Source organism: Pseudomonas sp. 10(2024) (genome assembly GCF_045164175.1).
Lineage (GTDB): Bacteria > Pseudomonadota > Gammaproteobacteria > Pseudomonadales > Pseudomonadaceae > Aquipseudomonas > Aquipseudomonas alloputida.
Map to the genome: position 1 here is coordinate 4,943,640 of NZ_CP174006.1, position 57,671 is coordinate 5,001,310.

Sequence of the window (57,671 nt, forward strand, 5' to 3'; positions counted from 1 at the left end):
TGGCCTGCAAAACTGCTGGACCTTTCACTCAAAGGCTTGCTGATCGAACGCCCGGCAGACTGGGATGCCGACCTGACTCAGGACTTCGACGCCATCATCGACCTGGACAACGAGGTCCGTGTGCAGATGCAAGTCGAACTGCGCCACGAAGAGCCGGACCGCCTGGGCTTCATCTGCCTGTACATCGACGTCGATTCGATGACCCATTTGCACCGTCTTGTGGAATTGAACGTGGCTGACAGCACCGAAATGATGCGTGAGCTGCGCGAACTCATCGAATAATGAAATCTCTTAGCTAGCTAATAGCCCTCCCACCTGGTGTTTCTTGTCTACCCAGACAGCTTTAAGCCTGGGTAGCGATGCTTTGTACACACCCTTCTAATACAGCTTCTGCCAAGTTGGTACGCCTTCTGCATTGGGTTTTAGCACACCCTGCAGCCAGACCTGTTCGCGCTCCGATCAAAATATTGTATACAATTCTTGTGGCAATCATTTGTAGGAAGTGTCTACAGTAGCGGCACAACAATAAACAGAGAGCCTGCTCCATGACTACGTCCCCTAGCACGTCTCCCGCCAAGCGACCCGAGGATGAAAACCTCGGCCTTGGTGCCAACCTGGCCTATGGTCTGCAGCATGTGCTGACCATGTATGGTGGGATCGTCGCAGTACCCCTGATCCTGGGGCAGGCCGCGGGCCTGAATGGTGCCGAAATCGGCATGCTGATCGCCGCCTCGCTGTTCGCCGGTGGCCTTGCTACCCTGCTGCAGACCCTTGGCCTGCCGTTCTTCGGTTGCCAGTTGCCACTGGTGCAAGGCGTGTCGTTCGCCGGTGTGGCGACCATGGGTGCGATCCTGAGCAGCGAGGGGGGCGGTGGCCTGCCTGGGGTGCTCGGCGCGGTCATGGCTGCGTCGCTGATCGGCTTTCTGATCACACCGGTGTTCTCGCGCATCACCAAGTTCTTCCCGCCGCTGGTGACCGGCATCGTCATCACCACCATCGGTCTGACCCTGATGCCGGTTGCCGCACGCTGGGTAATGGGTGGCAACAGCGCCTCGCCGGAGTTCGGCAGCATGGCCAACATCGGCCTGGCCGGGCTGACCTTCGCCATCGTGCTGCTGCTGAGCAAGCTTGGCAGCGCCACCATCTCACGCCTGTCGATCCTGCTGGCCATGGTGGTCGGCACGCTGATCGCCTGGGCATTGGGCATGACCGATTTCAGCAAGGTCAGCGAAGGCCCGATGTTCGCCTTCCCCACGCCTTTCCACTTTGGCATGCCGGAGTTTCACATCGCCGCGATCCTGTCGATGTGTATCGTGATCATGGTCACCCTGGTGGAAACGTCGGCCGATATCCTCGCCGTGGGTGAGATCATCGACACCAAGGTGGACTCCAAGCGCCTGGGCAATGGCCTGCGCGCCGACATGGCATCGAGCATCCTGGCGCCGATTTTCGGTTCGTTCACCCAAAGCGCGTTCGCCCAGAACGTCGGCCTGGTGGCCGTGACCGGGGTCAAGAGCCGCTACGTGGTGGCTACCGGCGGCGTGATTCTGGTGGTACTCGGCCTGCTGCCGGTCATGGGCCGGGTGATTGCCGCCGTGCCTACCCCGGTACTGGGCGGCGCCGGTATCGTGCTGTTCGGCACCGTGGCGGCCAGCGGTATCCGCACCCTGTCCAAGGTCAGCTACAAGAACAACGTCAACCTGATCATCGTCGCGGCCTCGCTGGGCTTCGGCATGATCCCGATTGCCGCGCCGACCTTCTACCACCACTTCCCGAACTGGTTCGAGACCATCTTCCACTCCGGCATCAGCTCGGCGGCGATCATGGCCATCCTGCTGAACCTGATCTTCAACCATTTCACCACCGGCAACTCGGAAAACCAGTCAGTGTTCGCTGCTGCCTACGAGCGCACCATCCAGTATTCGGACATTTCCGCGCTGCGTGATGGGGACTACTTCAAGGATGGCAAGCTGTTCGATGCCGAGGGTAACGAAGTGCCGATGCTGGAACTGGACGAGCACGGCAATGAAACGGTCAGGCGCACGGCCGTTGCCGAGCACTGACGGGTTGCAGGAGCGAGCTTGCTCGCTCCTGCACGCTATTCGAACAATGCATCCAGCGCCTGTTCCAGCCGTGTAACGGCAATCACCTGCAACCCCGCAGGCGCTTCTTTCGGTGCATTGCCCTTGGGTACGATGGCACGCTTGAAGCCGTGCTTGGCCGCTTCCTTCAGGCGCTCCTGGCCACTGGGCACCGGCCGTACCTCGCCCGACAAGCCGATCTCGCCAAACACCAGCAAACCATGGGCCAGTGGCCGGTTACGCAAGCTGGACATCACCGCCGCCAGCAGCGCCAGGTCCGAAGCCGTTTCCAGCACCTTCACCCCGCCGACCACGTTGAGAAACACATCCTGGTCATGGGTCGGGATACCGCCATGGCGGTGGAGTACCGCCAACAACATGGCCAGACGGTTCTGGTCCAGGCCCAAGGTTACCCGCCGCGGGTTGGCCAGATGGCTATCGTCGACCAGCGCCTGCACCTCGACCAGCATTGGCCGGGTCCCCTCCCAGGTTGCCATAACCACGCTACCCGGCACCTCTTCCTGAGTACGGTTGAGGAAGATCGCCGACGGGTTGGATACCTCCTTGAGGCCACGATCGGTCATGCCGAACACGCCCAGCTCGTTGACCGCGCCAAAACGGTTCTTGACCGCCCGCAGCAAGCGCAGGCGGCCATCGGACTCACCTTCGAAATACAGCACCGTGTCGACCATGTGCTCCAGCACCCTTGGGCCAGCCAGCGAGCCTTCCTTGGTCACGTGGCCGACCAGGAAGATTGCCGTACCGCTTTGCTTGGCATAACGCACCAGCAACGCTGTGCTTTCGCGCACCTGGGCCACGCCGCCCGGGGCCGATTGCAACTGCTCGGTGAAAATGGTCTGGATCGAGTCGATCACCATTACCCGCGGCTTCTCGACCCGCGCCGTGGCAATGATCGTCTCGATGCAGGTTTCGGTCATCACCTTGAGCTGGTCCTGGGGTAGGCCCAGCCGCCGCGAGCGCATGGCCACCTGCTGCTGCGACTCCTCCCCCGTGACATACAGGGCCGGCATGCCCACGGCAATGTTGCACAAGGTCTGTAGCAAAATGGTCGACTTGCCGATGCCGGGGTCACCGCCAATCAGCACCACCGAGCCATCCACCAGACCGCCACCCAGCACGCGGTCCAGTTCGGTGCTGCTGGTCGTGAAACGCGGGATTTCCTCGACACTGACTTCGGCCAGGGTCTTGATCTGCGCTTGCTGCCCTGTCCAGCCAGCGCGGCCGCTACTGGGTGCAGCAGCGCCGCCGCTTTCGATCATGGTTTCGACCAGGGTGTTCCAGGCCCCGCATTCGCCGCACTGGCCGGCCCATTTGGGGAAGGTCGCGCCGCATTCGGTGCAGCCATACAAGCGCTTGGCCTTGGCCATGGGTGAGGTCTCCTGGAAAAATTCGCCATGATAGCTGAGCAGGACGTGTCTCGAACGCCTCGGGATGCGACAAAACTATTCGTTCTAACTGCAGTCAGTAGCCCTGAACACAACGCATGAAGCGTTTAAGTGGCTTACACTGCCTTAACCTTACCTTTTGTTACAAGGAACCAAACATGGGCATGCTCAACGAGTTCAAGGCTTTCGCAGTCAAAGGCAATGTCGTCGACATGGCGGTCGGTATCATCATCGGCGCGGCCTTCGGCAAGATCGTCTCGTCCTTCGTCGGCGACGTGATCATGCCGCCACTGGGCCTGCTGATCGGTGGCGTGGACTTCAGCGACCTGGCCATTACCCTGAAGGCTGCCGAAGGTGACGTGCCAGCGGTGATGCTGGCGTATGGCAAGTTCATCCAGACCGTGATCGACTTCCTGATCGTGGCCTTTGCCATCTTCATGGGCGTGAAGGCGATCAACAAGCTCAAGCGTGAAGAAGCCGTGGCACCGACTACACCGCCTGTGCCTTCGGCTGAAGAGACGCTGCTGACCGAGATTCGCGATTTGCTCAAGACGCAGAACCAGAACCGCTTGCCTTGAAATTGCCGGGGGCGCTGTAGGGGCGGGCCTGCTGGCGAAGAGTCCAGTGCGGTGGATGGCACCGGCTTCGCCGGTGTTCGCGGGTGAACCCGCTCCTACACGGCGGCCTGTGTCCAACCACCGATGTGTGTCCACCACCGATCTGTGTAGGAGCGGGTTTACCCGCGAATACGGTGGCGGCGTCAACAGTGAACGGCGGGTGGAGATTGGCCAGCAGGCCCGGCCCTTTCGCGGGTAAACCCGCGCCTACAGGCCCGCAACGGCCGCAATGGTCTTACCAGTAGTTCTCGACAGCCACCTGCCCGGGCCGCTTGCTCAGGCTCAGTTGCAGGTCTCGCGCCTTGAGGACCTTGCGGGTTTCGTCGATCATTTCCGGGTTACCGCACAGCATCACCCGCGAATGCTCCGGCGACAGCTCAAGCCCCGCCGCCTTCTCCAGCTCGCCATTCTCGATCAACGTGGTAATGCGCTGATTCAACGCCCCTGGGTGCTGTTCACGGGTCACCACGGGAATGAACTGCAACTTGCCCGCGTACTCAGCAAGATAATCGCGCTGTTCCAGCCCGGCAATTTCATCCACATAAGCCAGCTCCTTCGCTTCGCGCACTGAATACACCAGCTTGATGCTGTCGAAGCGCTCCCAGGCCTCGAAGTCCTGCAGGATCGACATAAAGGGCGCAATGCCGGTACCGGTAGCCAGCAGCCACAGGTCACGACCACCGACGAAGCGGTCGAGGGTGAGAAAACCGAACGCCTGGCGGTCGATCAGCAACGTATCGCCTGCACCCAAACGGCTCAGCTCACTGGTGAACTCACCACCTGGCACCACGATGGAAAAGAAATCCAGGTGCTCGTCATGGGGGGCGCTGACCATGGAATAGGCGCGCCACACCACACTACCATCGGCCTTGGTCACACCTAGCCGGGCAAATTGGCCGGAACGGAAGCGGAACCCCGCGTCGCGCGTAACCCGCAGGCTGAAGAGGTTCGGCGTCAGTGGCTGAACATCAAGCAGTGTCTGGCGAGTGAACTTTTCGGCGCTAGCGGTCATATCGGGCTCCAGGGTTGGCGTGTGCACAGTGTCGCCTAAAGTGGCCAGGATAAAAACCACCGCTTTGTAGGGCCTCATCCAGGGTGAACGTGCCGAACTCGCAGAAAATCCTGTTCGCTATAACAAAAAAATCCCAACAGGATGGTAGGTCTTTTCCTACAATCATCCGGGTACTCAAACGGATTGGAACCTGCGCGCCCCTAGGAGTGTTTCAAATGCTTCACTGGAAACCCGAGTATCTTCATGCGTTCGTCAGCGAACGCAGCCCGCAGAAGCTATTCGACATCGCAGTCCATCTGGCTCAGGACCTGGACATGGATTACCTTGGGCTGAACATCCGCATTCAGATCGCTACACAAACGCCAAGGCTGTACCTCTACAGCAACTACCCAAGTGAGTGGATCGAGCGCTACCAGCGCGACGACTTCTACAAGCAGGACCCGGCGGCGAACCTGAGCCACAGCTCAACGATGCCGGTGCTGTGGACCGATGAACTCTACAAGGAAGCCCCGCAATTTCGCGAAATGGCCTGCCTGCACGGCTTGCGCCACGGCTGGACACAGTCGCTTCACGATCAGCAGCACAACGAAAGCCAGATCAGTGTCGCTCGGCCAAACGGCCCCATCGATGAGGTCGAACTGTACGACAAAGCCGGGAGCGTGCAGTGGCTGTGCCACGCCCTCCACGCGGTACTGGGCGAGCACCATCTGAACGCGCTATGCCCACCCCAGCCGAAAATGAGCGAGCGCGAACTGGAAGTGCTGAAATGGTCTGCCGCCGGCAAGACCGCTGCCGATGTTGCCTCCATCCTCTCGCTGTCGCAAAGCACGGTCAATTTCCATATCCGCAGCGTGATCACCAAGACCAACGCTGCCAACAAGGCCGGAGCCATCGCCATTGCCGCCTTGCGTGGCTGGATCTGACCTTCAAACCTGCGACCTTGGGCAAAGCCCTGTAGAATCGCCCGGCAAAGCCCGGCGCGAACCGCAACGGGCAGTTTCGTACCCGAGCCAGACGCCATGCCCCTGTTGACCACCCCCTACGCCGAACTCGACCTGATCCGCCAGCCGGAGCAGGCCAACGACCCGTTGCAGGCCTTCGATGCCGCCGACGAGTACCTGCTTGCGCAGCTACACGATCAGGCACCCGACGCCAATTGCCGGGTACTGGTGCTCAATGACAGCTTCGGTGCCCTGGCCGCAAGCCTTGCAGGCCAGCTGCAGGTGGTCAGCAGCGGTGACTCGCACCTGGGGCACCTGGCCCTGGAAAAGAACCTGGCGCGCAATGGCCTGCCGTTCGACAGCGTGCCGTTCGTACCGGCCAGCGAACACTGGCAAGGCCCGTTCGACCGGGTGCTGGTGCGTGTGCCCAAGACCCTGGCCCTGCTGGAAGAACAACTGATCCGCCTGCAAGGCCAGCTGGCACCCGGTGCGCAGGTGATTGCTGGGGCAATGATCAAGCACCTGCCACGGGCGGCCGGCGACCTGATGGAGAAGTACATCGGCCCCGTACAGGCTTCGCTGGCACTGAAAAAGGCCCGTTTGCTGACAGCAACGGTTGCCGAGCGGCCGCTCGCCAAGTCCCCCTACCCCAGCTGCTACCGCCTCGACGCGCCGGCTCTTGACTTGGTCAACCACGCCAACGTGTTCTGCCGTGAAGGCCTGGATATCGGGACGCGGGCGTTCCTCCCGCATCTGCCACGCGGCCTCGGCCGTGCACGGGTGGCAGACCTGGGCTGCGGCAACGGCGTGCTCGCGATCGCCAGCGCCCTGGCCAACCCGGAGGCCGAGTACACCCTGGTCGACGAGTCGTACATGGCAGTGCAATCGGCGCGGGAGAACTGGCTGGCAGCGTTGGGCGAGCGCCCGGCGACCTTCTTCGCGGCCGATGGCCTGGCCGGGCTGGAGAAACAGTCGCTGGACGTGGTGCTGTGCAACCCGCCGTTCCACCAACAGCAGGTAGTAGGTGACTTCCTCGCCTGGCGCATGTTCCAGCAGGCGCGTGAAGCGCTGGTGGTAGGTGGGGCGCTGTACATCGTAGGTAACCGGCACCTGGGCTATCACAGCAAGCTGGCGCGGTTGTTCCGGGGGGTGGAGCAGGTGGCGGCAACGCCCAAGTTCGTCATTCTGAAAGCCCGCAAGTAGGCGCGCCACCGCCCCCGTAGGAGCGAGCTTGCCCGCGAACACCGGCAACGCCGGTGCCATCTAGCGCGTTGCCTGCTTCGCGGGCAAGCCCGCTGCCGCTCTTTATCAATGTGTGGTCAATCCCGCCGCCCCCATGAACAGCCGCATCACCCAGGCCGCCACACCCAGCGCTGCGACGCTCATCGCCCAGATCAGCAACAGCCAACCCAGTCGCTGCCACAGCGGTTTCTTGTCTTCCAAACCATGCTTGCCAGCCATCATGCGGCCCTCCTAGTGATAGCCGTCTTCGTGGGTCACCTTGCCGCGGAACACGTAGTAGCTCCAGAAGGTATACATGAGGATAAACGGCAGGATGAACAGGGTACCCACCAGCATGAAGCCCTGGCTTTGCGGTGGCGCTGCGGCATCCCAGATCGAAATCGACGGCGGGATGATGTTAGGCCACAGGCTGATTCCCAAGCCGCTGTAGCCAAGGAAGATCAGTACCAGCGTGAGCAGGAACGGCGTGTAGTGCGCGTTGCGTGCCACCGCTTTGAGCAACCCGTAGAAGGTCACCAGCACCAGCAGCGGCACCGGCATGAACCAGATCAGGTTGGGCATGCTGAACCAGCGGTCGGCAATCTGCGGGTAGGCGATGGGCGTCCACAGGCTGACGATACCGATCACCACCAGCAGCACCAGCGCCAGCGGCCGGGCCATATCGTGCATCTTCTGCTGCAGCGGCCCTTCGGTCTTCATGATCAGCCAGGTGCAACCCAGCAGGGTGTAGGCCACGATCAACCCCAGCCCGCAGAACAGGCTGAATGGGGTCAGCCAGTCCAGGGTGCCACCGGCAAAATGCCGGTCGACCACCTTGAACCCCTCCAGGAACGCGCCCAGCGCCACGCCCTGAAAGAAGGTGGCGATCAGCGAACCCCAGATGAAAGCCTTGTCCCAGATATGCCGCTTGTCAGCCTTGGCCTTGAAGCGGAACTCGAAGGCCACGCCTCGGAAAATCAGGCCGATCAGCATCAGGATCAGGGGCAGGTACAGGGCCTCGAGAACCACGGCATACGCCATCGGGAAGGCCCCGAACAGTCCGGCACCGCCCAGGACCAACCAGGTTTCGTTGCCGTCCCATACCGGCGCGACAGTGTTCATCATGACATCACGGTCCTGCTCGCCCTTGACGAAGGGGAAGAGCATGCCGATCCCCAGGTCGAATCCGTCCATCACCACGTACATCATGACGCCGAAGATGATGATCACGGCCCAGATCAGTGGAAGGTCGATACCCATGGTTCAGTTCCCCTTGTTCAGGCTGGCAGAGGTGGCCTCGCGGCCATCATCGGCAGCGGACAAAGGCCGTGCCGGCGTGCGTTTCTGGCCTGGGCCTCCCGGTGTGTGCTCGTCACCCTCGCCGGTCTGCGGCCCTTTGCGCACCAGGCGCATCATGTAGCCAAGGCCGGTGCCAAACAGGGCGAAGTACACCACCACGAACGCCACAAGGGTGAAGCCAAGCTGGGCGTAGCTGTGGTTGGAAACACCGTCCGCCGTGCGCATCAGGCCGTACACCACCCAGGGCTGGCGGCCAATTTCGGTAGTGAACCAGCCCGCCAGCACCGCGATCAGCCCGGATGGCCCCATCCACAGGGCCACATGCAGGAACGGGCGTGAACTGTACAGCGTGCCGCGTTTGCGCAACCACAGGCTCCACAGGCCAACGAAGATCATCAGGAAACCAAGCCCGACCATGATCCGGAACGACCAGAACACAATGGTCGAATTAGGCCGGTCCTCGGGCGGAAACTCCTTCATCGCCGGCACCTGCTTGTCCAGGCTGTGAGTCAGGATCAGGCTGCCGAGCGCCGGGATCTCGATCTTGAACCGGGTAGTCTCGGCCTCCATGTCGGGAATGCCGAACAGGATCAGCGGAGTCGGCTCACCGGGCACGTTCTCCCAGTGGCCTTCGATCGCAGCAATTTTCACCGGCTGGTGCTTGAGAGTATTGAGGCCGTGGAAATCGCCGATCACTGCCTGAATCGGGGCGACGATCAGTGCCATCCACATGGCCATCGACAGCATCTTGCGTACAGCCGGGTTGTCACGCCCGCGCAGCAGGTGCCAGGCCGCCGAGGCACCGACGAAGAACGCGGTGGACACGAACGCGGCAGTGGCCATGTGCATCAGGCGGTAGGGGAAGGAGGGGTTGAACACCACCGCAAACCAGTCCACCGGCACCACCCGACCATCGATGATCTCGTGACCTTGCGGGGTTTGCATCCAGCTGTTGGAGGCGAGAATCCAGAAGGTCGAGACCAGCGTACCGAGCGCTACCATCACCGTGGAGAAGAAGTGCAGACCACGGCCGACGCGGTTCCAGCCAAACAGCATGACGCCCAGGAAACCGGCCTCGAGGAAGAACGCAGTCAGTACTTCGTAGGTGAGCAGCGGGCCGGTGACGGCGCCGGCAAAGTCGGAGAAGCGGCTCCAGTTGGTGCCGAACTGGTAGGCCATGACCAGGCCGGAGACGACGCCCATGCCGAAGTTGACGGCGAAGATCTTCGACCAGAAGTGATAGAGGTCACGGTAGACCTGGTTGTGGGTCCGCAGCCATAGGCCTTCGAGGACTGCCAGGTAGCTGGCCAGGCCAATGGTGATGGCCGGGAACAGGATGTGGAACGACACGGTAAAGGCAAACTGCATTCGGGCGAGCTCTAAGGCCTCTATTCCGAACATGGTGCTTCCTCTTCAGATAATCCGGCGTCCGGGCTTGTGGCCCCAGTCGCCCACTGCCCCCACTGGGTCGAGTACGGCGTGTTGGAATTGTTCTGTTCGATCGCAGGGATTCCGGCCAGACGGCCAATTCATTGATCTGGAACGATTGACCCAGATCAATGAATGCTAGGAAGCATAGTCCCGAATGGCCCGGTGGGCCGTGTGGTGGATTGCCGCGTGACCTGTTGCCTCACCCTCTTTGATTAGCAGTGGAAAAGTGCCGACCTGAGCAAACAGTAACCGTTTGTTACAAACAGATGATACGCTGCGCCCCCCTCTACTGCGCCGAGGCCCCTGGTTTCCGATGTCCGATTCCGCACCGCAGTTGTTGCGTCACCATCGTCCTTTTCTGGCCTTCTGGCTGGCCCGCGTGTTCACCGCCAGCGGCTTCCAGATGCTCACCGTGGCCATCGGCTGGCACCTCTACCAATTGACCGGCAACGTCCTGGACCTGGGCCTGGTCGGCCTGGTCGAGTTCGCCCCACGGGTGCTGTTCATGCTGCACACCGGCCATGTCGCCGACCGCTATGACAGGCGCAAGGTCGCCGCCCTGTGCCAGTGCCTTCAGGGGCTGATTGCCCTGGCGCTGGCGGTGGGCAGTGCCACCGACAATGTCACCCGCGAACTGATCTTTGCCCTGGCCTTCCTGCTCGGCGCCAGCCGCTCATTCGAAATGCCGGCAACCCAGGCGCTGTTGCCCAATGTGGTACCGGCCGGGCTGTTCCCGCGGGCAGTGGCGGCGTCGGCCTCAGCCACCCAGGCTGCGACCATCGTGGCGCCGGCGGTGGGCGGTTTCCTGTATGCCTTTGGCAGCATGTGGGTGTACGGCCCGACGGTGGCCTTGTACGCCATTGCCTGCGTGCTGACCCTGAGCCTGCAGGCGCGCGGCCAGGTCGCACAGCGCGGGCGCGCCAGCATCGAATCGCTGCTGGCTGGCATCCGCTTCCTTCGCAGCCGGCCCGACATCCTCGGCGCCATCTCGCTGGACCTGTTCGCCGTATTGTTGGGCGGAGCCACCGCGTTGCTGCCGGTATTTGCCAAGGACATCCTGCTGACCGGGCCGATGGGCCTTGGCCTGTTGCGCTCGGCGCCAGCGGTGGGAGCATTGCTGATGTCGCTCTGGTTGGCGCGCTTCCCGTTCCAGCGCAACGTCGGGCGGACGATGTTCACTGCGGTCGGCGTGTTCGGCGTGGCGACCATCGCCTTCGGCCTGTCGACCTCGTTCTGGTTCTCGCTGGCGGTACTGGTGGTACTGGGGGCGGCAGACATGATCAGCATGGTCATTCGCAGTTCGTTCGTGCAGCTGGAGACACCGGATGAAATGCGTGGGCGGGTGAGCGCAGTGAACGGCTTGTTCATCGGTGCCTCGAACCAGCTCGGTGAGTTCGAATCGGGGGTGACCGCGCACTGGTTTGGTACAGTGCCGGCGGTGGTGCTGGGCGGGGTGGGCACTTTGGTGGTGACCGGGGTGTGGATAAAACTGTTCCCTACCCTGGCCAAGCGGGATCGGTTGCATAACGGGTGATGGGTCACCTGTGCCCGCCGCTTCGCGGGCAAGCCCGCGCCTACGGGGGAACCTCCCCGCACAGGGCCAGAAAAACCCATTCCCCAACGGCCATAGGCCCCCGCCATGCATGCTGGTATGATGCGCGGCTTTTTTCCTCCCCACACAAAACCACGGCATCCGGTACGGTCTGTGCTTTGCTGTTGGGGTCGATACATTCATGGCGCCGGGGGCGCCTTGGGGAGCGGGCATGCTGGAAAGGCTGTTTCAACTAAGAGCACACAACACCAACGTGCGCACCGAGATTCTCGCGGGCGTCACCACCTTCCTGGCCATGGCCTACATTCTGTTCGTCAACCCGAGCATCCTCGGCGAGACCGGCATGGACAAGGGCGCGATCTTCGTCGCCACCTGCCTGGCAGCGGCCATCGGCTCCGCCACCATGGGCCTGATTGCCAACTACCCGATCGCCCTGGCACCGGGCATGGGCCTGAACGCGTTCTTCACCTACACCGTGGTGCTGCACATGGGCCACACCTGGCAGGTGGCACTGGGTGCCGTGTTCCTGTCGGCGGTGATGTTCTTCCTGCTGTCGATCTTCCGCATCCGCGAGTGGATCGTGAACAGCATCCCGCTGCCGCTGCGTTCGGCGATTGCCGCCGGCATCGGCCTGTTCCTGGCATTGATCGCCCTGCATAACGCCGGCATCGTCGTCGATAACCCAGCCACCTTGGTGGGCATGGGCGACCTCAAGCAGCCTTCGGTGATTCTCGCCACACTGGGCTTCTTCCTGATCGTCGGCCTTGAGTCGCTGAAAGTTCGCGGCGCGGTGCTGATCGGCATCCTGGCCGTCACCGTCGCGTCGATCGCCATGGGCGTCACGCCGTTCGGCGGGATCGTGTCGATGCCACCTTCGCTGGCACCCACCTTCCTGCAACTGGACATCGCCGGTGCCCTCGATGTGGGCCTGATCAGCGTGATCTTCGCGTTCCTGTTCGTCGACCTGTTCGACAACTCCGGCACACTGATCGCCGTGGCCAAGCGCGCCGGCCTGATGGGCAAGGACGGCCACATGCCGAAGATGGGCCGCGCCCTGATCGCCGACAGCACCGCCGCCATGGCCGGCTCCCTGCTGGGCACCTCGACCACCACCAGCTATATCGAGTCCGCTGCGGGCGTGAGCGCCGGTGGCCGCACCGGCCTGACGGCCATCGTGGTTGCCGTGCTGTTCCTGCTGGCGCTGTTCTTTGCCCCACTGGCCGGTAGCGTGCCCGCCTTCGCCACCGCTCCGGCGCTGCTGTTCGTCGCGGTACTGATGGCCTCGGGCCTGGCGGAAATAAACTGGGACGACGTCACCGAAGCCGCACCGGTGGTGGTAACTGCCTTGGCCATGCCGTTGACGTACTCGATCGCCAATGGTATCGCCTTCGGCTTCATCGCCTGGACCGCCGTCAAGCTGATCTCGGGCCGCCACCGCGAACTGAACTCGGCGCTGGTGATCCTTTCCATCCTGTTCGTCATCAAGCTAGGCTGGTTCAACGCATGAGTGCTGCTTTCGACCCCTCCTCCTACGCCACCCAGCTGGATGCCAAAGTGGCCCGGCTGCGCGAGCTGCTGGCACCGTTCGGTGCGCCGGAACCGGCTGTTTTCGACTCACCGCGCGAGCATTACCGCCTGCGCGCCGAGTTCCGCCTGTGGCGCGAGGATGGCCAGCGCCACTACGCCATGTTCGCCCCGGGCGAGAAGCACAAGGCAATCCTGATTGACGATTTCCCCATTGCCAGCGAACGCATCAACGCGTTGATGCCACGCCTGAAGGCAGCCTGGCAGGCCAGCGAAGAACTGGGCAACCGCCTGTTCCAGGTGGAGTTCCTCACCACGCTGGCTGGCGATGCGATGATCACGATGTGCTATCACCGCCCGCTGGACGACGCCTGGGAAGTGGAAGCACGGCAACTGGCTGAAGCGCTGGGGGTGAGCGTCATCGGCCGTTCCAAGGGCAAGCGCCTGGTTATCGGCCGCGACTACGCAGTGGAAAAACTCGATGTGGCTGGCCGCTTGTTCAGTTACCGCCAGCCAGAGGGTGCGTTCACCCAGCCCAACGGCGCAGTGAACCAGAAGATGCTCAGCTGGGCCTTCGAGGCCATTGGCGAGCGTGAGGATGACCTGCTGGAGCTGTATTGCGGCAACGGCAACTTCACCCTGCCGCTGGCCACGCGTGTACGCCAGGTGCTGGCCACCGAAATCAGCAAGACATCGGTCAATGCCGCACTGAGCAACCTCGACGAGAACGCTGTGGATAACGTGCGGCTGGTACGTTTGTCGGCAGAGGAGCTGACCCAGGCACTGAATGAGGTGCGGCCGTTCCGTCGCCTGGAAGGCATCGACCTGAAGAGTTATCAGTTCGGTACAGTGTTCGTCGACCCACCGCGTGCGGGGATGGACCCGGATACCTGCGAGCTGACCCGTCGTTTCGAACGCATCCTGTACATCTCGTGCAACCCGGAAACACTGGCAGCGAACATTGCCCAGTTGCAGGACACCCACCGTATCGAGCGCTGTGCATTGTTTGACCAGTTCCCGTATACCCACCATATGGAGAGTGGGGTTCTGCTGGTTCGGCGCTGATCGTTGTATCGCCGGGGCTGCTTTGCAGCCCATTCGCGGGCAAGCCCGCTCCCACATTGATCGGCGTCGGTGTACGCAGATCGTTGTAGGAGCGGGCTTGCCCGCGAATGGGCCGCAGAGCGGCCCCAAGCTTCACCTCAGAAGTCGAAGAAGACGGTCTCCCCTTCCCCCTGAATGCGGATATCAAAGCGGTACGCCGTCTTGCCATCCACTTCGCAACGCTTGGCAATCAAGGTTTCACGCCGCTGCGGCTGCTCGATCAGGTTGAGCACCGGGCACTTGGCATTGGCCTGGGCCTCATCATCGAAATACAGGCGCGTGTGCAGGTGGATGTTGATGCCACGGGCAAACAGGCTGATGTTGATGTGCGGCGCCATCGGCACGCCAGCAGCGTTGTTCACCACACCCGGCTTGACCGTTTGCAGCGTCCACTCACCGGCATCGAAGGTGGTAGCCGTGCGGCCAAAGCTGTTGAAGGCGTTTTCCAGGTTGTAGGCATCCTGGTACTCACCGTTGGCGTCGGCCTGCCACACTTCCAGGAACGAGTCGCGCACCAGGTGGCCGTTTCCGTCATATACGTGGCCGATCAGCAGAATGTGCTCGCCCGGGGCGTCTGGCTTGGCCAGGCAGTTCCAGATTTCCTGGTCGCGGGTCGGGTTGCCGGCGGCTTCCAGGGCCAGGCCGATGTGCACGTAGGGGCCGGCAGTCTGCGAAGGGGTTTCCGGCAGCAGTTCGATTGGCATGGCGGGGTCCTCAGCAGTTTTCGAAGTGGGTCTTGCGCTGGCCGCGCAGCACGATGTCGAAGCGGTAGGCCAGGCAGTCCATCGGGTTGGCGTTGCTCATGTCGAGCTTGGCGATCAACTGCTGCACGGCTTGCGGGTTGGCGATCGACTTGACGATAGGGCACATCGGGATCAGCGGGTCACCTTCGAAGTACAACTGGGTGATCAGCTTGGTGGCGATCGATGGACCGCTGATGGCGAAGTGGATATGCGCCGGGCGCCAGTCGTTCGGGCCGTTGCGCCATGGGTACGGGCCCGGCTTGATGGTGCGGAAGCTGTAATAGCCGTCACGGTCGGTCAGGCACCGGCCAACACCACCGAAGTTCGGGTCCAGCGGCGCCAGGTAGCGGTCGTTCTTGTGGCGATAGCGGCCGCCGGCGTTGGCTTGCCACATCTCCACCAGAGTGTTCGGCACAGGCTTGCCGTACTGGTCGACGACACGGCCGGCGACGATGATGCGCTCGCCAATGGGCAGGCCACCGTTATTGAAGTTCAGCAGCAGGTCATGGTCGTGGGCGCCGAAGCCCAGATGGGAAAAGTCCGGACCAGTGGTTTCGCTGATCGACTGCGGAATGCTGACCAGTGCCTGGCGCGGCGAGCGGGCAACGGAGGTCTTGTAGTCAGGCGTAAGGGCTTTAGGGTGCCAGTTGCGATCACGGATCACGAAGCGGCTGTTGTCCTGGGCGGGCATGCCGGTTTCCTCTCTTGGAATTGTGAGAACGCCTGGGCGTGGCAGGCGGACTTGCAGTTTCCGGCAGGTCGCGCGCGATGAATATTGAAATCGACCACCTCATACATAACCAAATGGTTATGGATTAACACCTTTGCCTGACACCTGCCGCTTTCCTGAACTAATCTTTGACTTCTTGTTTCACGCTCGGGAGAGCATTCATGGAATGGCGAAAAGGCCGACGCAGCGACAACGTGGTCGATGCCCGGGGCGAAGGTGGCGGTGGCGGCATGCGCTTCGGCGGCGGCAAGGGGCTGGGGCTCGGGGCGATTCTGCTGATCGTCGGCATCGGCTGGCTCACCGGGCAGGACCCGCTGCAGATTCTTGGCCAGCTTGCCGGGCAGATGGAGCAGCAACAACAGCAGACGGCGCCCAGTGGTGCGGGCGGCAAGGCGCCACCGGCCAACGACCAGCAAGCTGAGTTCGTCGCCTCGGTTCTGGGTGACACCGAAGACACTTGGAAAGCCCTGTTCGCCGAGGCCGGCAAACAATACCGTGACCCCAAACTGGTCCTGTTCAGCGGCCAGGTCAATTCGGCCTGCGGTTTTGCCTCGGCAGCGGTTGGGCCGTTCTATTGCCCGGCGGACCAGCGGGTATACCTGGACATGTCGTTCTTCCGTGAAATGGAAACCCGCTTCGCTGCAGCTGGCGACTTCGCCCAGGCCTACGTGATCGCCCACGAAATCGGTCACCATGTGCAGACACTGCTGGGCGTCTCGGCCAAGGTCGACGCCGCACGACGCGCTGGCCAGCGCATGGAGGGCGACAACGGCCTGTTGGTGCGCCAGGAGTTGCAGGCCGACTGTCTGGCCGGGGTATGGGCCTACCAGGCGCAGAAACGCCTGAACTGGCTGGAGCCAGGCGATGTCGAGGAAGCGCTGAATGCGGCCAATGCAATCGGCGACGACCGCCTGCAGCAGCAAAGCCGCGGGCGCGTAGTGCCAGACTCGTTCACCCACGGTACCTCGGCGCAGCGGGTGCGCTGGTTCAAGGCCGGGTTTGCCGAAGGTGAAGTGAATCGCTGCGACACCTTCAGTGCACGCACTCTCTGATGCCCGGTGCAACAGGGACCGAGTGAGACCGCTTGCTGACATTTTGCTGAAAAAGCGTTTCAGCTTCCCCAATCATGGCCGATAACCCCTGCACGAATCAGCGGGCATCCAGAACAACAACGCCTGGCGATCGAAGATCAAGAGAGCGAAATCAACTTCTGGAGAGCGTGCATGAACAGCTGGTTCGCCAACATCAGCGTCAACCTTAAACTCGGCCTGGGCTTCGGCCTGGTGCTGGTCCTCACTGGCCTGCTGGCCCTCACCGGCTGGACCAGCCTGGGCAGCCTGATCGACCGTAGCAACTGGATGGGCGATATTGGCCAGTTGAACAAGGACCTCACCGATCTGCGCATTGCGCGCCTGCAGTACATGATCGCCAACGGCGACGATACCGCCGCCGCCAACACCCTGGCCAAGCTGGACGCATTCAGCAAGCAGCAGGCCTACCTGGCCACCACCTTCAAAAGCCCGGAGAACGTCAAGCTGCTGGGTGAACTGGGCGATACCATCAGTGCCTACAAGCTGTCGCTGAACAAGATGCGCCAGGGCTACGACGCCACCCGCGCAGCGCGCGTTTCCATGGACAGCTCGGCCATCCGCGCCGACCAGGCCATGGATGCGCTCAGCCAGGAGGTGATGGCTCGCCCCGAGGCTGACAGCGTGCGCCTGGCCCAGTACCAGCTGATCAGCAAGGCCCGCCAGCAACTGCTGCAGGTACGCATCGATGTGCGTGGCTACATCGCCGACAACAGCAGCGCCAACGAGCAGGCCGCCTTGCGCCAGCTGGATGCAGCACTGGCCGATACCGACAACCTCAAGCGCCAGCTGCCCAGCGAAGATGCGCGCCTGCAACAGTTCGAAAACGCAGTACTGGCCTATCGTGACGCCGTACGCCAGTTCCGCGACGCGGTTGCCAACATCACCACCGCGCGTGCCGAAATGACCGTGCAGGGTGCCGACATCGTCAAGCGCAGCGACGCGTTGTACCAGATCCAGCTGGAGCGCCGTGACATCGAGAGCACCCAGGCCCGCAGCCTGCAGGCCATCGCCACACTGCTGGCGCTGCTGGTCGGCGTGCTGGCGGCGGTGCTGATCACCCGCCAGATCACGCGCCCGTTGCAAGACACCCTGGTGGCCGTGGAAAAAATCGCCAGTGGCGACCTTACCCAGCACATGCGCGTCACCCGCCGTGACGAACTGGGCGTGCTGCAGCAAGGCATCGCGCGCATGGGCACCACCCTGCGCGAGCTGATCAGCGGCATCCGCGATGGCGTCACCCAGATCGCCAGCGCCGCCGAAGAGCTGTCGGCAGTCACCGAACAGACCAGCGCGGGCGCCAACAGCCAGAAAGTCGAGACCGACCAGGTGGCCACCGCCATGCACGAAATGGCCGCTACCGTTCAGGAAGTGGCGCGCAATGCCGAGCAGGCCTCACATGCAGCCACCGGAGCCGATGACGAAGCCCGTGCCGGCGACCGCGTAGTGGGCGAAGCGATTGGCCAGATCGAACGCCTGGCCGAAGACATGCACCGCTCCACCGAGGCCATGAACCTGCTGCAGCAGGAAAGCCAGAAAATTGGCAGCGTGATGGACGTGATCAAGTCGGTGGCCGAACAGACCAACCTGCTGGCGCTCAACGCAGCGATCGAGGCGGCGCGTGCCGGCGAGGCAGGCCGTGGCTTTGCCGTGGTTGCCGACGAAGTGCGCGGCCTGGCCCAACGCACGCAGAAGTCTACCGAAGAGATCGAAGAGCTGATTGCCAGCCTGCAGCACGGTACCCAGCAAGTGGCGAATGCCATGCAGGGCAGCCGTGCCCTGACCGACAGCAGCGTCGAACTGGCGCGAAAGGCCGGGTCATCGCTGGAGAGCATTACCAGTACGGTATCGAGCATCCAGTCGATGAACCAGCAGATTGCTGCGGCGGCAGAGCAGCAGAGTGCGGTGGCTGAAGAGATCAGCCGAAGCATCCTGAATGTGCGTGATGTGTCAGAGCAAACCGCAGCAGCCAGTGACGAGACGGCAGCGTCGAGTGTGGAGCTGGCGCGGCTGGGTGGGCAGTTGCAGACACTGGTCAGCCAGTTCCGCGTCTGACCGTTGGCACCTGGGGCCGCTTTGCGGCCCTTTCGCGACTCAAGGCCGCCACATTGATCGACGTACGCAGGTCACCATGGGGGCGGCCTTGTGTCGCGATAGGAGGGCAAAGCCCTCCCGGCGTGCTCACAGGTACTACTTGACGATCATCCCCACCCCACGCCCACGTGGGTCGGAAGCGGTCTCAAGCTTCGCCCCATCGACGCGGATCGCCTGGATGTCGCCCATCTCCCAGCCCTGGTCCTCCAGCACATAGCCCATCTTCTTCAGCTCATCAGCTACCGGCCCGGTCAATGGCGCATAGCTGTCGAAGTAGATGGTGTCCTTGGGCAGCAACTGATGGTGCACGCGCTGCGCCGCCACCGCCTTGTCCAGCGGCATGCCGTAGTCGTACAGGTTGTTCATCACCTGGAAGATCGAGGTAAAGATCCGTGAACCACCCGGGGTACCGATAACCAGCTCGACCTTGCCATCGCGGGTCATCAGGCTGGGGCTCATCGACGACAGCATGCGCTTGCCCGGTTCGATCGCGTTGGCATCACCGCCGACCACGCCAAAGGCGTTCGCCGCACCCGGCTTGGCGCTGAAATCATCCATCTCGTCGTTGAGCAGGAAACCGGCGCCCTTCACCACCACACCACTGCCGTAGTCGAGGTTGAGGGTGTAGGTATTGCTGACCGCGTTGCCCTGCTTGTCGACGATCGAGAAATGCGTGGTCTGATGCGGTTCAAGGCCCGGCTTGACCTTGTCGGTGTCGGAAATGGCCTTCGGGTTGACCTGAGCTGCGCGCTTGGCCAGGTAATCCTTGGCCACCAGCTGGTCCACCGGCACCTTGGTGAAGGCCGGGTCGCCCAGGTAATCGGCGCGGTCGGCGAACACCCGCTTCTCGATCTCGGCCAACAGGTGGATGTACTGCGCCGAGTTATGCGCCACCCCTTTGAAGTCGGCCGCGCGGTCTTCCTTGATGCCCAGCAACTGGGCCAGCGCCACACCGCCCGAGCTCGGCGGTGGCGCGGTATACACCACATTGCCACGCCAGCTCACGGCCATCGGTTCACGCCATACCGCCTTGTAATCTTTCAGGTCTTCTTTGGTAATCAGGCCTTTGTCAGCCTGCATCTGCGCCACCAGCAAATCGGCGGTCTTGCCTTGATAGAACTCGCTCACGCCCTTGGCGGCTATGCGCTCCAGGGTCTGGGCCATTTCCGGCTGCTTGAACAGCTCGCCGACCTTCATGTTGCCGAAGTAATCGTTGAAGTTGGTCGCCGTCTTGAACATGCCTTGGGCATCGTTGCGGTACTGGTACTGCTTTTCCGCCACCTTGAAGCCGTTTTTCGCATAGCCGATGGCCGGGGTCAGCAACTCGCTCCAGGGCAGCTTGCCGAACTTCTGGTGCGCCTCCCACAGGCCCATTACCGTACCGGGTACGCCTGCGGCGCGTGCCCCGACCAGGCTGAGGTTCTCGATGACCTCGCCCTTGTCGTCCAGGTACATGTTGCGCGTGGCGGCCTTGGGCGCGACTTCGCGGTAGTCGAGGAAGTAAGGCTTGCCATCGACGAACAGGGTCATGAAGCCGCCACCGCCGATATTACCGGCCTCCGGGTAAGTCACCGCCAGGGTGAAGGCGGTCGCCACTGCCGCGTCCACCGCGTTGCCGCCCTTTTTCAGAATATCGGCGGCCACCTGTGCGCCATATTGATCGGGGGCGGCCACCGCGCCGCCCTCCAGGGTGGCGGCGTAAACCGAGGAACAGCTCAGGATCGCGGCTGCGAGAGCCAGGTACTGGAACGGGACAATACGCATGACACTTCCTTGGTGTTGTTTTTGTTGAGCAGTCAGTAAGGCCGAAGCGCTTCGACTGTGCAATCAACCGGCGGAAGTTTCGCCGCCTGTGGACAGGATTTGTCGCGATCAGGCAACTCATCAGGCGTACATCGCCAGCTTGCGCTGGATGAAATCCAGGAAGCACTGGATGCGCAGCGCCAACTGGGTGTTGCGGTAATACACCGCGTGGATCGGCTGACGGTAGCCATTGTTGGCCTCGCTCAGCAGCACCTGCAGGCGCCCTGTGCGGATATCTTCGTGGGTCATGAAGTGCGACAGGCTGACGATGCCCTCCCCGGCCAACGCCAGCTGGCGCAGGGTTTCGCCGCTGGAAGCGACCAGCGTCGGGCGGATGCTCCAGCGATCGCCCTGAGCGTGGCGTAGCGGCCAGTGATTGAGCGACTCAGGTTGGCTGAAGCCGAGCAGACAGTGGTTGGCCAGGTCCTCGACCTGCCGTGGCGTGCCGTGCTGCTCCAGGTAGGCCGGACTGGCCAGCACCTGCACCGGACTGCAACCCAGGCTGCGCGCGTGCAGGCTGGAGTCGGCCAGCTCGCCGATGCGGATCGCCACATCAGTGCTCTGCTCCAGCAGGTCGATGATCAGGTCGTCGGTGTTGAGCTCCAGTTCGATGCCCGGGTACTGGCGGCGGAACTCGCCGATCCAGGGCAGGATGGCATGCAGCATGAACGGCGCAGCGGCATTGATGCGCAATCGCCCGGTCGGGGTCTGGCGGTTCATCGACAGACGCTCTTCCATCTCGTCCATCTGCTGCAGGATCAGCCGCGCGCGCTCAAGAAAGTAGCGCCCCTCTTCGGTAAGGTCCATGCGCCGGGTGGTGCGGTTGACCAGCGTGGTGCCCAGCTTGCCCTCCAGACGCGACAAGGTGCGGCTGACGGCAGACGGGGTCTGGCCCATCTGCTCGGCAGCAGCGGAAATCGAGCCGCAGTCGATGACGGCGACGAATACCTGGAGTTCTTCGGATCGGGTTTTCACATCAGGGCCTGTGGTTGGTCTGTGCAAGGATTAGATAACCGCTTGTCGAGGCCAAGTCCAGCAGCGCCTGTACGGGCCTATTCGCGGGCTTGCCCGCTCCCCCAAGTACTGCAAAGTCCTTGAAACCTGCGTAATACCTGTGGGAGCGGGCAAGCCCGCGAAGAGGCCGGTACAGACATAAAATTACTGTGCCTTGCCAAACACCTTGTCCAGATGGGCCTCATAAGCTGCCAACGCCGCCGGCACATCCGGGCGCTTCATCACATCCACAGCCAGGAAGGTCGGCAGGCCGGTCATGCCCAGGAACTGGTTGGCCTTGTGGAACGGGAAGTAGACGGCATCCACCCCTTTGCCTTCAAAGAAATCGCTCGGGTCATCGAACGCCTGCTGCGGCGCGTTCCAGGTCAGCGACAACATGTATTGCTTGCCGTGCACCAGACCACCGCTGCCGTATTTCTGCGAGTGGTCCGAACGGGTACGACCGTCATTGGCGTACAGGCTGCCGTGGCCGGCAGTGAACACCTCGTCGATGTACTTCTTCACGGTCCACGGCGCGCCCATCCACCAGCCGGGCATTTGATAGATCACCACATCGGCCCAGAGGAATTTCTCCACCTCTTCCTGGGCATCGTAGCCGCCGTCGATGAACGTCTGGCGCACATCGAAACCGGCGCGGTCCAGGTGAGCGATGGCCGCTTCGTGCAAGGTCGCGTTGAGGCGGCCTTCGGAGTGAGCGAACTGTTTACCACCATTGAGCAGAAGGATCTTTTTCATGCTGGCCTCCACGGCCGAATCAAAAATTGATGCCGGCAGGTTAGAGGCTCGCGGGGGCGGGATACAGCGGTGACGGGGCAAAATACAATTGACCAGAAGTCACGAATGAGCAATGAATTATTGCCGTAGAATCGACTCACCACCCATCACCGAGTAGCGCCCCATGAGTGAGCCGTTCGCCTTTATCCTCAAAGCCAAGACCCGCCCGGAAATGGCTGATGCGTTCGAAAACCTGTTGCGTCCCTACGTCGAGCCAAGCCGCCAGGAACCCGGCTGCATCGAGTACCACATGCTGCGCGACCAGCAGGACCCAAGCCTGTTTGTGTTCTTCGAAGTGTGGGCCGACAAGGCCGCGCTGGACGTGCACTCGGCCCTCCCGCACATGGCCGCCTTCTTCGAAAGCCGCATGGATTACCTGGAGCGCGATTTCGATATCCAGAGGGTCGACATGCTCAGCGCTTCGTCCGCTAGCCGTTGATCAGCAGGTGGCCGCCGAGGGCGGCCAGGCCGATGAAAAAGCAACGCTTGAACAGCAGCGCGCTGATCCGCTGACGCAGCCACTGGCCCGCCAGCATGCCGACCAAGGCCGGCGCCAGCATCAGCAGCGACGCCCCCAGCGCCTGGCCACCCAAGGCATCCTGCCCGGCCAGGCCTAGGGCCAAGGCCAGGGTCGACACCGTGAACGACAGGCCCAGGGCCTGGATCATCTGCTCGCGGCTCAAGCCCAGGCTCTGCAGGTAAGGCACTGCTGGCATCACGAACACCCCGGTCGACGCCGTAACCACACCCGTGACCAGCCCGCAAAGCGGTCCCAGCCAGCGCTCGTGTCCCGGGGCTACCTGCAAGCCCGGGCCGACCAACCCATACAACGCATAGACCAGCAAGGCGCCCCCCAGCGCGTGCGCAGCCCAGGGGCCACTGTTGATTCCCAGCCAGGCGCTGCCCAGCAAGGTGCCGACAAAGATCAATGCCAGCATCGGCCCCAGGCGGACCAACAACCCTCGCAGATGCCCGCCGCTGGCCAGCTGCCACAGGTTGGTGAGTGTCGAGGGCACGATCAACAACGCGGCAGCCTGCGCCGGTGGCATAGCCAGGCCCAACAGGCCCATGGCAATGGTCGGCAGGCCCAGGCCGATGACCCCCTTCACTGCGCCGGCCAGCAGAAAGGTCAGTACAACCAGCAACGAGAGTGCCGGGCCAATGTTCTGGTAGAAAGCAAGCAAGGTCGTCATGGGCCGATGATGCCGTGCACCGGGTGACGTGAAAATCTGCCATATACTCAGCCAGCCTCTTGCCAGGACAGAGCCACATGCATTTCGACCTGATCGACCTCAAGCTGTTCCAGCACACCCTGGAGTGCGGCAACATCACCGCTGGCGCCGGCCGCAGCCATCTGTCGCTGCCGGCAGCCAGTGCGCGCATTCGCGCCATGGAAGCATCGCTGGGCATTCCCTTGCTGGAACGTAACCGCCGTGGCGTACAACCAACGCCGGCTGGCCAGGCACTCTTGCAGCATGCACGGCTGATAACGCAGCAGGTCGAACGCCTGCAGTTCGACCTGGGCCAATACGCGCAAGGGCAGCAAGGCCAGGTGCGTCTGCTGTGCAACACCGCAGCGCTGACCGAATACCTGCCCGAACTGCTGGCCAGCTACCTGGCTGAAAACCCGGGCGTCAGCGTGGATGTGCAAGAGCTGCCGAGTTTGCGCATCGTGCAGGCAATTACCCAAGGCATGGCCGACCTGGGCATCGTGTCCACAGCCGCCCCCAGCGAGCACCTGCAGACCCGGCCGTTTCGAGACGACCCGCTGGTGCTGGTGACACCACAGGGCCACCCCTTGGCCAGTGCGCTGGCGCCAAGTTTCGTCGACAGCCTGGCCCATGGCTATGTAGGCCTGGGGGCCGGCAGTGCATTGGGGTTGTACCTGGAAGAGCAAGCGCTGCACGAGGGGCAGCGCATGCAGGTCCGGGTGCGTGCGGAGGGGTTTGATGGGGTGATCCGCATGGTCGCGGGCGGGGCCGGAATCGGGGTGGTGCCGCTGGCAGCAGTACAGCGCTGGCAAGGCATGCTGCCGTTGCACTGGGTGGCGCTGCAGGAGCCATGGGCCAACCGCCGGTTGCTGGTGTGCGCACGGGATTTTGCGGCATTGCCGGGTTATGCCGCAGAACTGGTAGCCACCTTTACCGGCTGACGCGCAAGGGCGCACACCACTGTCGAGGCAAACCGCCTGCCATAGCGCGGGCAGACACCTGGACGTCGAGCCCAGGCAACTGCGGCTCGGCCGTTGGGCCTATGGTGACCCGTCATTCAGCCAGTCACCAGGAGTTGTGCCATGTCCGATTTCATCACCGTCCTGCGCGAAACCTGCCCGACGCCGGTCGTGGACGCCACCAAGTGGAAGCGCATCGGCGGCGATCCGCACACCGTCAACCTCAATGCCTACCTGTCGGCCGACGGCAGCAAAATCATGGGCACCTGGATCTGCACCCCGGGCAAGTTCGAGGTCAACTACGATAAATGGGAGTTCTGCCACTTCCTCGATGGCTACTGCATCATCACCCCGGAAGGCGAAGAGCCCAAGCACCTGAAAGCGGGTGATGTGTTCGTGATCGAGCCAGGCATGAAAGGTACCTGGGAAGTGGTCGAGACTGTACGTAAGTATTTCGTCTTCGCCTGACTTGCAGGCGCGGGTTTACCTGCTAATGCGGCGGTGAGGCTTCTGCAGCATTCGCGGGTGAACCCGCTCCTACCACGGCCGCGCACTACCTGTAAGTGTGGACAAAAAAAATCGCGGAGCAGACGCCCTTCCCTCTGGTGCGCAGTTACAGAGGGAAGGCCGCCTGGCCCGCGATGAAATCCACCTCTTGCATCAATCCTTCTTGCGATAACCCTCGACGATGGCCGAGAAGTCCTTGCCACCCTCACCTCGCAAACTCATGGCCTGATACAACTGTTGGGCCACGGCACCGAGAATCACCGGTTGGTGTGCCTGGCGTGCCGCTTCGGTGGCCAGCCCCAGGTCCTTGAGCATGAGTTCGGCGCCAAAGCCACCGGTGTAGCCACGCGATGCCGGAGCGGTTTCGATGATGCCCGGCCACGGGTTGTAGGTGTCCGAGCTCCAGCAACGCCCGGTCGAACTGTTGATGATGCCGGCCAGCACCTTGGTATCGATACCCAACGCGTTACCCAGGGCCATGGCCTCGGACACGCCGATCATCGAAATGCCTAACAGCAGGTTGTTGCAGATCTTGGCGATCTGGCCGGTACCGACTTCCCCGCAGTGCACAATGTTGCGGCCCATCTGCTCCAGTACCGGCTTGAGGCTGGCGAACAACTCGGTACTGGCGCCAACCATGAACGTCAGGGTGCCGGCCGCGGCGCCGCCAGTACCACCGGAAACCGGCGCATCCCCCATGTCCACGCCCTTTGCCGCTGCGGCCTTGGACACGTCACGTGCGGTCTGCGGGTCGATGGTGCTGCAGTCAACGGTCGGCGTGCCAGGGCGAATGCCGGCCAGTACGCCGTCCTCGTTCAAATACACGCTACGCACATGGGCTGCGGCAGGCAGCATGGTGATCACCAGCTCGCTGTTGGCCGCCGCGTCCTTGGGCGAGGGGCTGATCTGCCCGCCCAGTTCTGCCAGCTCGGCCAGCACGGCCTTGTTCAGGTCGAACAGGTTCAGCTGATGCCCGGCCTTGATCAGGTTGCGGGCCATGGGCGCGCCCATGTTGCCCAGGCCGATGAATGCGATACGCATGACGTACTCCTTAGCGCAGGCTAATGGTGGTGTTCACACCGTCGTTGACGCTGTCGTCATCGAACCAGCGAGCAGTGACGGTCTTGGTCTGAGTGTAGAACTGCACCACTTGCTTGCCGTACGGCCCCAGGTCACCGAGTTTGGAGCCACGCGAGCCGGTGAAGCTGAAGAACGGTACGGGTACCGGGATCGGGATGTTGATGCCGACCTGGCCAATATCGATTTCGCTCTGGAACTTGCGGGCCGCAGCGCCGCTCTGGGTGAACAGGCCGGTGCCGTTGCCGAACGGGTTTGCATTGACCAGGGCGATAGCCTCGTCGAGCGTATCGACTTCCAGGGTCACCAGCACCGGGCCGAAGATTTCCTGGGTATACACCTGCATGTCGGTCTTCACGCCCGAGAACAGGGTCGGGCCGACGAAGTTGCCTTGCTCGTAGCCCGGCACCTTGACGTCACGGCCGTCGAGTTCGAGCTTGGCGCCTTCCTTGATACCGCTTTCGATCAGGCCCAGCACACGCTCCTTGGCACGCTTGGAAACCACCGGGCCAACGTCGGTGCCCGGCTCACAGCCAGCATTGACCTTGAGCTTGCTGGCAGCCTCCTTGATATCCGGCAACCATTCGCGGGCCTTGCCCACCAACACGGCCACCGAGGTCGCCATGCAGCGCTGGCCCGCCGCGCCAAAGGCAGCACCCACCAGCGCATTGATGGTTTGCGTGCGGTTGGCATCAGGCAACACCACCGCGTGGTTCTTGGCCCCCATCATTGACTGCACACGCTTGCCATGCTGGCTGCCAAGGTTGTAAACGTGCGTGCCGACTTCAGTAGAGCCCACGAAGGAAATCGCCTTGATGTCCTGGTGGGTGCAAATGGCATCCACCACCTGCTTGCCGCCGTGCACCACGTTCAGCACGCCGGCCGGTACGCCGGCTTCCAGCGCCAGCTCGACCAGAAGCATGGTCGACAGCGGGTCCTGCTCGGACGGTTTGAGCACGAAGGTGTTGCCGCAGACGATGGCCATGGGGAACATCCACAGCGGGATCATTGCCGGGAAGTTGAACGGGGTGATGCCAGCGCATACGCCGATCGGCTGGCGCAGGGTGTAGGTATCGACACCGCCGGCGACGTTCTCGGCGAATTCGCCCATCTGCAGGGTACCAATGGACGCAGCGTGCTCGACCACTTCCAGGCCGCGGAAGATATCGCCTTCAGCGTCGGCCAGGGTCTTGCCCTGCTCGGCGCTGAGCACCTGGGCAATGCGTTTGGTGTGTTCGCGGATCAGCGCCTGCAGCTTGAGCATGATGCGCATGCGCGCGCCGATCGGGGTGTTACGCCACGTCTGGAAAGCGCGGTGAGCAGCGGCCACGGCTGCATCGACTTCCTCGACGGTGGCGAACGGTACGCGCGCCAGCACCTCTTGGGTGGCCGGGTTGACGATGTCACGCCATTCGGTGGTTTTGGACTCGACCCACTGGCCGTCGATCAGCAGCTTGACCTGCTCGACCTTGGTGCTGTTTGGGGATTGCGGTGCGTTCATCTGCGTTCTCCTTGGAATTGTTGTCGGGACGAGATCGCCAGCGCCGGGCAAACGCGGGGTGGCGTCCTGAGGCTTGTTTCGAGTATAGATGTGCAAACATCCAACAAGAACGCACAAAAAAACCGGATCATCATGCAAAAAGACCTCACATCCCTGAGCGCGCTCAACTGGGACGATTTGAAGTTCTTCCTCGAAGTGGCTCGCACCCGCAAGGCCAGCAGTGCAGCCAAAAGGCTGAGCGTGGACTACACCACCGTGTCGCGACGCATCAGCTCGCTGGAGGGCGCGCTGGGCACCTTGCTGTTCGAAAAATCGCGGACCAACGGCTTTGTGCTGACCGCCGAGGGCCAGCGCCTACTGGGCTATGCCGAATCGATCGAGAGCACGCTGCACATGGCTTGCGAGCAGGTGTCCGGGTCGGGGGTGGCGTTGTCGGGCCATGTGCGCATGGGCTGCACGGAGGGCTTTGGCAGCTTTTTCATCACGCCGCAGCTAAGCCACTTCGTCGACGCCTACCCGGCTATTTCGGTGGACATCCTGCCGCTGCCGCACTTCATCAGCCTGTCCAAGCGCGAGGCGGACATCGTCATTGCGCTGGAGCGGCCCGAGCATGGGCCTTATGTGTGCTGCAAGCTGTGCGATTACCGCCTGCGGCTGTATGCCACCCAGGGCTACCTGGACAGCCACGCGCCGATCCACCAGGTGACGGACCTGGCCAAACACCCCTTCATCAGTTACGTGGATGACCTGGCGTTCAGCTCCGAGCTGCTGTACCTGGCCAACCTGATCCCCAACGCCAGCGCACATTTGCGCAGTACCAGCGTGATCGCGCAGTACACGGCAGCGTTGCAGGGGCGTGGGCTGGCGATATTGCCGTGCTTCCTCGCCGCGCAGGACCCGCGATTGGTCACGGTGTTGCCGGAGGAGATCGAGGTGACGAGGCAGTTCTGGATGTATTGCCGGGAGGATTTGCGCAAGTTGAAGCGCATTACCCTGCTGTGGGATTACATCCGCGGGGTGACCGAGGCGAATGCGCCGTTGTTGATGGGGCAAACCCGCGAGATGCGCTTTGCCCAGGACTGATGGGCCTGCGCATTTCCAAGGGCAACACAGTCCCTGTAGGAGCGGGCTTGCCCGCGAACACCGGCGAAGCCGTGCCAAGCACCGCGTCGCCTGCTTCGCGGGCACGCCCGCTCCCACAGGGGATATGTGACCGATGGGCCTGCGCATTTCCAAGGACAAGCACAGATCCTGGACTGCCCCCAAGGGTTGGATTGGTGTCCAACTTTTGGGGGGCAGTCCATTTCCAAGGACAAGCACAGATCCTGTGGGAGCGGGCTTGCCCGCGAACACCGGCGAAGCCGGTGCCAGGCACCGCGTTGCCCGCGCCTACAGGGGCTATGTGACTGCCCGAGCGGCGACGATCAGTAGGACGCTACCACGATGGACACCCGACGGTTCTCGGTACGCCCGGCGCTGGTGCGGTTGTCCGCCACCGGCTGGCTGCTGCCCAGGCCACGGCTCTGAATGTTCTGCGCCTGCATGCCAATCCCCACCAGCGCCTTGGTCACGCTTTGCGCGCGGCGCTCGGACAGCTGCTGGTTATACGCCGCCTTGCCCGACGAGTCGGCATGCCCGTCCACCCGCACGCCTTGGATACCAACGCCGAGCAGCGCCTTGCCGATGCGCTCGACAATCGCCTGGCTCTGGCCGTTGAGGCTGTCCAGATCGCTGCCGAACAGCACTTTGCCAGACAGGTCGTAGGCCCAACCTTCATCGGTCGGGGTGAAACCTTCGCGCTTGAGCACAGCAATCTGTTCTGGGGTAAGGCCCTTGGGGGGGGCGCTCTGACAACCGGTCAGCGCCAGCAGGGCGAGCAACAAGGCCCAAAGCGGGAATCGTAAAGCTTGCATCACGGGTTCAACTCCTGTTCCTGATTTCGTTGGCGGACCGTTCCGTCTGCGCCACTTGCCAATGGCCACGGCGTTTGCGCTTGGCCTGGTACATTGCCGCATCGGCGGCATTGAGAAGACTGGCGGGGTCAGCGCCGTCATCCGGGTAATAGGCAATACCGACACTCAGCGAGGTAGAGATACTGCGGCCACTGTCCAGTTGCACCGGCAGCCTCATGCTGGCAACGATCTTCTCGGCAATGTGTTCGGCATCCTTGCGCGTATGCAAAGGCGTCAACAGCACGGCAAACTCGTCGCCCCCCAGGCGCGCCACCAGGTCTTGCTCGCGCAGCTGGGCGCGCACACGTTCGGCCACGCTGATCAACACCTCGTCACCCACGGCGTGGCCGAGGGTGTCGTTGATCTGCTTGAAGTGGTCGCTGTCGAGGAACAGCACTGCCAGGTGGTCCTGCTGGCGCGCCGCATTTCGCACGCTGCGGCTCAGGCGCCCTTCAAAGAAGGCGCGGTTGGGCAAGCCGGTCAGGCTGTCGTGGCTGGCCTGATGGGCCAGGGTCTGGTTTTCGCTCTGCAGGTGGCTATGCCACACCTCCAGTTCATCCAGCAGGGCATTGAAGTCGTTACCCAGCTCGTTCAGCTCGGCAATCGGCGCTTCTGGCACGCGCCGGTCGAAGCTGCGCTCGCGGCGGGCGGCATGGGCGACACTGGCCAGGCCACGCAGCGGGCGGGTGATATCGTTGAGCAGGCGCCGCGACAGATACTGGGCAGCCAAGGCGCTGAGGACCGTGCAGAACAGGATACCGGCCAAGCCACTGAGCAGGAACAGCAACAGGCTCCTGCCTTGGCCTGCCAGTTCGATATGCCCGACCTGCTGTTGCTGGTGCACGATCGGCAGAATGACCGGCTCATCCAGCAAGGCGCTGGCAACCTGCACCTCCAGCTGCGCGAGCATGCCGGTATTGTCGCGTTGCCAGTGCGCCAGTTGCTCGCCCTCGTTGTTGAAGACCTTGGCCTCGGCCACTTCTTCGGTACTGGCAATCAACGCCAGCGACTCATTGGCAGCGGCGCTGTCATCGAACACCACCGCCGCCTCTACCGTGTAGTTGATCGAGCGAGCGATCAACTGCAGGTTATGGTTGGCATAGACACGCAGGGCGAGCACGCCCAGCAGGGTGAGGGAGATACCCGCCAGGCCAACGGCAAGCAGGGCGACGCTGAGGTGGCCACGGCCCAGCACCGAGCGCAGGGTCGGGCGCACGGTACGCTTGCGGGTCGGCTTCATGGCTGCTCCGCCCGGCGCCGCGACAATTGCAGCACGCTGGGGTGAATGCGCACGCCAGAGCGTGCCACCGAGTCGAGATTGACTTCAAAGGCCACCTGCTGGTCGCTGACCCGCAGGCAGAACAGGCTGCCGACCGTGCAGGGGTCATCCGCCTCGCTGATGCTCAGCACCGGGTGGCCGCCGATACGCTGAAACAGCCGATCGCGCTGGCCCTGGTCAAGCTTGCCAATGTAGAGGGCATCGCAGGCCTGGGCGACCTGGGTGTCTTCTGCCAGCAGGCGCCGCACCTGCAGCGGCCGGCCGGACTCCTGGACATGGCCCTTGATGAGATCGTCGGCGTACTCGGTCGGGCCGACCAGGCACAGGCGTAAAGGAGAAGGTTCGACGGGCCAGCGGGCGTAACTGAAAATACCCAGTACTACCTGGGTGACTGCCTTGGCGCGCTGCTGTGCCTGGGCGGCGGTTGTGCCGGGGTCTGCCCGGGCAGCGCCTGCAGAAAGGAACAGGACGGCCAGCAATAGCGAAAGCGCACAGCTTGTCACTCGCCTTGCGGCCACGTTCATGTGGGAAATCCCTTGAAGCCCCTTCCGATATCGGCGCAACGATAGCACATGGCCGCTTTATTGTATGAGCATGCGGCCACGTGTAATGGGTTTCATTGCCCTAGACCTGCTCGAGCATCAACCCGGAAATACGCCGTACTTTGCGCGCCACCGCTTCTTCGAAAATGCCTTGGCGTGGCTCGACCAGGCTGAAGCAGTGCTTGGCCCGAGTGATGCCGGTGTACACCAATTCCTTGGTCAGCACCGGATTGAGCGCCTCCGGCAGCACCAGGGCAGTGTGGCTGAACTCCGACCCCTGGGACTTGTGCACGGTCATGGCGAATACCGTCTCCACTTCGTTGAGCCGGCTCGGCAGAACGAATCGCACACCACCACTGCCGTCGTTGCGCGGGAAGGCCACGCGCAGCAGCGGCTGGCCATGCTCATCCGGCAGGCGCAGGGCAATACCGATGTCACCGTTCATCAGGCCAAGGCCGTAGTCGTTGCGGGTCACCAGCACCGGGCGCCCTTCGTACCAGGGCTGCTGGCTGTCGATCAGACCGGCATTGTGCAGCACCCGCGCCACCCGCTCGTTGAGGCCTTCGACACCCCAGGCGCCCCGGCGCACCGCGCACAGCAACTGGAAATCCTCGAAACTGCGCAACACCTTGCCCGCCCATTGCTCCCAGGCGGGGTCGTCAAAGGCGGTATCAAGTGCCGGCCGGTAACGGCCAAGGGTGCGCAGGTAGCTGCGGTAGCCTTGCGGTCCATCGGTACCGCGGTTCGGGCCGTCGAGTAACAGGCGGTCGAACGCACGATCCTGTTCGTGCTTGAGCGAAAGGCTGTGCACGTCGGCAGGCGGCGCGGCCAGCAGGTTGCGCGCCGCGTGAGCGTCCTGACGATTGACCAGTCTGGCCAGCTGGCCAATTCCGCTGCCCTCACCGAAACGCCGTGAAAAACGCAGCATCACCACCTGCTGGGCCAGCGGGTGACGCTGCTCATCGCCGGCCTTGAGGCCACTGCCGGCCAGCGACTCGCCACTGACCTGCTGAAGCCACGCTGCAGTCACCGGCGAGTAAAAGCCCTCCTCAGCATCCCGGCACAGGTCACCCAGCACCGCGCCCGCCTCGACCGAGGCCAACTGGTCCTTGTCGCCCAACAGCACCAGACGCGCCCGCGGCGGCAAGGCATCGAGCAGGTTGGCCATCATTTCCAGGTCGATCATCGACGCTTCGTCGACCACCAGCACATCCAACGGCAACGGGTTGCCAGCATGATGGCGGAAGTGCCGCGAGCCTGGGCGGCTGCCGAGCAGGCGATGCACGGTGCTGACTTCAGTAGGGATTTGCCCGCGTACTTCGGCGCTGACTTGCAGGCGCTCGACTTGCTGACCAATGGATTCGGTCAGGCGCGCAGCGGCCTTGCCGGTCGGTGCCGCCAGGCGGATGCGCAGTGGCCTGCCCTGCTCCACTGCCGGCGCCTGCAGCAACGCCAGCAGGCGCACCACGGTAGTCGTCTTGCCGGTGCCGGGGCCGCCAGTGATGATGCTGAAACCGGCCCGGGTGGCCAAGGCGCAGGCAAGCTTCTGCCAGTCCACCTGGCCAGCTGGCGCGCCGCCCTCGAACAGTTGCGCCAGGCGCTCTGGCAGGTCCGCAGGCGGTGCTTCGGCCTGACTCAGGCGCTGGCGCAGGGCATGGTCAATGCGCCGCTCGTAACTCCAGTAACGGCGCAGGTAAAGGCGCTCGCCACTGCGTACCAGTGGCCGCGCTTGCTGGCCAGGCGTATCACCTGCGGCCACCAGCGGGCTGGCGCTGATGCGCTGAAGCCAGGCATTCAAGTCAAGGTTGGCCAGCAGTTGCGATGGCAGTAGCAAAGGGCCGATAAGGGCGTCACCTTCCGGCGGCAACGACAGGGCGAAATCCGGCTCGGCCAAGGTTTGTTGCAGGTCGAGGCAGACATGTCCGTGCCCCAGTTGGTGGCTGGCCAGCGCCGCTGCCAGCAGTAGCAAGGGATCACTGCCGGGGGCACGCTCTTCCAGGAACGAGACGAATGCGCGGTCCAGGGCTCGTAGCCAGCCCCGCTCAACCCAGCGGTCGAGTAATTGCAGCAGGTCAGCGCTGTTGTGCTGTGGTGCCAGCGCCAGCAGGTGCTCGGCGTGCAACGGAGTGGGCAACAGGTCTACAAGGCTTCGGCTCATGGCGCAACTCCGGCAAACAGGTCCTGCTGTACCGGCGCGTGCTCGCCACGGAACAGTGCATCGAGGCTTTCGATCAGCTCACGCGGTGGCTTGGCGTGGTACACGCCGTGGCCGCTGCTGCTGGCACCGCGCAGGAAGATGAACAGGGCGCCGCCAACATGGCGGTCATAATCGTAGTCCGCCAGCCGCGCGCGCAACTGGCGGTGCAGGGCCAGCAGGTACAGCACATACTGCAGGTCGTAGCGGTGCTCAAGAATCGCCTTTTCCATGGCCATGGCATCGTAGGCCTGGATGTCCGCACCCAGCCAGTTGGACTTGTAGTCGGTCACGTAGTAACGCCCGTCCAGCTCGAACGCCAGGTCGATGAACCCTTTGAACATGCCGTTGAGCACGGTCGGCTGCGCAGCTGGGCGCGCCAGACCGGGGTGGGTGTGACGCGCCACCAGGCGATCGAGTTGTTCTGCGTCGACCCGGTGGCTGGCGAACCAGAACTCCATTTCGATCTGGTAATGACGCAGCTGGCCCAGGGTTACGCTCTGGTCGCAGCCCGGCAGCGGCAACGCCTCGCCCAGCAAACGTTGCATCCAGTGGCTCAGGGTGGGGATCCAGCCGGCCCAGTCACGGCGGTTGCAGCGCTGGCCAACGGTACGCTCGATCAGTTGAGGGTTGCCGCTGACCTCGCAGAAGCCCTCACGGCCCGCCCACTCCAGCAAACCATGGAGGAAGGTGCCGGGGTTAGGCCCCCGCGGGAAGCGATGGATATCGCCGCTGTCGGCCGGGACCTCGCGCAACACCTGGGCATCGGGCACCTCGTCATCCAGCAGTTGCTGTGCCTGCGAGCTGTCGGCGCCGAGGGTCTGATCGCCGACACGAAGGGCACTGTAGGAAGCGATCCACCAGTGCTCGGCAGCCGCATGGCGTGGCCTGCGTGCTGGCAGCAGCTCACGTTCGGCGTGTGGCATGCGATACATCTGCTCATCCGCCTGCGGCAGGCCTGGGCAAGTGATGTGCGGGCAACTTGCCGCCAAAGCCTGCAACCAGTCCGTCAGCTGCGCCGAGCCAGCCAAGGCAAGGCCGCCCCCCAGCAGGTAGCCAAACGCCGAGCGGTGCAGCTGCGAGCTCTTCTGATTACCGCGCTTGAGGTCGGCGACACCCAGCCAGCAAGCATGCTGGGCGCGGGTCAGGGCCACGTAGAGCAGGCGCAGGTCTTCGGCCAGGCGCTCGTCGTCAGCACGCTCGATCTGCTCCTGGTCGGGTGTGAGGGTGAGGTGGGCGTTACCTTCGCTGTCATGCCAGGCCAGCGGCAGACGGCTACCATCCACCGGTTTGCTGGTGCAGATGAATGGCAGGTAGACCAAGGGATATTCCAGGCCCTTGGACTTGTGGATGGTCACCACCTTGACCAACTGTTCGTCGCTCTCCAGGCGCAGGATCTGCTCTTCACCGGCCTGCCCGGAACTGGCCAGATGCTCGGCCAGGTGGCGGATAAGCGCCTGTTCGCCGTCCAGTTCGCCAGCGGCCTGCTGCAGCAGCTCGGCCAGGTGCAGCAGGTTGGTCAGCACCCGCTCGCCATCACTGCGGCGGATCAGCGTGCGCGGTAGCTGGAAGTCATGCAGCAGGTGGCGCAACATCGGCAACACCCCTTGGCGCTGCCAGGTGTCGCGGTAAAGGCGAAAGCGCATCACCCAGCTCTCCCAGACCCGCTCGTCCTGGTTAAGCCGGTCCAGCGCAGCCAGCGACAGGCCCAGTGTAAGGCTGGCCAAAGCAGCCTTGAGCAGGCGCTCTGAGTCAGGCTCGGCGCAGGCCTTGAGCCAGGCCAGCAGGTCGTGGGCTTCCTGGGCGGCAAACACCGAGTCCTTGTCGGACAGGTAGACACTGCGCACCTCGCGTGCGGCCAGTTCGGCGCGGACCATCTGCGCCTCATGGCCATCGCGCACCAGGATGGCAATGTCCGAGGGCAAGCAGGCGCGCAATTCGCCTTCGGCATTCTGGAACCCCGCCGTGCCCTGCTGGCCGCCATTGAGCAAGGCCACAATATGGCTGGCGCAACTGGCGGCCATTTGCTGGCGGTAAACGCTGCTGGAGACGGGCTCTTCACTTTCCAGCTGCCAGCATTGCAGGGCTGCACTGACTTCACCGTCAATCAGCAGCTGTTCGCCACGCCCCTTGGCGCGCACCTCGATGAATGGCAGCGGGTTGTCATCGGCCTCGCGGAACAGGAATGCACCCCGCCCCGCTTCACGCGCCTCGGCCTGCAGGAACACCTGGTTGACCGCCGCCACCATGGCTTTGCTGGAGCGGTAGTTGGTGTCCAGGCTGTGCAGGCGGCCGCTGGTAGCGCGTCGCGCGGCTAGGTAGGTGTAGATGTCGGCACCCCGGAAGGCGTAGATCGCCTGCTTGGGGTCGCCGATCATGAACAGGCCGGTTTCTGCGCGATTTTCGCTGATCTGGTAGATGCGCTCGAAAATGCCGTACTGAACCGGGTCGGTGTCCTGGAATTCGTCGATCAGCGCTACCGGGAACTGCTCACGAATCAGGCTGGCCAGGCGCTCGCCGGCCTCGCTGGCGAGCGCGTGCTGCAAGCGCACGAGCATGTCGTCGAAGCCCATTTCTGCACGCCGGCGCTTCTCCACTTCGAAACGCGCCGATACCCAACTGGCGGCGTGCTCGAGCAGCGGGGCATCCGGGCTGTCCAGTGCCTGCAGTTGCTGCTGCAAGTGCTGCATGGCGTTGAGGGCTGGGTGCTCGGGAGGTTCTCCCTTCCAGGCCTCGGCCATGCCCGCCGGGGTCAGCCGGGTAAAGCCGGTGCCCAAGTCGAGCTCTACCAGTTGCTCATCGCTGGCCCAAGCGCAGAGCTTGTCGAACCAGGGCTCGAAGTAACGGGCTTGCATCTTGCGGCCGTCGACCTGTTTGGCGGCCAGCGCATCGCGGCAGATTTGCCGCAGTTCCTCGGCCCACTGTGCCCACGGCGCCTTGATCCGGGCCAACTGTGCACCCCGTTGCTGCAGCGATGCCTGGATCAATGCGGCGGGCTCTGGCCCATTCTGCTGGGCGCGCACACGGCCGAACAGTGGGCGAATGCGCGGCAGCAAGGCGTCGGGGCTCCCCCAGTTGCCGCGCACCCAGGCCAGTGCGTCCCCTTGCATCCCATAGCAGAAGCGCCGCCAGTAATCGCGCATGACCTGGCCCAACAACTCGCTGTGGTCGGTTTCCAGGGTCTGGGTGAACAGGCTGCCGCTGTCGAAGGCATGCTCGCGTAGCATGCGCTGGCACCAGCCATGGATGGTCGATACCGCAGCCTCGTCCATCCACTGCACGGCGATTTCCAACCGGCCGGCGCAACGCGGCCAGTTCTCTTGTGGGTAATCGTCACGCAGTTGGTGCAACAGTGGATCGGCGCCTTCCAGTTCGCCACGGAAGAACCGTGCGGCTTCAGCCAGGCGGGCGCGGATACGCTCGCGCAGCTCTTTGGTGGCGGCGTCGGTGAAGGTCACCACGAGGATCTGCGGTGGCAGCAGCTCGCGCTCGAAGCCCTGTTCGCCACCGTGACCGAGGATCAGGCGCAGGTACAGCGCCGAAATGGTGAAAGTCTTGCCCGTGCCAGCGCTGGCCTCGATCAGCTGGCTACCGTGCAGGGGGAAACTCAGTGCCAGAGGACGGTCCTGGGTCATGCGCCTTTCTCCGGGTTGCCCAAGGTCTGCCAAGGGGCGGTAAACAACGGGCGATACAAGGTTTCGCACCAGCCTTCAAACGTTTCGTCAGCGGTGAGTGCTGCAAAGTCCCGGAACTGACGGGCCAAGGCAATGCTTTCACTCCGTTCGCCAAAGCTGGTGCGTTCGTCGCCTTCGTAGGCGCGAGCTGCTGCGGCCATGGCTTTATCCGCATCGTCCTGGGCCAACCAGGCGAACGCGGTCTTGGCCGCGACTGGCAACGGCGCGTTCATTGCCGCCTGACGGGCCACCAACAGGTCGCCCAGCAGTTGCGCGGCCTGCGCTTGCGGCAGCGGTGCAAGCAACAGGGTCAGGTCACTGGCTACCAATGCACTGTTATAGGGGTAGCCCGCTGCACAGGCCGCCAGGTGCGTAACCCAGGGCGCGATAAGGCGGTGCCACTTCAGGTTGTTGCGCCCGGCACTGATGGTGTTGGGTACTGTGGTGATGCTGAGAAGGCTCTGATCTTCCGCCTGGAACACCCGGCCCAGCCAGCCCTCCAGACGGTGCTGACCGTGCTCGAAATGCACCGGCAAAGCGCCCTCGACCAGCTGTGGCCAGCGTTGCAGCAATTGCTGGTGACGTTGCAGCAGGTCCGGCAGCGGTTCGATCAACTCGTTTTGCAGCAGTTCGCCGAAACCGGCTAGCGGCAGCAAACCGCAGGCCTGCAGGCGTCGGGCCTGGGCGCGCAAGGCTTGTTCGGCGTTGTCCGGTTCGGCCAAGGCGGCGCCAAGCAGGCTTTCACTGGCGCCGTAGCGTTGCAGGGTATCGAGGACGAAGGGCTCTTCGTCCGGGGTCGGCGCTTCCAGCGCCTCAAAGTACACCTTCAAGCGCTGGCTGAAGAAGTGCCGTACCGGGTGGCGCAAGAAGTCATTCAGCTGGTGCAGACTCAGGGCTTCAGCGTCCTGATAAGGCGGCAAGCCCGGCTCGCTCTGCGCGTCTGTCTCACCCTGCTGGTGCAGCACCTGCCATTCATGGGCATAGCTGAACAGTGGGCTGCCCTTCTGGAAGTACCGAGGGCTGAACGGCTGCAGCGGGTGCTCCTGGGTCAGTGCGTGCAACAGTTGCTCGCCCGGTCTCGCGGGCTGGCCCTGCTGCGCGTCGGCCAAATGCCAGCCCGCAGCGATGTGATCGCGCAACTGGCCGATCAGCACCGAGGCCGGGCGTTCGCTATTGTCGCGGATACTGCGCCCGACCCAGCTGACATACAGTTGGTCACGTGCTGACAGTAGCGCTTCAAGTAACAGGTAACGGTCGTCTTCGCGGCGTGAGCGGTCGCCGGGGCGATAGTCGCTGGCCATCAGGTCGAAGTCCAGCGGTGGCTGCGCACGCGGGTAATCGCCATCGTTCATGCCCAGCAGGCAGACCACCCTGAAGGGGATCGCGCGCATGGGCATGAGTGTGCAGAAGTTGACCGAGCCGGCGAGGAAACGTTGCGACAGCTTGCCCTGATCGAGGCCCGACAGCCAGGCTTCACGCACCACGGTCAGCGGTAGCGGGTCGTGCAGGCCGACGGTCTCGCACACCTCAAGCCAGCTATCGCGCAGATCCTGCAACTGCATCAACAGGAATTCATCACCCTCGTCCTCGGCGAGGAAGAACACGTGCAGCAAGGCATGCAGTCGTTCGCCCCACTGGCTGACGGTGGCAGGCTCGGACAGGGCCTGGCAGGCGACTTCGAGCGCATCGAGCAACGCGACCAGCGGGCCGATCAGTGCCGCGTCCAGGCCACCGATTTCATCGTAGGGTTCAATGCCATCACAGGCCTCACCCACCCCCACGGCATAACCCAACAGCATGCGGCGCAGGCCGAAACGCCAACTGTTCTGTTCGAGCCCGGCGGGCAAGCCCAGGCTCGCCCGCTGCTCGGCGTCAAGGCCCCAACGGATGCCAGCGCCCTCGATCCAGCGGTGCAGCGTGGGCAGGTCGTTTTCGCGGATGCCGAAGCGGGCGCGGACTGCCGGCACGTCCAGCAGGTCGAGCACTTCGCTGACCGCGAAGCGGCTGTCAGGCAGTTTGAGCAGGTGCTCAAGCGCGATCAGCAAAGGCTCGCGACCACGCTGGCCCTGGTCTGTCAGGGTGAACGGGATGTAGCGTGGATCGTTACGCTGCAACTGGCCGAAGACGGCGCGGATATGCGGCGCGTAAGTGTCGATGTCCGGCAGCATGACGATCACGTCGCGCGGGCGCAAAGTCGGGTCGGCGCTGAAGCGGGCCAACAGCTGGTCGTGGAGGATCTCCACTTCACGTTGCGGGCTGTGCGCGATATGGAAGCGGATCGAGCGGTCTTTTGTGGTGTCGACTGCCGGCCACCGTTCGCGGCTCTCGGCGAGCGGGCGCAATTCCAGGATGTCGTCCTGCAGTTCGTTGAGCAGCGTGGTGGGCGAACCGTCGCTGAACAGGTCGATGCGGCCGTCGCTGAACACGCCTTGGTAGCTGCCCGGGTCGTCATAGCTGTCGAGCAGGTTGATGTAGTCGCGGCCTTGTTTACCCCAGGCTGCCAGCAATGGGTGGGCATGCTGGTGCAGCGTCTGGTCGTCCAGTTGCAGGGGCATGCCTTGCTTGCGTTGCTGGCGTTTGTACTGGTGGCGCAGCAGGTCCTTGTCGGCAACGATATCGGCCCAGTGGTGGCGGCATGGGTTGTGTACGCACAGCAATACCTGACTGAAACGCGACAGGCCTGCCAGTGCTTCCAGGGCCTGGGCCGGCAGCGAAGAGATACCGAACACGATCACCCTCGGTGGCAGCCCGGCAGGCGCCTGCTCCAGGCTGTTGATGCGCTCGATGAAACGTTGGTGTACCCCGGCGCGGCTTTGCGCCATGCCTTGCTCGCCAACATCCTCCAGCAATGCTCGCCACAACTCGGCTTGCCAGCGGTTGCCTGGCGGCAGAACTTTGCGCTCGCCGCGGGCCGTGTTGATGACGTGCTCACCAGTGGCCCAGTCCTTGAGCCAATCGGCGCGGTAGACCTGGTACTGGTCGAACAGGTCGGCCAAGCGCTCGGCGAGCTGGTAGCGCTTGCGCAAGTCACTGTCATCGGTGAGGAAGCGCCGCAGTGGCTCGAAATGCGGGCGCTCGATGAGTGCTGGCAAAAGGCGCATCAGGCGCCAGGTCAGGGGTGCCTTGTCGAGCAGAGACACTTCGGGGATTTCGCTACGGCCAAGCACGCTGCGGTAGAGCTGCCACATAAAGCTACCGGGCAGTTGTACATCGATTGCAGCAGCGATGCCGCAGCCGCCCAGGTCATCTTCCAGCGGATCTTCAGCCAGGGCCAGCTTGAGCCATTGGGCGATGCCATTGCTTTGCACCAGGGCAATTTCGTTTTCCAGAGGCGCCAGCGGGTAGCGACGCATCCAGCTCACTACCAGGCTACGCAAGTCGTCGAGGCGGTTGCCGTGGACGATCATGAAGCCAGGGTGGAGATGGGCGGTGTTGAGCATCGGAAGGTCTCTGGAGGCGCTGATGGCTGAGAGGGGAACGATATCACGCGTACAGGAAACGGCCGAATGCCATCAGGCCACGGGAGCGGGCGTCCCCGCTCCCGCAGTGATTCGCGCAGGTCGAGTTTTTTTGCCCACAAAGACAAAACCCCTACCTGCATGCGCAGATAGGGGTTTTGCGAAATGAATCTTGACGATGACCTACTCTCACATGGGGAAACCCCACACTACCATCGGCGATGCATCGTTTCACTACTGAGTTCGGGATGGGATCAGGTGGTTCCAATGCTCTATGGTCGTCAAGAAATTCTGTTGCCAGAATGTCCAGTTGGACAGCCCAGCGAATTCGGATATGCGATATTTGTGGTCTTACGAATTTTCGGGTCTTTCGTCTTCACCACCGCAATCTGCGTCAGCAAATTGCTTGGGTGTTATATGGTCAAGCCTCACGGGCAATTAGTATTGGTTAGCTCAACGCCTCACAGCGCTTACACACCCAACCTATCAACGTCGTAGTCTTCGACGGCCCTTTAGGGGATTCAAGATCCCAGTGAGATCTCATCTTGAGGCAAGTTTCCCGCTTAGATGCTTTCAGCGGTTATCTCTTCCGAACATAGCTACCCGGCAATGCCACTGGCGTGACAACCGGAACACCAGAGGTTCGTCCACTCCGGTCCTCTCGTACTAGGAGCAGCCCCTCTCAAATCTCAAACGTCCACGGCAGATAGGGACCGAACTGTCTCACGACGTTCTAAACCCAGCTCGCGTACCACTTTAAATGGCGAACAGCCATACCCTTGGGACCGGCTTCAGCCCCAGGATGTGATGAGCCGACATCGAGGTGCCAAACACCGCCGTCGATATGAACTCTTGGGCGGTATCAGCCTGTTATCCCCGGAGTACCTTTTATCCGTTGAGCGATGGCCCTTCCATACAGAACCACCGGATCACTAAGACCTACTTTCGTACCTGCTCGACGTGTTTGTCTCGCAGTCAAGCGCGCTTTTGCCTTTATACTCTACGACCGATTTCCGACCGGTCTGAGCGCACCTTCGTACTCCTCCGTTACTCTTTGGGAGGAGACCGCCCCAGTCAAACTACCCACCATACACTGTCCTCGATCCGGATAACGGACCTGAGTTAGAACCTCAAAGTTGCCAGGGTGGTATTTCAAGGATGGCTCCATGAGAACTGGCGTCCCCACTTCAAAGCCTCCCACCTATCCTACACAAGCAAATTCAAAGTCCAGTGCAAAGCTATAGTAAAGGTTCACGGGGTCTTTCCGTCTAGCCGCGGATACACTGCATCTTCACAGCGATTTCAATTTCACTGAGTCTCGGGTGGAGACAGCGCCGCCATCGTTACGCCATTCGTGCAGGTCGGAACTTACCCGACAAGGAATTTCGCTACCTTAGGACCGTTATAGTTACGGCCGCCGTTTACCGGGGCTTCGATCAAGAGCTTCGCTTGCGCTAACCCCATCAATTAACCTTCCGGCACCGGGCAGGCGTCACACCCTATACGTCCACTTTCGTGTTTGCAGAGTGCTGTGTTTTTAATAAACAGTCGCAGCGGCCTGGTATCTTCGACCGGCATGGGCTTACGGAGCAAGTCCTTCACCCTCGCCGGCGCACCTTCTCCCGAAGTTACGGTGCCATTTTGCCTAGTTCCTTCACCCGAGTTCTCTCAAGCGCCTTGGTATTCTCTACCTAACCACCTGTGTCGGTTTGGGGTACGGTTCCCAGTTATCTGAAGCTTAGGAGCTTTTCTTGGAAGCATGGTATCAACCACTTCGTCGCCTAAAGGCAACTCGTCATCAGCTCTCGGCCTTGAAATCCCGGATTTGCCTAAGATTTCAGCCTACCACCTTAAACCTGGACAACCAACGCCAGGCTGGCCTAACCTTCTCCGTCCCTCCATCGCAATAACTGGAAGTACAGGAATATTAACCTGTTTTCCATCGACTACGCTTTTCAGCCTCGCCTTAGGGACCGACTAACCCTGCGTCGATTAACGTTGCGCAGGAAACCTTGGTCTTTCGGCGTGCGAGTTTTTCACTCGCATTGTCGTTACTCATGTCAGCATTCGCACTTCTGATACCTCCAGCAAGCTTCTCAACTCACCTTCACAGGCTTACAGAACGCTCCTCTACCGCATCATCGCAAGATGATACCCGTAGCTTCGGTGCATGGTTTGAGCCCCGTTACATCTTCCGCGCAGGCCGACTCGACTAGTGAGCTATTACGCTTTCTTTAAAGGGTGGCTGCTTCTAAGCCAACCTCCTAGCTGTCTAAGCCTTCCCACATCGTTTCCCACTTAACCATGACTTTGGGACCTTAGCTGACGGTCTGGGTTGTTTCCCTTTTCACGACGGACGTTAGCACCCGCCGTGTGTCTCCCATGCTCGGCACTTGTAGGTATTCGGAGTTTGCATCGGTTTGGTAAGTCGGGATGACCCCCTAGCCGAAACAGTGCTCTACCCCCTACAGTGATACATGAGGCGCTACCTAAATAGCTTTCGAGGAGAACCAGCTATCTCCGAGCTTGATTAGCCTTTCACTCCGATCCACAGGTCATCCGCTAACTTTTCAACGGTAGTCGGTTCGGTCCTCCAGTCAGTGTTACCTAACCTTCAACCTGCCCATGGATAGATCGCCCGGTTTCGGGTCTATACCCAGCGACTAAACGCCCTATTAAGACTCGCTTTCGCTACGCCTCCCCTATTCGGTTAAGCTCGCCACTGAATATAAGTCGCTGACCCATTATACAAAAGGTACGCAGTCACCTAACAAAGTAGGCTCCCACTGCTTGTACGCATACGGTTTCAGGTTCTATTTCACTCCCCTCTCCGGGGTTCTTTTCGCCTTTCCCTCACGGTACTGGTTCACTATCGGTCAGTCAGTAGTATTTAGCCTTGGAGGATGGTCCCCCCATATTCAGACAAAGTTTCTCGTGCTCCGTCCTACTCGATTTCATTGACAAGAGATTTTCGTGTACGGGGCTATCACCCACTATGGCCGCACTTTCCAGAGCGTTCCACTAATCTCAAATCAACTTAAGGGCTGGTCCCCGTTCGCTCGCCACTACTAAGGGAATCTCGGTTGATTTCTTTTCCTCAGGGTACTTAGATGTTTCAGTTCCCCTGGTTCGCCTCTTGCACCTATGTATTCAGTACAAGATAACCAGCTTGTGCTGGCTGGGTTCCCCCATTCAGAGATCTCTGGATCACAGTCTGTTTGCCGACTCCCCAAAGCTTATCGCAGGCTACCACGTCTTTCATCGCCTCTGACTGCCAAGGCATCCACCGTATGCGCTTCTTCACTTGACCATATAACCCCAAGCAATCTGGTTATACTGTGAAGACGACATTCGCCGAAAATTCGTACGTTGCTCTTTCGAGCAGAACTCACAAATTTTACCTTAGCCTGATCCACCAGCAGTGAAACTGGTGTTCAGTCTATATCTATCACATATCCGAATTTTTAAAGAACGATCTGACAAAAGTCAGAAATCAACATTCGACGCGAATGCTCATTTCTGAGTTTGATCAAGGTAAAGCAAGTGGTGGAGCCAAGCGGGATCGAACCGCTGACCTCCTGCGTGCAAGGCAGGCGCTCTCCCAGCTGAGCTATGGCCCCGCATATTGGTAGGTCTGGGCAGATTTGAACTGCCGACCTCACCCTTATCAGGGGTGCGCTCTAACCAACTGAGCTACAGACCTATATAGGGTCTTGATCGTCTTCGACAATGAATCAAGCAATTCGTGTGGGAGCTCATCAGCAGGCTGATGTCGTCGATTAAGGAGGTGATCCAGCCGCAGGTTCCCCTACGGCTACCTTGTTACGACTTCACCCCAGTCATGAATCACACCGTGGTAACCGTCCCCCCGAAGGTTAGACTAGCTACTTCTGGTGCAACCCACTCCCATGGTGTGACGGGCGGTGTGTACAAGGCCCGGGAACGTATTCACCGCGACATTCTGATTCGCGATTACTAGCGATTCCGACTTCACGCAGTCGAGTTGCAGACTGCGATCCGGACTACGATCGGTTTTGTGAGATTAGCTCCACCTCGCGGCTTGGCAACCCTCTGTACCGACCATTGTAGCACGTGTGTAGCCCAGGCCGTAAGGGCCATGATGACTTGACGTCATCCCCACCTTCCTCCGGTTTGTCACCGGCAGTCTCCTTAGAGTGCCCACCATAACGTGCTGGTAACTAAGGACAAGGGTTGCGCTCGTTACGGGACTTAACCCAACATCTCACGACACGAGCTGACGACAGCCATGCAGCACCTGTGTCAGAGTTCCCGAAGGCACCAATCCATCTCTGGAAAGTTCTCTGCATGTCAAGGCCTGGTAAGGTTCTTCGCGTTGCTTCGAATTAAACCACATGCTCCACCGCTTGTGCGGGCCCCCGTCAATTCATTTGAGTTTTAACCTTGCGGCCGTACTCCCCAGGCGGTCAACTTAATGCGTTAGCTGCGCCACTAAAATCTCAAGGATTCCAACGGCTAGTTGACATCGTTTACGGCGTGGACTACCAGGGTATCTAATCCTGTTTGCTCCCCACGCTTTCGCACCTCAGTGTCAGTATCAGTCCAGGTGGTCGCCTTCGCCACTGGTGTTCCTTCCTATATCTACGCATTTCACCGCTACACAGGAAATTCCACCACCCTCTACCGTACTCTAGCTTGCCAGTTTTGGATGCAGTTCCCAGGTTGAGCCCGGGGCTTTCACATCCAACTTAACAAACCACCTACGCGCGCTTTACGCCCAGTAATTCCGATTAACGCTTGCACCCTCTGTATTACCGCGGCTGCTGGCACAGAGTTAGCCGGTGCTTATTCTGTCGGTAACGTCAAAACAGCAAGGTATTAGCTTACTGCCCTTCCTCCCAACTTAAAGTGCTTTACAATCCGAAGACCTTCTTCACACACGCGGCATGGCTGGATCAGGCTTTCGCCCATTGTCCAATATTCCCCACTGCTGCCTCCCGTAGGAGTCTGGACCGTGTCTCAGTTCCAGTGTGACTGATCATCCTCTCAGACCAGTTACGGATCGTCGCCTTGGTGAGCCATTACCCCACCAACTAGCTAATCCGACCTAGGCTCATCTGATAGCGCAAGGCCCGAAGGTCCCCTGCTTTCTCCCGTAGGACGTATGCGGTATTAGCGTTCCTTTCGAAACGTTGTCCCCCACTACCAGGCAGATTCCTAGGCATTACTCACCCGTCCGCCGCTGAATCAAGGAGCAAGCTCCCGTCATCCGCTCGACTTGCATGTGTTAGGCCTGCCGCCAGCGTTCAATCTGAGCCATGATCAAACTCTTCAGTTCAATACTGCTTGGGTTTTTAAGAAACCCTAAACTTGGCTCAGCAATCTCAAATGACTATGTGATTTCTCGCATGGTCACTTGTGATGCTGATAATCTTTTTGACTATCAGTCCGTACTCACAAGCACCCACACGAATTGCTTGATTCGATTTGTTAAAGAGCGTTTGGTTAAGAGCTTTTCGTCTCAACCGAGGCGCGCATTCTACGCTTTCCTCAGAGCCTGTCAAGCGTTTATTTTGAAGTTTTTTGCGAGAAACTCGTTTAGCTTCAAACACTTGGCTCGCTGCGATCTCTCGTAGCGGGAGGCGAATCATACAGCACTTGGAAGCGCTGTCAACCATCATCTCAACCGCTGGCGATCATTTGATCGTAGCCCTTACAACACCTTCAGAATTGCCTAACTCATTGAATTTCAAGGAGTTTGTCGTTCCGTTGTCGCTGGAAGTGGGGCGCATTATAAGGGGATTCGAGAGGGCGTCAACCTTTAATTTCAAGAAAGTGAAATATAAGGGGGAAAGACCGTATCAGGGCTGCCAAGTGTTCGCCACAACAGTTTCAGCGCCTGTGAGATCGAGCGCCGCCCGCGCGGCGCTTCGCGGGTAAACCCGCTCCTACGTTTGTTTCGGGCCAATTATGCCTGTGGGATTCGCGCGCGAACGCCTTGGTGCCTGTCTCGATATCGCGTCGTACCAACAAGGCGGTCGCGCGCGCCAGGCACAGGAGGGACTGGCCCGAAACAAACGTAGGAGCGGGTTTACCCGCGAAGCGCCGCGCGGGCGGCGCTCGGTCTCATAGGCGGTGAATGTCTCAAGCCGGACGCGGGCGGCGCTCGGTCTCACAGGCGATGGATGTCTCGAGCCGGACGCGCGCGGCGCTCGATCTCACAGACGCCAGAGAAACAAAGGCGGGCCCCCTCCACAGCCATCGCTACCTCAAGACAGGCCCTTGGCAGCCCCACCCCACTCTCAAACCGCCCTACCCTGCTTCCTGGCAACCTTGGGAAGCGCCCGCGCAACAGCAGGTATCCGCAATACCATCAACACAGCCCCAATAAACGCATAGATCGCCCATTCACGAAGGTCCGAGCGCACGATCCAAAGGAAATGCAACAAGCCCAACCCAAGCACCGCATACACCAACCTGTGCAGCTTCTTCCACCGCGCCCCAAGCCGCCGTTGGCTATACCGGTTCGAAGTGACCGCCAACACCAGCAAACCCAGGAACCCCAGCGCCCCCACGATAATGTAGGGCCGCTTGCGCAGCTCCACCGCCAACTGCCCCCAATCCAGCCCAAGAATAAAGAACAGGTAACAGAGGATGTGCAGCACTATATAAGCGAACACCCACAACCCCAGCTGCCGGCGAACCACGATCCAGCCAGACCAGCCCGTCAGCTTCTGCAGTGGCGTCATGCTCAAGGTCACCAACAGGAAGGTAAGCGCCCCAAGCCCAAGGCGATCCATCATGATCTTCCCGGGATCAGGCCCCAGCAGGTTCATCGCCGCTTCATATAGCCACCACACCGGGAACAGGCAGCCTACGACAAAGATGGCCAAGCGAAACCAGGGGTAACGCATCAGTAGTTCTTCCGCAGATCGAGCCCGGTATACAGCGACGCCACTTCATCAGCATAGCCATTGAACATCTGCGTCTCCCGCACATTGGGGCTGAACAACCCGCTGGGCAAGCGACGTTCGCGCGCCTGGCTCCAGCGCGGGTGGTCGACTGTCGGGTTCACATTGGCGTAGAAACCATATTCATCCGGCGCCAGCCCTTCCCAGGTAGTGCCGGGCTGCTCCGCTACCAGGCTGATGCGCACAATCGACTTGATGCTCTTGAAGCCATACTTCCAAGGCACCACCAAACGCAACGGCGCACCGTTCTGGTTGGGCAGTTCCCGGCCGTACATACCCACTGCGAGAATTGCCAGCGGGTGCATCGCCTCATCCAGGCGCAACCCTTCTCTATAAGGCCAGTCGATCAAGGCGAAGCCAGAACGCTGCCCCGGCATATGCTGCGGATCCTTCAGCGTTTCGAAACGCACATAACGCGCACTGGAAGTCGGCTCGACCTGCTTGAGCACCTGAGCCAAAGGGAACCCCAGCCACGGAATGACCATCGACCACGCCTCTACGCAGCGCAGCCGATAGATCCGCTCCTCAAGCTGATAGGGTTTGACGAAGTCCTCCAGTGCATAGCGTCCGGGCTTGCCCACCTCACCATCCACCACAATGGACCACGGTTCGGTCTTCAGGCTGTCGCCATTGGCCGCCGGGTCGCCCTTGTCGGGCCCGAACTCGTAGAAGTTGTTGTAGTGAGTGGCATCCTTGAACGGCGTGATCGCCTCGTCCTTCACCGTCACCGCCTGCCAGCGCGTGGCCGCGAGCTTGTCAGTGAACCAGGCCGGCGCGGCCCCAGCCTGCACATCGGCATAACGCGACATTTGCGCTGCACCCACCCCGCCCGGCAATGCGCCTAGCGCCAAGCCAGCCAATGAGCCACCCAGGAGGGTACGACGGGAAAGGTAAATGCCTTCGGGGGTGATCTCCGACGCCTTGCACTCGGAAGACCTGGGAAGCTTGATAAGCATGAACGGCTCCATAGCACTGAGTAACGGATGTACCAGTAAGACTATGGAGCCGTGAGGTTATTCCAGCGTTAAGTGATTTTCACGCTTTGCGACGGCGCGCCTTCAGCAGGAACTGGATCGGCCCCGATGCTGCATAGGCGAGGAAGATCAACAGAAGGATACGCGGTGGGTCGCTGAACACGACGGCAAATACCAGCACCACCGCCAGGATCGCCACGAACGGCACGCGCCCCTTGAGGTCCAGCTCCTTGAAACTGTTGTACTTGATGTTGCTGACCATCAGCATGCCAGCAGCAGCCACCAGCAGCGCGACCAGGAACGACAGCTTGGAGCCCTGGATGCCATAGTCACTGAACGCCCATACGGTGCCCGCCACCACACCTGCGGCAGCCGGGCTGGCCAGGCCGATGAAGTAGCGCTTGTCGGCGGTACCGACCTGGGTATTGAAGCGCGCCAGGCGCAACGCGGCACCGGCCACATAGATGAAGGCAACCATCCAGCCGACCTTGCCCATGTCACCCAGCGCCCAGCCGAAGGCCAGCAAAGCCGGGGCCACGCCGAAGGCGACCATATCCGACAGCGAGTCATACTCGGCACCGAAGGCACTCTGGGTATTGGTCATGCGCGCAACGCGGCCGTCCAGGCCGTCGAGCACCATGGCCACGAAGATGGCGATAGCGGCAAAAGCGAAGTACTTGCTCGCCTCGCGCGGGTCGCCGGCACTCAGGGCGCTCTGTGCGCTCATCGAGCTGATGATGGAATAGAAACCGGCAAACAGGTTGGCGGTGGTAAACAGGTTGGGCAACAGGTAGATGCCGCGGTGGCGCACCTTGCGGCCTTCGGCGTCATGCCCTTCTTCAACGTGCTCATCGACAGGTAGCAGGCTTTCGGCGTCGGAGGGCTTGTTCGGCTCTTCGGGACGTTCGCTCATGGAGGGTACCTTGCAACAGGATGGAAAATGTTCGACACGGGCCCGCGAAACAGGTTCTGACAGCGAGCCACTGGTCTGCTTTATACCAGAAGCTGGATGCCAGAACGAAAAAACGCGGCCGAAGCCGCGTTTTTCATCTATCGATAAGACTTAGTTCTTGGTCTTGTCGACGATTTTGTTAGCCGAGATCCACGGCATCATCGAGCGCAGCTGCTCGCCGATGATTTCGATGCCGTGAGCGGCGTTGTTGCGACGCTTGGCGGTCATCGATGGGTAGTTGGTAGCACCTTCGGAGATGAACATCTTCGCGTACTCGCCGTCCTGGATGCGCTTCAGGGCATTGCGCATGGCCTTGCGGGATTCTTCGTTGATGACTTCCGGGCCAGTGACGTACTCACCGTATTCGGCGTTGTTGGAGATCGAGTAGTTCATGTTGGCGATGCCGCCTTCGTACATGAGGTCGACGATCAGCTTCAGCTCGTGCAGGCACTCGAAGTAGGCCATTTCCGGCGCGTAGCCAGCTTCGACCAGGGTTTCGAAACCGGCTTTGACCAGCTCGACGGTACCGCCACACAGAACAGCCTGCTCACCGAACAGGTCAGTTTCGGTTTCGTCCTTGAAGGTGGTTTCGATGATACCGGTACGGCCACCACCTACGCCCGAAGCATAGGACAGTGCGACGTTCTTGGCGTTGCCGGAAGCGTCCTGGTAGATAGCGATCAGGTCAGGGATGCCGCCGCCTTTGACGAACTCGGAGCGAACGGTGTGGCCCGGGGCTTTCGGCGCGATCATGATCACGTCGAGGTCGGCACGCGGAACAACCTGGTTGTAGTGGATCGAGAAGCCGTGAGAGAAGGCCAGGGTAGCGCCCTTCTTGATGTTCGGCTCGATTTCGTTCTTGTACAGAGCGCCCTGGAACTCGTCCGGGGTCAGGATCATGACCAGGTCAGCCGCAGCGACAGCGGTAGCAACGTCGGCAACTTTCAGGCCGTGGGCTTCAGCCTTGGCAACGGTAGCCGAACCTTTACGCAGACCGACGGTAACGTCTACACCGGAGTCTTTCAGGTTGCACGCCTGAGCGTGGCCCTGGGAGCCGTAACCGATGATGGCGACTTTCTTACCCTGGATGATGGAAAGGTCGCAGTCTTTATCGTAGAAAACTTTCATGAAAATACCCCTGGTTATATCTCGGCCCCTGCGGAGCCATCGCTAATTTTTTGGATTTAGATGCTGAGCACTTTGTCGCCACGGGCAATGCCGGTAACGCCGCTGCGCACGGTTTCCAGAATCGATGCAGTGCCGATCGCCTGGATGAAGCTGTCCAGTTTGTCGCTGGTACCGCTCAGCTGCACGGTGTACACGCTGGCGGTCACGTCGACGATCTGGCCACGGAAGATATCCGTGGTGCGCTTGATCTCGGCACGCTGGGCACCGGTGGCCTTGACCTTGACCAACATCAGTTCACGCTCGATGTGAGCGCTTTCCGACAGGTCGACAAGCTTGACCACTTCGACCAGCTTGTTCAGGTTCTTGGTGATCTGTTCGATCACTTCGTCATGGCCAACGGTGGTCAGCGTCAGACGCGACAGGGTCGGGTCTTCGGTTGGCGCTACAGTCAGGCTTTCAATGTTGTAGTTGCGCTGGGAGAACAGGCCGACCACGCGGGACAACGCACCTGGTTCGTTTTCCAGCAGCAGGGAAATGATGTGCCGCATATCAGGTACGCTCCGTCTTGCTCAGCCACATGTCACGCATCGAGCCATCCTTGATCTGCATCGGATAGACGTGCTCACTGCGGTCAACCGCGATGTCGATGAACACCAGACGGTCCTTCATCGCAAACGCTTCTTCCAGCTTCGGCTTGAGGTCCTTCAGGCTGGTAATGCGGATACCCACATGGCCATAGGCCTCGGCCAGCTTGATGAAGTCAGGCAGCGACTCGACGTACGAGTGCGAGTGACGACCGTTGTAGGCCATGTCCTGCCACTGGCGGACCATGCCCAACACACCGTTGTTCAGGTTGACGATCTTCACCGGCAGGCCGTATTGCATGCAGGTGGACAGCTCCTGGATGTTCATCTGGATGCTGCCTTCGCCGGTCACACAGGCCACGTCCTGATCGGGGAAGTTGAGCTTGACGCCCATCGCCGCCGGGAAGCCGAAGCCCATGGTGCCCAGGCCACCGGAGTTGATCCAGCGGTTTGGCTTGTTGAAGCGGTAGTACTGCGCGGCAAACATCTGGTGCTGGCCCACATCGGAAGTGACGAAGGCGTCGCCATTGGTCACTTCACACAGTGTCTCGATCACTTTTTGCGGTTTGATGACGTTGCCATCGCCCTTGTCGTAAGGGAACAACTCGCCATTGCCACGCCATTCGTCAATCTGCTTCCACCAGGCATCCAGCGCCGCCTTGTCAGGCTGCTCGCCGATTTCCTTGAGGATGCCGAGCATTTCGTTGAGCACGCTGTCGACCGGGCCGACGATTGGCACGTCGGCCTTGATCATCTTCGAGATCGACGCCGGGTCGATGTCGATGTGAATGATCTTGGCGTTCGGGCAGAACTTGGCCGGGCCGTTTACAACGCGGTCGTCGAAACGCGCACCGACGGCAAAGATGACATCGGCATGATGCATGGCCATGTTGGCGGTGTAGCTGCCATGCATGCCGAGCATGCCGAGGAACTGGCGGTCGGTACCCGGGAAGCCACCCAACCCCATCAGGGTATTGGTGACCGGCAGGTTCAGCGACTTGGCGATTTCAGTCAGGGCTTCGGAGCCACCGCCGAGGATCACACCGCCACCGGAGTAGACGACCGGCCGCTTGGCCGCCAGAAGCATCTCGGCAGCCTTGCGGATCTGGCCGGAGTGACCGCGGACCGCCGGGCTGTAGGAGCGCAGCTTGACCTTTTTCGGGTAGACGTATTCGAACTTCTCAGCCGGGTTGGTCATGTCTTTTGGAATGTCGACCACGACTGGACCTGGACGACCGGATTGCGCCAGGTAGAAAGCTTTTTTCAGAACTTCAGGGATCTCGGTCGGATTCTTGATCATGAAGCTGTGCTTCACGATCGGCCGCGAGATACCGATCATGTCGGTTTCCTGGAAGGCATCGGTGCCCACCATGGTGCTAGGCACCTGGCCGGACAGGATGACCATCGGAATCGAGTCCATGTAGGCGGTGGCAATGCCGGTAATGGCATTGGTCGCGCCAGGACCGGAGGTTACCAGCACCACACCGGCCTTGCCGGTGGCGCGAGCGTAGCCGTCCGCCATATGGGTGGCCGCCTGCTCGTGACGAACCAGGATGTGTTCCACTTCCGGTTCTTTGAACAGTGCGTCGTAAACATGCAGGAGAGCACCACCAGGGTACCCGTAGATGTGCTTAACGCCTTCGTCACGCAAGAAGCGGACGACCATCTCAGCGCCAGATAAAAGCTCCACGTTGTTCACCTCTAAAACGCCAGAATACCGCCCTCACTGGACGGGTCTTAATAGGTTTACTGCCAAGCAGAGCATGAGCGAACGTCAGCACTGACTGAGCAAGTATTGGGAGATCCCCAGAGTGTTGCGGGGGTTTCCCACCCAGCGCGAGGTAACGCGTTGCGGGGTGTAACAGGTCGGCGCGGGTGTGCACCTCATGATCTGCTTAGCGGGTCTGCTTCTGGCAGTCCCTCTACAGCGGAAGTTGGATTCTTGTGATTCGGCGCCAACAAGTCAAGAAAAATTATTGCCAATTTTTCCTCAAGATGAATTCCTGCCACCACTAAAAATCGCTTCAGCAGCAGAATTAAGAAGATTTCCAAAAAAAAGGGCCACAATCTGCGGCCCTTGACGGAAAAACTGAAGAAATCAGGCGGAAGGAGCGATCAATTGATCAAAAGCTGCCAACAGGCGGCGTAGCTCACGACTTTGCTCCGGCCGGTCGGTAAACACGGTTTCGGCCATGACAAGGATGCTCGATGCATTGGGCAGCGGGTGGCCCAGCTCGATGATGATCTTCATGCGGGGCAGGAAGATCCATTGCAGCCACTGCTCAAAACTGAGGGTATCCACGGCGAACGGCACCGTACTGGCCAGTGCCTCGTCGCTTGGAGGCTCGTCATCCCACCAGCCTTGCACCTGCAGCTCGCGCTCGATCAAGAGCAGGTGGTCGGCAATATCCAGCACGCGTTGCTCGATCATCACGAATTGACCCGCGCCTTTTGCCGGGCCAGCGCAGCCCCAGCGCTGTCACCCTGCTTTTCACGGGCCTGGGCGATCGTGTTCCAAAGCTCTGCCTGCAGGCTTGGGCGGCCGTTGGCGTAAGTCAGGGCGCGGCGCGCCAATTGCTCGGCCTGCGCTGCATCACCTTGCGAAAGGCGCACCTGGGCCAGGCGATACAGCACCTGAGGCTCACGCGGAGCAATGCGCTGGGCACGCTCCAGGCTCGAAGCGGCACCGTTGAAGTCGCCGCTGCCCTGCTGCGTCTGCGCAGTGGTCAACAGTGCCAGCACAGGACCGTCCAGCTGCTCGTCGGCCGACAGGCCACCGGCGGCGGCGCTGCGCGGAATACCGGTTGGCGCACTGGCGCTTTGCGGGGTGCTGTTCATCGCAGCAATGTCGAAGGGTTCATCGGCAATCGGGTTGGGATTGGTGGTCATCGGCGCCGAACTGACAGGCCCTGTACTGATCGGCCCTGGCGTGATCGGCGAGGTACTGATCGGCGCGGCGCCATTGGACGCCGGGAACGTCTGGATGCCCGAAGCGCCTGCGCCCTGCGGGATCATCACGGTGACACCGGAATCCTCCGGCAGCGTCTGCGCCTGGGCGGTGCCGGCGTTATAGCCACCCGCCGAGCGGTTGGCCGTCACGCGTTCGCTGTTGGACACGCGGGTGCTCGAATCGACCACCGGAATATTGCCACGCGGGACGCTGGAGCACCCCTGGAGCACAGCCAACGCCGTCACGGCAGGAAACAGCCACTTGTTCACATCACACCTCATCAATGCAGCCTGTGCTTAATTCATCCAGCCTTTGACCCAGTCCATTACCGATTCTACTGGGTCCTGCTCGCCGCCACAGGCTGCGCCGGCCGGCGGCTCACTCCCGCGAATATACGGCATCTGCACCGCTCCCGGACAGCTGGCATCAGACCCATGGCCACTGTAGGGGTCGATCCAGGCCTGCACCACGTTGTCCGGTTGCGGCATGTCCAGCGGCAGCGGGTCGGCCTTCTTCATGAAGCTGGTCCACACCTGCAAGGCGCCGGTGGCGCCGGTAAACGGTGTCTTGCCGTTATCGTCACGCCCCATCCACACCACGGCCAGCAGATCCTGACTGAAGCCGGAGAACCAGCTGTCACGCGAGTCGTTACTGGTACCGGTCTTGCCCGCCAGGGTCAGCGAGCGTGGCAAGGTGTTGTACACCGAGCGCCCTGTACCTTCGCGCATTACGCGTTGCATGGCGTTCTGCACCAGGTAAATGGCACCTGGGTCGAAGGTTTGCTGGATCTGGAACGGGTAGCGCTTGAGCGGCTCGCCCTCGGCGGTGAGCACACTGCGGATGCCGCGCATCGGCGTGTTGAAGCCGCCGTTGGCGATGGTCTGATACATGGTTGCCACCTGCATCGGCGACATGCCACCTGCCCCCAGCAACATGGCCGGGAATGCAGGCCAGTCGACATTCACGCCCAAGCGACCAATGGTCTTGATCACGTTCGGCACACCCACTTCCAGGCCGAGCTTGGCGGTCGACAGGTTGTAGGAGTTGGCCAGCCCCTGGTACAGGTAGATAGTGCCATGCGGGCGGCGGTCATAGTTTTGCGGGCGCCAGACTTGGCCGTCAGCCCCCTTGACCGAAAATGGCTCGTCCTGCACCCAACTGGTCAGGGTGTACTTGCTCGGCTGCTCCAGCGCAGTCAGGTATACCGACGGCTTGACCAACGAGCCGATCGGCCGCACAGCATCGATGGCCCGGTTGAAGCCGGCGAAGCCTGCCTGGCGGCTACCGATCAGCGCCTGTACTTCACCGGTCTCAGGGTTGGTCACGACCATCGCCGCTTCCACATCGTCTGCCCCCTTGCGGCCCGCCAGGCGCTTGAAGGTCTCGCTCATCGAGGTTTCGGCCTTCATCTGCAGGATCGGGTCGAAGCTGGTAAAGATGCGCAGGCCTTCTTCGGTCAAGTCTTCGTCGCGGTAATCCTGGCGCAACTGTCGCTTGACCAGGTCGAGGAAGGCCGGGAACGAGCTGTCGGCCAGGCTGCCACGCTTGGTCACGCCCAACGGCATTTTCTTCGCCGCATCGACTTCTGCCTGGCTGGCCACGCCCTGTTCGGCCACTAGGTCGAGCACCAGGTTGCGGCGAGCCAGGGCCCGCTCGGGATGACGCCGCGGGTTGTAGTAGGACGGGCCTTTGACCATGCCCACCAGCAGGGCGATCTGATGCAGTTTCAGCTCGGACAGCGGCTGGCTGAAGAAGAACTGGCTAGCCAGACCAAAGCCGTGCACCGCGCGCTGACCGTCCTGGCCGACGAACACCTCGTTGAGGTAGGCCTCAAGGATTTCGCGTTTGTCGTAGTGCAGTTCGAGCAGGACCGCCATCATCGCCTCGGTCAGCTTGCGGCTGAGGCTGCGCTCGCTGCTGAGGTAGAAGTTCTTCACCAACTGCTGGGTCAGGGTACTGCCACCCTGGCGCATCGAGCCGGACGACGTGTTGACCCACATGGCCCGGACGATGGACTTTGGCGACACGCCGAAGTGGCTGTAGAACTCGCGGTCCTCCGTTGCCACCAGGGTTTCGAGCAGATATTTGGGTACCTGATCAATCTTGATCAGGATGCGGTCTTCGAGATTTTTCGGATAGATGCCGCCGATCATCAGCGGCTCCAGCCGCACCACGTCAAGCGCCTTGCCGTTGGCACCGGAAAGGCCCGCAACGTAATCGCCAGAGAAGCGCACGCGGACGAACTGCGCCGGTTCCATGCCCTCGTAGAACTGGAAGCCACGGGTATTGAGGTCGACGGTATTGCCGTTGACGGACGCAGCGCCCGGGCCGTTGGCCGCGCTTTCGCGACGGTAGCCGAGCGCATCGAGCTCGGTGAGGAAGTCGTTCTTGCTCAACTTCTGGCCGGTGAACAGCTCCAGCGGTCGGGCATACACTTTGGCCGGGATGGTCCAGCGCTTGCCGGAGAACTTTTCCTGGACGACGGCATCGAGGTAAACCGCGAAGCCGGCAACGATCACCAGGCCAACCAGGCTGAGCTTCAAAGCCCAGCCCAGCCAGGCGCGGGAGCGGCCGGTCGGGCGTTTCTGAGGGGTGCGGGGATTTCGGGTTCGGGTCATGGCGGCGGATTATACGCACTTTATAAAGGCTGGGCAGACGGCCCGGCGGTAGGCAGGGACGGCACCATTGACCATAATGGCGCATTCGAATTCCCTTGCCCCGGAAGGATTTGCCGTGAGCCAAGCTCTTATTACTGCGTTGCAGAACCCTGCCCTGTACCCTCACCCCGTGGAGGGGTTTCAGCTCATCGAGACGCATATCTCCTGGGTCCTGCTCACTGGCGAATACGCCTACAAGATCAAGAAACCGATGAATTTCGGCTTCCTGGACTTCACCGGACTGGACCAGCGCCAGCATTTCTGTAACGAAGAATTGCGCCTGAACCAACGCCTGACCGAAGGCCTGTACCTGGAAGTGTTGCCGATCACCGGTAGCGTCGACGCACCGCAGATCGGTGGCGAAGGTGAAGCCATCGAGTATGTGCTGAAGATGCGCCAGTTCCCCCAGGGCCAGATGCTCAACACCCTGCAGGCCAATGGCGAACTGAACGCCACGCACATCGACCAGATGGCCCGGCAGATTGCCGAGTTTCACCTGCAGGCCCCACGTGTGCCGATGGAACACCCGCTGGGCACGCCAGACAGCGTGATGGCCCCGGTGGAGCAGAACTTCGAGCAGATTCGCCCATTCCTCAGCGACAAAGCCGATCTGCAGCAACTCGACGCCCTGCAGGCCTGGGCCCGCAGCAGCTTCGAGCGCCTGCATGGCCTGCTGGAAAAGCGCAAG

43 protein-coding genes, 2 tRNA genes and 3 rRNA genes (2 of these 48 cut by a window edge) are annotated in these 57,671 nt (G+C 61.5%); 15 read left to right on the plus strand and 33 right to left on the minus strand.

Going from position 1 to position 57,671, the window contains the following annotated elements:
- Both ACI7M0_RS22420 and ACI7M0_RS22425 read left to right on the plus strand, forming a co-directional pair.
- Nucleotides 1–282 carry the 3' portion of a PilZ domain-containing protein gene (locus tag ACI7M0_RS22420; protein WP_029615590.1) on the plus strand. 81 nt of this gene lie to the left of the window's left edge, so 282 of the gene's 363 nt are visible here — the last part of the coding sequence; its start codon lies off the left edge, out of view; the stop codon is at nt 280–282.
- A 263-nt stretch (nt 283–545) separates the two neighbouring features.
- Entirely contained in the window at nt 546–2,063 is a 1,518-nt protein-coding gene (locus tag ACI7M0_RS22425) for a nucleobase:cation symporter-2 family protein (protein WP_014592353.1), read from the plus strand.
- 35 nt (nt 2,064–2,098) lie between these two features.
- Here the strand turns inward: ACI7M0_RS22425 and radA are convergent, their stop codons facing one another.
- Nucleotides 2,099–3,469, minus strand: a complete 1,371-nt coding sequence (gene radA / locus ACI7M0_RS22430; RefSeq protein ID WP_003251626.1) for a DNA repair protein RadA — start codon at nt 3,467–3,469, stop codon at nt 2,099–2,101.
- Nucleotides 3,470–3,645: 176 nt separating this feature from the next.
- Between radA and mscL the strand changes: the two genes are divergently transcribed.
- Nucleotides 3,646–4,065: a large-conductance mechanosensitive channel protein MscL gene (gene mscL / locus ACI7M0_RS22435; RefSeq protein ID WP_020193520.1), complete on the plus strand. Its 420-nt coding sequence runs from the start codon at nt 3,646–3,648 to the stop codon at nt 4,063–4,065.
- Between the two features lie 274 nt (nt 4,066–4,339).
- Here mscL and ACI7M0_RS22440 read toward each other — a convergent pair whose 3' ends face one another.
- Nucleotides 4,340–5,116, minus strand: a complete 777-nt coding sequence (locus ACI7M0_RS22440; RefSeq protein WP_014592355.1) for a ferredoxin--NADP reductase — start codon at nt 5,114–5,116, stop codon at nt 4,340–4,342.
- A gap of 215 nt (nt 5,117–5,331) precedes the next feature.
- Here ACI7M0_RS22440 and ACI7M0_RS22445 point away from each other — a divergent pair, with 215 nt between their 5' ends.
- Both ACI7M0_RS22445 and ACI7M0_RS22450 read left to right on the plus strand, forming a co-directional pair.
- Nucleotides 5,332–6,039: an autoinducer binding domain-containing protein gene (locus tag ACI7M0_RS22445; RefSeq protein WP_129932567.1), complete on the plus strand. Its 708-nt coding sequence runs from the start codon at nt 5,332–5,334 to the stop codon at nt 6,037–6,039.
- A gap of 96 nt (nt 6,040–6,135) precedes the next feature.
- Nucleotides 6,136–7,260, plus strand: coding sequence for a methyltransferase (locus ACI7M0_RS22450; RefSeq protein WP_129932568.1), 1,125 nt, complete (start codon nt 6,136–6,138; stop codon nt 7,258–7,260).
- 105 nt (nt 7,261–7,365) lie between these two features.
- On the opposite strand, the gene ACI7M0_RS22455 is transcribed toward ACI7M0_RS22450, so the two are convergent.
- Genes ACI7M0_RS22455 through ACI7M0_RS22465 form a run of 3 tightly spaced genes read right to left on the minus strand, consistent with a single transcriptional unit; the run spans nt 7,366 to nt 9,978 of the window.
- On the minus strand, nt 7,366–7,521 hold the full coding sequence (locus ACI7M0_RS22455) for a DUF2474 domain-containing protein (protein WP_003251614.1): 156 nt from the start codon (nt 7,519–7,521) through the stop codon (nt 7,366–7,368).
- Nucleotides 7,522–7,530: 9 nt separating this feature from the next.
- Nucleotides 7,531–8,538: a cytochrome d ubiquinol oxidase subunit II gene (gene cydB / locus ACI7M0_RS22460; protein ID WP_010955308.1), complete on the minus strand. Its 1,008-nt coding sequence runs from the start codon at nt 8,536–8,538 to the stop codon at nt 7,531–7,533.
- Nucleotides 8,539–8,541: 3 nt separating this feature from the next.
- Complete coding sequence (locus ACI7M0_RS22465; protein ID WP_019438403.1) at nt 8,542–9,978, minus strand: cytochrome ubiquinol oxidase subunit I; 1,437 nt, start codon at nt 9,976–9,978, stop codon at nt 8,542–8,544.
- Between the two features lie 343 nt (nt 9,979–10,321).
- Between ACI7M0_RS22465 and ACI7M0_RS22470 the strand changes: the two genes are divergently transcribed.
- The 3 genes from ACI7M0_RS22470 to trmA all read left to right on the plus strand — a co-directional run bounded on the left by ACI7M0_RS22470 (nt 10,322) and on the right by trmA (nt 14,149).
- Nucleotides 10,322–11,542 carry an MFS transporter gene (locus tag ACI7M0_RS22470; protein WP_129932569.1) on the plus strand — a complete coding sequence of 407 codons (1,221 nt, stop codon included), beginning with the start codon at nt 10,322–10,324 and terminating at the stop codon, nt 11,540–11,542.
- 229 nt (nt 11,543–11,771) lie between these two features.
- Nucleotides 11,772–13,067, plus strand: coding sequence for an NCS2 family permease (locus tag ACI7M0_RS22475; RefSeq protein ID WP_010955311.1), 1,296 nt, complete (start codon nt 11,772–11,774; stop codon nt 13,065–13,067).
- Nucleotides 13,064–14,149: a tRNA (uridine(54)-C5)-methyltransferase TrmA gene (gene trmA, locus ACI7M0_RS22480; RefSeq protein ID WP_129932570.1), complete on the plus strand. Its 1,086-nt coding sequence runs from the start codon at nt 13,064–13,066 to the stop codon at nt 14,147–14,149. Before ACI7M0_RS22475 ends, trmA begins: the two co-directional genes overlap by 4 nt.
- A gap of 137 nt (nt 14,150–14,286) precedes the next feature.
- Here trmA and pcaG read toward each other — a convergent pair whose 3' ends face one another.
- Both pcaG and pcaH read right to left on the minus strand, forming a co-directional pair.
- Nucleotides 14,287–14,892 (minus strand): protocatechuate 3,4-dioxygenase subunit alpha, encoded by a 606-nt coding sequence (gene pcaG, locus ACI7M0_RS22485; RefSeq protein ID WP_010955312.1) that lies wholly within the window; start codon nt 14,890–14,892, stop codon nt 14,287–14,289.
- Nucleotides 14,893–14,902: 10 nt separating this feature from the next.
- Nucleotides 14,903–15,622 carry a protocatechuate 3,4-dioxygenase subunit beta gene (gene pcaH / locus ACI7M0_RS22490; RefSeq protein WP_009682255.1) on the minus strand — a complete coding sequence of 240 codons (720 nt, stop codon included), beginning with the start codon at nt 15,620–15,622 and terminating at the stop codon, nt 14,903–14,905.
- A gap of 200 nt (nt 15,623–15,822) precedes the next feature.
- Between pcaH and ACI7M0_RS22495 the strand changes: the two genes are divergently transcribed.
- Nucleotides 15,823–16,713, plus strand: a complete 891-nt coding sequence (locus tag ACI7M0_RS22495) for a neutral zinc metallopeptidase (protein ID WP_003251596.1) — start codon at nt 15,823–15,825, stop codon at nt 16,711–16,713.
- 171 nt (nt 16,714–16,884) lie between these two features.
- Entirely contained in the window at nt 16,885–18,804 is a 1,920-nt protein-coding gene (locus ACI7M0_RS22500) for a methyl-accepting chemotaxis protein (protein ID WP_129932571.1), read from the plus strand.
- Nucleotides 18,805–18,939: 135 nt separating this feature from the next.
- Here ACI7M0_RS22500 and ggt read toward each other — a convergent pair whose 3' ends face one another.
- From ggt to ACI7M0_RS22515, 3 genes are all read right to left on the minus strand, one after another.
- Entirely contained in the window at nt 18,940–20,607 is a 1,668-nt protein-coding gene (ggt, locus tag ACI7M0_RS22505; RefSeq protein WP_129932572.1) for a gamma-glutamyltransferase, read from the minus strand.
- A gap of 120 nt (nt 20,608–20,727) precedes the next feature.
- Nucleotides 20,728–21,621 (minus strand): LysR family transcriptional regulator, encoded by an 894-nt coding sequence (locus tag ACI7M0_RS22510; protein ID WP_129932573.1) that lies wholly within the window; start codon nt 21,619–21,621, stop codon nt 20,728–20,730.
- Between the two features lie 183 nt (nt 21,622–21,804).
- On the minus strand, nt 21,805–22,395 hold the full coding sequence (locus ACI7M0_RS22515; RefSeq protein WP_020193400.1) for an NAD(P)H-dependent oxidoreductase: 591 nt from the start codon (nt 22,393–22,395) through the stop codon (nt 21,805–21,807).
- A 163-nt stretch (nt 22,396–22,558) separates the two neighbouring features.
- On the opposite strand from ACI7M0_RS22515, the gene ACI7M0_RS22520 reads away from it, so the two are divergent.
- Nucleotides 22,559–22,873: a putative quinol monooxygenase gene (locus tag ACI7M0_RS22520; RefSeq protein ID WP_064491006.1), complete on the plus strand. Its 315-nt coding sequence runs from the start codon at nt 22,559–22,561 to the stop codon at nt 22,871–22,873.
- Here ACI7M0_RS22520 and ACI7M0_RS22525 read toward each other — a convergent pair.
- Complete coding sequence (locus tag ACI7M0_RS22525; RefSeq protein ID WP_129932574.1) at nt 22,863–23,627, minus strand: sulfite exporter TauE/SafE family protein; 765 nt, start codon at nt 23,625–23,627, stop codon at nt 22,863–22,865. The genes ACI7M0_RS22520 and ACI7M0_RS22525 overlap by 11 nt on opposite strands.
- 77 nt (nt 23,628–23,704) lie before the next feature.
- Here ACI7M0_RS22525 and ACI7M0_RS22530 point away from each other — a divergent pair, with 77 nt between their 5' ends.
- Nucleotides 23,705–24,586: a LysR substrate-binding domain-containing protein gene (locus ACI7M0_RS22530; protein ID WP_104962562.1), complete on the plus strand. Its 882-nt coding sequence runs from the start codon at nt 23,705–23,707 to the stop codon at nt 24,584–24,586.
- A gap of 141 nt (nt 24,587–24,727) precedes the next feature.
- The gene (locus ACI7M0_RS22535) at nt 24,728–25,072 is read left to right on the plus strand and encodes a cupin domain-containing protein (RefSeq protein ID WP_003251579.1); all 345 of its coding nucleotides are present in this window, start codon (nt 24,728–24,730) and stop codon (nt 25,070–25,072) included.
- 192 nt (nt 25,073–25,264) lie between these two features.
- Here the strand turns inward: ACI7M0_RS22535 and mmsB are convergent, their stop codons facing one another.
- Nucleotides 25,265–26,152, minus strand: a complete 888-nt coding sequence (gene mmsB, locus ACI7M0_RS22540) for a 3-hydroxyisobutyrate dehydrogenase (protein WP_010955321.1) — start codon at nt 26,150–26,152, stop codon at nt 25,265–25,267.
- Nucleotides 26,153–26,162: 10 nt separating this feature from the next.
- Nucleotides 26,163–27,689, minus strand: coding sequence for a CoA-acylating methylmalonate-semialdehyde dehydrogenase (locus ACI7M0_RS22545; protein WP_003251574.1), 1,527 nt, complete (start codon nt 27,687–27,689; stop codon nt 26,163–26,165).
- Nucleotides 27,690–27,821: 132 nt separating this feature from the next.
- Between ACI7M0_RS22545 and ACI7M0_RS22550 the strand changes: the two genes are divergently transcribed.
- Nucleotides 27,822–28,772 (plus strand): LysR family transcriptional regulator, encoded by a 951-nt coding sequence (locus ACI7M0_RS22550; protein ID WP_020191923.1) that lies wholly within the window; start codon nt 27,822–27,824, stop codon nt 28,770–28,772.
- Between the two features lie 341 nt (nt 28,773–29,113).
- Here the strand turns inward: ACI7M0_RS22550 and ACI7M0_RS22555 are convergent, their stop codons facing one another.
- The 20 genes from ACI7M0_RS22555 to mrcB all read right to left on the minus strand — a co-directional run bounded on the left by ACI7M0_RS22555 (nt 29,114) and on the right by mrcB (nt 56,944).
- A complete protein-coding gene (locus ACI7M0_RS22555; protein WP_129932575.1) occupies nt 29,114–29,605 on the minus strand; it encodes an OmpA family protein in 492 nt (163 codons plus the stop codon).
- Nucleotides 29,606–29,609: 4 nt separating this feature from the next.
- Nucleotides 29,610–30,881: a diguanylate cyclase domain-containing protein gene (locus ACI7M0_RS22560; protein WP_129932576.1), complete on the minus strand. Its 1,272-nt coding sequence runs from the start codon at nt 30,879–30,881 to the stop codon at nt 29,610–29,612.
- A complete protein-coding gene (locus ACI7M0_RS22565; RefSeq protein ID WP_020191918.1) occupies nt 30,878–31,444 on the minus strand; it encodes a YfiR family protein in 567 nt (188 codons plus the stop codon). The genes ACI7M0_RS22560 and ACI7M0_RS22565 overlap by 4 nt, the downstream gene beginning before the upstream one ends.
- A gap of 100 nt (nt 31,445–31,544) precedes the next feature.
- Nucleotides 31,545–33,620 (minus strand): exodeoxyribonuclease V subunit alpha, encoded by a 2,076-nt coding sequence (gene recD / locus ACI7M0_RS22570; protein ID WP_129932577.1) that lies wholly within the window; start codon nt 33,618–33,620, stop codon nt 31,545–31,547.
- On the minus strand, nt 33,617–37,291 hold the full coding sequence (gene recB / locus ACI7M0_RS22575) for an exodeoxyribonuclease V subunit beta (protein WP_129932578.1): 3,675 nt from the start codon (nt 37,289–37,291) through the stop codon (nt 33,617–33,619). Before recB ends, recD begins: the two co-directional genes overlap by 4 nt.
- A complete protein-coding gene (recC, locus tag ACI7M0_RS22580) occupies nt 37,288–40,770 on the minus strand; it encodes an exodeoxyribonuclease V subunit gamma (RefSeq protein ID WP_129932579.1) in 3,483 nt (1,160 codons plus the stop codon). Before recC ends, recB begins: the two co-directional genes overlap by 4 nt.
- Nucleotides 40,771–40,958: 188 nt before the next feature.
- Nucleotides 40,959–41,074: ribosomal RNA gene (gene rrf, locus ACI7M0_RS22585) — 5S ribosomal RNA — on the minus strand.
- Between the two features lie 131 nt (nt 41,075–41,205).
- A 23S ribosomal RNA gene (locus tag ACI7M0_RS22590) occupies nt 41,206–44,098 on the minus strand.
- Nucleotides 44,099–44,332: 234 nt separating this feature from the next.
- A tRNA-Ala gene (locus ACI7M0_RS22595) sits at nt 44,333–44,408 on the minus strand.
- Between the two features lie 6 nt (nt 44,409–44,414).
- Nucleotides 44,415–44,491 (minus strand) — tRNA-Ile (locus ACI7M0_RS22600).
- A gap of 77 nt (nt 44,492–44,568) precedes the next feature.
- Nucleotides 44,569–46,105: ribosomal RNA gene (locus ACI7M0_RS22605) — 16S ribosomal RNA — on the minus strand.
- The 16S, 23S and 5S rRNA genes sit together here with 2 tRNA genes alongside, the layout of an rRNA operon.
- 964 nt (nt 46,106–47,069) lie before the next feature.
- A complete protein-coding gene (msrQ, locus tag ACI7M0_RS22610; RefSeq protein ID WP_129932218.1) occupies nt 47,070–47,681 on the minus strand; it encodes a protein-methionine-sulfoxide reductase heme-binding subunit MsrQ in 612 nt (203 codons plus the stop codon).
- The gene (gene msrP, locus ACI7M0_RS22615) at nt 47,681–48,694 is read right to left on the minus strand and encodes a protein-methionine-sulfoxide reductase catalytic subunit MsrP (RefSeq protein ID WP_003250049.1); all 1,014 of its coding nucleotides are present in this window, start codon (nt 48,692–48,694) and stop codon (nt 47,681–47,683) included. The genes msrQ and msrP overlap by 1 nt, the downstream gene beginning before the upstream one ends.
- Nucleotides 48,695–48,773: 79 nt before the next feature.
- The gene (pssA, locus tag ACI7M0_RS22620) at nt 48,774–49,625 is read right to left on the minus strand and encodes a CDP-diacylglycerol--serine O-phosphatidyltransferase (protein ID WP_003250045.1); all 852 of its coding nucleotides are present in this window, start codon (nt 49,623–49,625) and stop codon (nt 48,774–48,776) included.
- Between the two features lie 150 nt (nt 49,626–49,775).
- Nucleotides 49,776–50,792, minus strand: a complete 1,017-nt coding sequence (ilvC, locus tag ACI7M0_RS22625) for a ketol-acid reductoisomerase (RefSeq protein WP_003250043.1) — start codon at nt 50,790–50,792, stop codon at nt 49,776–49,778.
- Between the two features lie 56 nt (nt 50,793–50,848).
- Nucleotides 50,849–51,340, minus strand: a complete 492-nt coding sequence (ilvN, locus tag ACI7M0_RS22630; RefSeq protein ID WP_003250040.1) for an acetolactate synthase small subunit — start codon at nt 51,338–51,340, stop codon at nt 50,849–50,851.
- A gap of 1 nt (nt 51,341) precedes the next feature.
- Nucleotides 51,342–53,066: an acetolactate synthase 3 large subunit gene (locus tag ACI7M0_RS22635; RefSeq protein ID WP_064491454.1), complete on the minus strand. Its 1,725-nt coding sequence runs from the start codon at nt 53,064–53,066 to the stop codon at nt 51,342–51,344.
- A 408-nt stretch (nt 53,067–53,474) separates the two neighbouring features.
- A complete protein-coding gene (locus ACI7M0_RS22640) occupies nt 53,475–53,807 on the minus strand; it encodes a YqcC family protein (RefSeq protein WP_003250034.1) in 333 nt (110 codons plus the stop codon).
- Complete coding sequence (locus ACI7M0_RS22645; protein WP_010955334.1) at nt 53,807–54,607, minus strand: M48 family metallopeptidase; 801 nt, start codon at nt 54,605–54,607, stop codon at nt 53,807–53,809. Before ACI7M0_RS22645 ends, ACI7M0_RS22640 begins: the two co-directional genes overlap by 1 nt.
- Before the next feature lie 15 nt (nt 54,608–54,622).
- A complete protein-coding gene (gene mrcB, locus ACI7M0_RS22650; protein WP_010955335.1) occupies nt 54,623–56,944 on the minus strand; it encodes a penicillin-binding protein 1B in 2,322 nt (773 codons plus the stop codon).
- Nucleotides 56,945–57,059: 115 nt separating this feature from the next.
- Between mrcB and ACI7M0_RS22655 the strand changes: the two genes are divergently transcribed.
- Nucleotides 57,060–57,671, plus strand: partial view of a bifunctional aminoglycoside phosphotransferase/ATP-binding protein gene (locus ACI7M0_RS22655; protein WP_064491450.1) — the 5' portion only. The gene runs 951 nt beyond the window's last position; 612 of the gene's 1,563 nt are visible here — the first part of the coding sequence; it begins with the start codon at nt 57,060–57,062; its stop codon lies off the right edge, out of view.

Coding starts and splice junctions, on each gene's coding strand:
- ACI7M0_RS22565 (WP_020191918.1), bottom strand. CDS start 31,444: ATGAACGTGGCCGCAAGGCGAGTGACAAGCTGTGCGCTTTCGCTATTG.
- ACI7M0_RS22495 (WP_003251596.1), top strand. CDS start 15,823: ATGGAATGGCGAAAAGGCCGACGCAGCGACAACGTGGTCGATGCCCGG.
- ACI7M0_RS22530 (WP_104962562.1), top strand. CDS start 23,705: ATGCATTTCGACCTGATCGACCTCAAGCTGTTCCAGCACACCCTGGAG.
- cydB (WP_010955308.1), bottom strand. CDS start 8,538: ATGGGTATCGACCTTCCACTGATCTGGGCCGTGATCATCATCTTCGGC.
- radA (WP_003251626.1), bottom strand. CDS start 3,469: ATGGCCAAGGCCAAGCGCTTGTATGGCTGCACCGAATGCGGCGCGACC.
- ACI7M0_RS22545 (WP_003251574.1), bottom strand. CDS start 27,689: ATGAACGCACCGCAATCCCCAAACAGCACCAAGGTCGAGCAGGTCAAG.
- recC (WP_129932579.1), bottom strand. CDS start 40,770: ATGCTCAACACCGCCCATCTCCACCCTGGCTTCATGATCGTCCACGGC.
- msrP (WP_003250049.1), bottom strand. CDS start 48,694: ATGCTTATCAAGCTTCCCAGGTCTTCCGAGTGCAAGGCGTCGGAGATC.
- ACI7M0_RS22445 (WP_129932567.1), top strand. CDS start 5,332: ATGCTTCACTGGAAACCCGAGTATCTTCATGCGTTCGTCAGCGAACGC.
- ACI7M0_RS22470 (WP_129932569.1), top strand. CDS start 10,322: ATGTCCGATTCCGCACCGCAGTTGTTGCGTCACCATCGTCCTTTTCTG.
- mmsB (WP_010955321.1), bottom strand. CDS start 26,152: ATGCGTATCGCATTCATCGGCCTGGGCAACATGGGCGCGCCCATGGCC.
- ACI7M0_RS22440 (WP_014592355.1), bottom strand. CDS start 5,116: ATGACCGCTAGCGCCGAAAAGTTCACTCGCCAGACACTGCTTGATGTT.
- pcaG (WP_010955312.1), bottom strand. CDS start 14,892: ATGCCAATCGAACTGCTGCCGGAAACCCCTTCGCAGACTGCCGGCCCC.
- ACI7M0_RS22450 (WP_129932568.1), top strand. CDS start 6,136: ATGCCCCTGTTGACCACCCCCTACGCCGAACTCGACCTGATCCGCCAG.
- recB (WP_129932578.1), bottom strand. CDS start 37,291: ATGACCCAGGACCGTCCTCTGGCACTGAGTTTCCCCCTGCACGGTAGC.
- ACI7M0_RS22645 (WP_010955334.1), bottom strand. CDS start 54,607: ATGAGGTGTGATGTGAACAAGTGGCTGTTTCCTGCCGTGACGGCGTTG.
- ilvC (WP_003250043.1), bottom strand. CDS start 50,792: ATGAAAGTTTTCTACGATAAAGACTGCGACCTTTCCATCATCCAGGGT.
- recD (WP_129932577.1), bottom strand. CDS start 33,620: ATGAGCCGAAGCCTTGTAGACCTGTTGCCCACTCCGTTGCACGCCGAG.
- mscL (WP_020193520.1), top strand. CDS start 3,646: ATGGGCATGCTCAACGAGTTCAAGGCTTTCGCAGTCAAAGGCAATGTC.
- ACI7M0_RS22640 (WP_003250034.1), bottom strand. CDS start 53,807: ATGATCGAGCAACGCGTGCTGGATATTGCCGACCACCTGCTCTTGATC.
- pcaH (WP_009682255.1), bottom strand. CDS start 15,622: ATGCCCGCCCAGGACAACAGCCGCTTCGTGATCCGTGATCGCAACTGG.
- ACI7M0_RS22425 (WP_014592353.1), top strand. CDS start 546: ATGACTACGTCCCCTAGCACGTCTCCCGCCAAGCGACCCGAGGATGAA.
- ilvN (WP_003250040.1), bottom strand. CDS start 51,340: ATGCGGCACATCATTTCCCTGCTGCTGGAAAACGAACCAGGTGCGTTG.
- trmA (WP_129932570.1), top strand. CDS start 13,064: ATGAGTGCTGCTTTCGACCCCTCCTCCTACGCCACCCAGCTGGATGCC.
- ACI7M0_RS22455 (WP_003251614.1), bottom strand. CDS start 7,521: ATGATGGCTGGCAAGCATGGTTTGGAAGACAAGAAACCGCTGTGGCAG.
- ACI7M0_RS22550 (WP_020191923.1), top strand. CDS start 27,822: ATGCAAAAAGACCTCACATCCCTGAGCGCGCTCAACTGGGACGATTTG.
- pssA (WP_003250045.1), bottom strand. CDS start 49,625: ATGAGCGAACGTCCCGAAGAGCCGAACAAGCCCTCCGACGCCGAAAGC.
- ACI7M0_RS22500 (WP_129932571.1), top strand. CDS start 16,885: ATGAACAGCTGGTTCGCCAACATCAGCGTCAACCTTAAACTCGGCCTG.
- msrQ (WP_129932218.1), bottom strand. CDS start 47,681: ATGCGTTACCCCTGGTTTCGCTTGGCCATCTTTGTCGTAGGCTGCCTG.
- ACI7M0_RS22560 (WP_129932576.1), bottom strand. CDS start 30,881: ATGAAGCCGACCCGCAAGCGTACCGTGCGCCCGACCCTGCGCTCGGTG.
- ACI7M0_RS22520 (WP_064491006.1), top strand. CDS start 22,559: ATGAGTGAGCCGTTCGCCTTTATCCTCAAAGCCAAGACCCGCCCGGAA.
- mrcB (WP_010955335.1), bottom strand. CDS start 56,944: ATGACCCGAACCCGAAATCCCCGCACCCCTCAGAAACGCCCGACCGGC.
- ACI7M0_RS22515 (WP_020193400.1), bottom strand. CDS start 22,395: ATGAAAAAGATCCTTCTGCTCAATGGTGGTAAACAGTTCGCTCACTCC.
- ACI7M0_RS22535 (WP_003251579.1), top strand. CDS start 24,728: ATGTCCGATTTCATCACCGTCCTGCGCGAAACCTGCCCGACGCCGGTC.
- ACI7M0_RS22525 (WP_129932574.1), bottom strand. CDS start 23,627: ATGACGACCTTGCTTGCTTTCTACCAGAACATTGGCCCGGCACTCTCG.
- ggt (WP_129932572.1), bottom strand. CDS start 20,607: ATGCGTATTGTCCCGTTCCAGTACCTGGCTCTCGCAGCCGCGATCCTG.
- ACI7M0_RS22465 (WP_019438403.1), bottom strand. CDS start 9,978: ATGTTCGGAATAGAGGCCTTAGAGCTCGCCCGAATGCAGTTTGCCTTT.
- ACI7M0_RS22475 (WP_010955311.1), top strand. CDS start 11,772: ATGCTGGAAAGGCTGTTTCAACTAAGAGCACACAACACCAACGTGCGC.